The 56893-nt window shown below is 69.0% G+C and carries 52 protein-coding genes, 1 tRNA gene and 2 pseudogenes (2 of these 55 running past the window's edge); 25 read left to right on the plus strand and 30 right to left on the minus strand.

Annotated elements, in window-relative coordinates; all coding sequences use genetic code 11:
• On the minus strand, positions 1–288 hold the beginning of the coding sequence (locus ACFYRY_RS17700) for an ABC transporter substrate-binding protein (RefSeq protein WP_389145753.1). The gene continues 660 nt to the left of window position 1, outside the view; 288 of the gene's 948 nt are visible here — the first part of the coding sequence; its start codon is at positions 286–288; the stop codon falls past the left edge of the window.
• A gap of 691 nt (positions 289–979) precedes the next feature.
• On the opposite strand from ACFYRY_RS17700, the gene ACFYRY_RS17705 reads away from it, so the two are divergent.
• From ACFYRY_RS17705 to ACFYRY_RS17720, 4 genes are all read left to right on the plus strand, one after another.
• Positions 980–2203: an NADP-dependent malic enzyme gene (locus tag ACFYRY_RS17705; protein WP_389145757.1), complete on the plus strand. Its 1224-nt coding sequence runs from the start codon at positions 980–982 to the stop codon at positions 2201–2203.
• 208 nt (positions 2204–2411) lie between these two features.
• A complete protein-coding gene (locus ACFYRY_RS17710; protein ID WP_389145760.1) occupies positions 2412–3377 on the plus strand; it encodes a zinc-binding dehydrogenase in 966 nt (321 codons plus the stop codon).
• A 117-nt stretch (positions 3378–3494) separates the two neighbouring features.
• A complete protein-coding gene (locus ACFYRY_RS17715) occupies positions 3495–3704 on the plus strand; it encodes a helix-turn-helix domain-containing protein (RefSeq protein ID WP_232026758.1) in 210 nt (69 codons plus the stop codon).
• Positions 3704–4273 carry a Clp protease N-terminal domain-containing protein gene (locus ACFYRY_RS17720; protein WP_389145764.1) on the plus strand — a complete coding sequence of 190 codons (570 nt, stop codon included), beginning with the start codon at positions 3704–3706 and terminating at the stop codon, positions 4271–4273. The genes ACFYRY_RS17715 and ACFYRY_RS17720 overlap by 1 nt, the downstream gene beginning before the upstream one ends.
• Before the next feature lie 124 nt (positions 4274–4397).
• Here ACFYRY_RS17720 and ACFYRY_RS17725 read toward each other — a convergent pair whose 3' ends face one another.
• The 7 genes from ACFYRY_RS17725 to ACFYRY_RS17755 all read right to left on the minus strand — a co-directional run bounded on the left by ACFYRY_RS17725 (position 4398) and on the right by ACFYRY_RS17755 (position 13653).
• Positions 4398–5477, minus strand: coding sequence for a helix-turn-helix transcriptional regulator (locus ACFYRY_RS17725; RefSeq protein ID WP_389145767.1), 1080 nt, complete (start codon positions 5475–5477; stop codon positions 4398–4400).
• Between the two features lies 1 nt (position 5478).
• Positions 5479–6459 (minus strand): DUF4097 domain-containing protein, encoded by a 981-nt coding sequence (locus tag ACFYRY_RS17730; RefSeq protein ID WP_389146315.1) that lies wholly within the window; start codon positions 6457–6459, stop codon positions 5479–5481.
• A 185-nt stretch (positions 6460–6644) separates the two neighbouring features.
• Positions 6645–6833 carry a DUF6104 family protein gene (locus ACFYRY_RS17735; protein WP_389145770.1) on the minus strand — a complete coding sequence of 63 codons (189 nt, stop codon included), beginning with the start codon at positions 6831–6833 and terminating at the stop codon, positions 6645–6647.
• 89 nt (positions 6834–6922) lie between these two features.
• A complete protein-coding gene (locus ACFYRY_RS17740; protein ID WP_389145773.1) occupies positions 6923–10729 on the minus strand; it encodes a multifunctional oxoglutarate decarboxylase/oxoglutarate dehydrogenase thiamine pyrophosphate-binding subunit/dihydrolipoyllysine-residue succinyltransferase subunit in 3807 nt (1268 codons plus the stop codon).
• A gap of 281 nt (positions 10730–11010) precedes the next feature.
• Positions 11011–12117: an ATP-binding protein gene (locus ACFYRY_RS17745; RefSeq protein ID WP_356763663.1), complete on the minus strand. Its 1107-nt coding sequence runs from the start codon at positions 12115–12117 to the stop codon at positions 11011–11013.
• Positions 12114–12851 carry a response regulator transcription factor gene (locus ACFYRY_RS17750; RefSeq protein WP_356763665.1) on the minus strand — a complete coding sequence of 246 codons (738 nt, stop codon included), beginning with the start codon at positions 12849–12851 and terminating at the stop codon, positions 12114–12116. The genes ACFYRY_RS17745 and ACFYRY_RS17750 overlap by 4 nt, the downstream gene beginning before the upstream one ends.
• Before the next feature lie 124 nt (positions 12852–12975).
• Positions 12976–13653 carry a spermidine synthase gene (locus ACFYRY_RS17755; protein WP_356763667.1) on the minus strand — a complete coding sequence of 226 codons (678 nt, stop codon included), beginning with the start codon at positions 13651–13653 and terminating at the stop codon, positions 12976–12978.
• 145 nt (positions 13654–13798) lie between these two features.
• Between ACFYRY_RS17755 and ACFYRY_RS17760 the strand changes: the two genes are divergently transcribed.
• From ACFYRY_RS17760 to ACFYRY_RS17770, 3 genes are all read left to right on the plus strand, one after another.
• Positions 13799–14716 carry a rhomboid-like protein gene (locus ACFYRY_RS17760; RefSeq protein WP_389145778.1) on the plus strand — a complete coding sequence of 306 codons (918 nt, stop codon included), beginning with the start codon at positions 13799–13801 and terminating at the stop codon, positions 14714–14716.
• Between the two features lie 170 nt (positions 14717–14886).
• Positions 14887–17301: an endopeptidase La gene (gene lon, locus ACFYRY_RS17765; RefSeq protein WP_389145781.1), complete on the plus strand. Its 2415-nt coding sequence runs from the start codon at positions 14887–14889 to the stop codon at positions 17299–17301.
• A gap of 219 nt (positions 17302–17520) precedes the next feature.
• Positions 17521–18015, plus strand: coding sequence for a MarR family winged helix-turn-helix transcriptional regulator (locus ACFYRY_RS17770; protein ID WP_389145784.1), 495 nt, complete (start codon positions 17521–17523; stop codon positions 18013–18015).
• Between the two features lie 61 nt (positions 18016–18076).
• On the opposite strand, the gene ACFYRY_RS17775 is transcribed toward ACFYRY_RS17770, so the two are convergent.
• Entirely contained in the window at positions 18077–18865 is a 789-nt protein-coding gene (locus ACFYRY_RS17775) for a hypothetical protein (RefSeq protein WP_389145786.1), read from the minus strand.
• Positions 18866–19252: 387 nt separating this feature from the next.
• Between ACFYRY_RS17775 and ACFYRY_RS17780 the strand changes: the two genes are divergently transcribed.
• The 5 genes from ACFYRY_RS17780 to ACFYRY_RS17800 are packed head-to-tail and all read left to right on the plus strand — an operon-like array spanning position 19253 to position 25088.
• On the plus strand, positions 19253–22216 hold the full coding sequence (locus ACFYRY_RS17780) for a nitrate- and nitrite sensing domain-containing protein (protein ID WP_389145789.1): 2964 nt from the start codon (positions 19253–19255) through the stop codon (positions 22214–22216).
• Positions 22213–22758 (plus strand): roadblock/LC7 domain-containing protein, encoded by a 546-nt coding sequence (locus tag ACFYRY_RS17785; protein ID WP_389145792.1) that lies wholly within the window; start codon positions 22213–22215, stop codon positions 22756–22758. The genes ACFYRY_RS17780 and ACFYRY_RS17785 overlap by 4 nt, the downstream gene beginning before the upstream one ends.
• Positions 22755–23177: a DUF742 domain-containing protein gene (locus tag ACFYRY_RS17790; protein WP_389145794.1), complete on the plus strand. Its 423-nt coding sequence runs from the start codon at positions 22755–22757 to the stop codon at positions 23175–23177. Before ACFYRY_RS17785 ends, ACFYRY_RS17790 begins: the two co-directional genes overlap by 4 nt.
• Positions 23158–23799: an ATP/GTP-binding protein gene (locus tag ACFYRY_RS17795; RefSeq protein WP_389145797.1), complete on the plus strand. Its 642-nt coding sequence runs from the start codon at positions 23158–23160 to the stop codon at positions 23797–23799. The genes ACFYRY_RS17790 and ACFYRY_RS17795 overlap by 20 nt, the downstream gene beginning before the upstream one ends.
• Positions 23800–23834: 35 nt before the next feature.
• A complete protein-coding gene (locus tag ACFYRY_RS17800; protein ID WP_389145800.1) occupies positions 23835–25088 on the plus strand; it encodes a styrene monooxygenase/indole monooxygenase family protein in 1254 nt (417 codons plus the stop codon).
• A gap of 18 nt (positions 25089–25106) precedes the next feature.
• On the opposite strand, the gene ACFYRY_RS17805 is transcribed toward ACFYRY_RS17800, so the two are convergent.
• The 8 genes from ACFYRY_RS17805 to ACFYRY_RS17840 all read right to left on the minus strand — a co-directional run bounded on the left by ACFYRY_RS17805 (position 25107) and on the right by ACFYRY_RS17840 (position 32909).
• The gene (locus ACFYRY_RS17805) at positions 25107–26261 is read right to left on the minus strand and encodes an NlpC/P60 family protein (protein WP_389145803.1); all 1155 of its coding nucleotides are present in this window, start codon (positions 26259–26261) and stop codon (positions 25107–25109) included.
• Between the two features lie 225 nt (positions 26262–26486).
• Positions 26487–26768 (minus strand): hypothetical protein, encoded by a 282-nt coding sequence (locus ACFYRY_RS17810; protein WP_389145806.1) that lies wholly within the window; start codon positions 26766–26768, stop codon positions 26487–26489.
• A 58-nt stretch (positions 26769–26826) separates the two neighbouring features.
• On the minus strand, positions 26827–27480 hold the full coding sequence (locus ACFYRY_RS17815; protein ID WP_389145809.1) for a TetR/AcrR family transcriptional regulator: 654 nt from the start codon (positions 27478–27480) through the stop codon (positions 26827–26829).
• 76 nt (positions 27481–27556) lie between these two features.
• The gene (locus ACFYRY_RS17820) at positions 27557–28495 is read right to left on the minus strand and encodes a diiron oxygenase (RefSeq protein ID WP_389145811.1); all 939 of its coding nucleotides are present in this window, start codon (positions 28493–28495) and stop codon (positions 27557–27559) included.
• A gap of 131 nt (positions 28496–28626) precedes the next feature.
• On the minus strand, positions 28627–30087 hold the full coding sequence (locus ACFYRY_RS17825) for a penicillin-binding transpeptidase domain-containing protein (protein ID WP_389145813.1): 1461 nt from the start codon (positions 30085–30087) through the stop codon (positions 28627–28629).
• Positions 30084–31472 carry an FtsW/RodA/SpoVE family cell cycle protein gene (locus ACFYRY_RS17830; RefSeq protein WP_389145815.1) on the minus strand — a complete coding sequence of 463 codons (1389 nt, stop codon included), beginning with the start codon at positions 31470–31472 and terminating at the stop codon, positions 30084–30086. The genes ACFYRY_RS17825 and ACFYRY_RS17830 overlap by 4 nt, the downstream gene beginning before the upstream one ends.
• Before the next feature lie 43 nt (positions 31473–31515).
• Entirely contained in the window at positions 31516–32283 is a 768-nt protein-coding gene (locus ACFYRY_RS17835; RefSeq protein WP_389145817.1) for an SH3 domain-containing protein, read from the minus strand.
• 119 nt (positions 32284–32402) lie between these two features.
• Positions 32403–32909 (minus strand): dual specificity protein phosphatase family protein, encoded by a 507-nt coding sequence (locus tag ACFYRY_RS17840; RefSeq protein ID WP_389145819.1) that lies wholly within the window; start codon positions 32907–32909, stop codon positions 32403–32405.
• Between the two features lie 130 nt (positions 32910–33039).
• Between ACFYRY_RS17840 and ACFYRY_RS17845 the strand changes: the two genes are divergently transcribed.
• A complete protein-coding gene (locus ACFYRY_RS17845; RefSeq protein WP_389145821.1) occupies positions 33040–33837 on the plus strand; it encodes a nuclease-related domain-containing protein in 798 nt (265 codons plus the stop codon).
• 97 nt (positions 33838–33934) lie between these two features.
• Here the strand turns inward: ACFYRY_RS17845 and ligD are convergent, their stop codons facing one another.
• Complete coding sequence (gene ligD / locus ACFYRY_RS17850) at positions 33935–34816, minus strand: non-homologous end-joining DNA ligase (protein WP_389145823.1); 882 nt, start codon at positions 34814–34816, stop codon at positions 33935–33937.
• Between the two features lie 72 nt (positions 34817–34888).
• On the opposite strand from ligD, the gene ACFYRY_RS17855 reads away from it, so the two are divergent.
• Complete coding sequence (locus ACFYRY_RS17855) at positions 34889–35962, plus strand: Ku protein (RefSeq protein ID WP_389145826.1); 1074 nt, start codon at positions 34889–34891, stop codon at positions 35960–35962.
• A gap of 149 nt (positions 35963–36111) precedes the next feature.
• Here ACFYRY_RS17855 and ACFYRY_RS17860 read toward each other — a convergent pair whose 3' ends face one another.
• Entirely contained in the window at positions 36112–36612 is a 501-nt protein-coding gene (locus ACFYRY_RS17860) for a peptidylprolyl isomerase (protein WP_389145829.1), read from the minus strand.
• Positions 36613–36720: 108 nt separating this feature from the next.
• Positions 36721–38046 (minus strand): acyltransferase, encoded by a 1326-nt coding sequence (locus ACFYRY_RS17865; protein ID WP_389145831.1) that lies wholly within the window; start codon positions 38044–38046, stop codon positions 36721–36723.
• Between the two features lie 130 nt (positions 38047–38176).
• Here ACFYRY_RS17865 and ACFYRY_RS17870 point away from each other — a divergent pair, with 130 nt between their 5' ends.
• Positions 38177–39940, plus strand: coding sequence for an SMI1/KNR4 family protein (locus tag ACFYRY_RS17870; RefSeq protein ID WP_389145834.1), 1764 nt, complete (start codon positions 38177–38179; stop codon positions 39938–39940).
• 83 nt (positions 39941–40023) lie between these two features.
• Here the strand turns inward: ACFYRY_RS17870 and ACFYRY_RS17875 are convergent, their stop codons facing one another.
• Positions 40024–40680: a DUF3105 domain-containing protein gene (locus ACFYRY_RS17875; protein WP_389145837.1), complete on the minus strand. Its 657-nt coding sequence runs from the start codon at positions 40678–40680 to the stop codon at positions 40024–40026.
• A 93-nt stretch (positions 40681–40773) separates the two neighbouring features.
• On the minus strand, positions 40774–41250 hold the full coding sequence (locus ACFYRY_RS17880) for a hypothetical protein (protein ID WP_389145839.1): 477 nt from the start codon (positions 41248–41250) through the stop codon (positions 40774–40776).
• 158 nt (positions 41251–41408) lie between these two features.
• On the opposite strand from ACFYRY_RS17880, the gene ACFYRY_RS17885 reads away from it, so the two are divergent.
• Positions 41409–42152, plus strand: a complete 744-nt coding sequence (locus tag ACFYRY_RS17885; protein ID WP_389145842.1) for a ferritin-like domain-containing protein — start codon at positions 41409–41411, stop codon at positions 42150–42152.
• 469 nt (positions 42153–42621) lie between these two features.
• On the plus strand, positions 42622–43011 hold the full coding sequence (locus ACFYRY_RS17890; RefSeq protein ID WP_389145845.1) for a hypothetical protein: 390 nt from the start codon (positions 42622–42624) through the stop codon (positions 43009–43011).
• On the opposite strand, the gene ACFYRY_RS17895 is transcribed toward ACFYRY_RS17890, so the two are convergent.
• From ACFYRY_RS17895 to ACFYRY_RS17915, 5 genes and pseudogenes are all read right to left on the minus strand, one after another.
• Complete coding sequence (locus ACFYRY_RS17895; protein ID WP_389145848.1) at positions 42992–43321, minus strand: hypothetical protein; 330 nt, start codon at positions 43319–43321, stop codon at positions 42992–42994. The two genes, ACFYRY_RS17890 and ACFYRY_RS17895, sit on opposite strands and share 20 nt — an antisense overlap.
• 357 nt (positions 43322–43678) lie before the next feature.
• The gene (locus tag ACFYRY_RS17900) at positions 43679–44095 is read right to left on the minus strand and encodes a type II toxin-antitoxin system VapC family toxin (RefSeq protein ID WP_389145850.1); all 417 of its coding nucleotides are present in this window, start codon (positions 44093–44095) and stop codon (positions 43679–43681) included.
• Positions 44092–44355 carry a CopG family transcriptional regulator gene (locus tag ACFYRY_RS17905; RefSeq protein ID WP_389146318.1) on the minus strand — a complete coding sequence of 88 codons (264 nt, stop codon included), beginning with the start codon at positions 44353–44355 and terminating at the stop codon, positions 44092–44094. The genes ACFYRY_RS17900 and ACFYRY_RS17905 overlap by 4 nt, the downstream gene beginning before the upstream one ends.
• Positions 44356–44421: 66 nt before the next feature.
• Positions 44422–44733, minus strand: a pseudogene (locus ACFYRY_RS17910) (AAA family ATPase); the annotation flags it as partial.
• Between the two features lie 667 nt (positions 44734–45400).
• A tRNA-Arg gene (locus ACFYRY_RS17915) sits at positions 45401–45467 on the minus strand.
• 173 nt (positions 45468–45640) lie between these two features.
• Between ACFYRY_RS17915 and ACFYRY_RS17920 the strand changes: the two genes are divergently transcribed.
• The 4 genes from ACFYRY_RS17920 to ACFYRY_RS17935 all read left to right on the plus strand — a co-directional run bounded on the left by ACFYRY_RS17920 (position 45641) and on the right by ACFYRY_RS17935 (position 52390).
• Positions 45641–49762 carry an AAA domain-containing protein gene (locus ACFYRY_RS17920; RefSeq protein WP_389145853.1) on the plus strand — a complete coding sequence of 1374 codons (4122 nt, stop codon included), beginning with the start codon at positions 45641–45643 and terminating at the stop codon, positions 49760–49762.
• A 116-nt stretch (positions 49763–49878) separates the two neighbouring features.
• On the plus strand, positions 49879–51102 hold the full coding sequence (locus ACFYRY_RS17925) for a DNA cytosine methyltransferase (protein ID WP_389145856.1): 1224 nt from the start codon (positions 49879–49881) through the stop codon (positions 51100–51102).
• A gap of 529 nt (positions 51103–51631) precedes the next feature.
• Positions 51632–52189 carry a hypothetical protein gene (locus tag ACFYRY_RS17930; protein ID WP_389145859.1) on the plus strand — a complete coding sequence of 186 codons (558 nt, stop codon included), beginning with the start codon at positions 51632–51634 and terminating at the stop codon, positions 52187–52189.
• Positions 52190–52195: 6 nt separating this feature from the next.
• Complete coding sequence (locus ACFYRY_RS17935; RefSeq protein ID WP_389145862.1) at positions 52196–52390, plus strand: hypothetical protein; 195 nt, start codon at positions 52196–52198, stop codon at positions 52388–52390.
• A gap of 210 nt (positions 52391–52600) precedes the next feature.
• On the opposite strand, the pseudogene ACFYRY_RS17940 reads toward ACFYRY_RS17935, so the two are convergent.
• From ACFYRY_RS17940 to ACFYRY_RS17950, 3 genes and pseudogenes are all read right to left on the minus strand, one after another.
• Positions 52601–52963: pseudogene (locus ACFYRY_RS17940) on the minus strand (hypothetical protein); the annotation flags it as partial.
• Entirely contained in the window at positions 52963–53391 is a 429-nt protein-coding gene (locus tag ACFYRY_RS17945; protein ID WP_389145865.1) for an ATP-binding protein, read from the minus strand. The pseudogene ACFYRY_RS17940 and the gene ACFYRY_RS17945, both read right to left, overlap by 1 nt.
• 46 nt (positions 53392–53437) lie before the next feature.
• Positions 53438–53845 carry an NUDIX hydrolase gene (locus ACFYRY_RS17950; RefSeq protein ID WP_389146321.1) on the minus strand — a complete coding sequence of 136 codons (408 nt, stop codon included), beginning with the start codon at positions 53843–53845 and terminating at the stop codon, positions 53438–53440.
• A gap of 107 nt (positions 53846–53952) precedes the next feature.
• Between ACFYRY_RS17950 and ACFYRY_RS17955 the strand changes: the two genes are divergently transcribed.
• From ACFYRY_RS17955 to ACFYRY_RS17970, 4 genes are all read left to right on the plus strand, one after another.
• Positions 53953–54738, plus strand: a complete 786-nt coding sequence (locus ACFYRY_RS17955; RefSeq protein WP_030684069.1) for a GntR family transcriptional regulator — start codon at positions 53953–53955, stop codon at positions 54736–54738.
• Positions 54739–54905: 167 nt separating this feature from the next.
• Positions 54906–55262, plus strand: coding sequence for a hypothetical protein (locus ACFYRY_RS17960; RefSeq protein ID WP_389146324.1), 357 nt, complete (start codon positions 54906–54908; stop codon positions 55260–55262).
• The gene (locus ACFYRY_RS17965) at positions 55262–56638 is read left to right on the plus strand and encodes an FtsK/SpoIIIE domain-containing protein (RefSeq protein WP_389145868.1); all 1377 of its coding nucleotides are present in this window, start codon (positions 55262–55264) and stop codon (positions 56636–56638) included. The genes ACFYRY_RS17960 and ACFYRY_RS17965 overlap by 1 nt, the downstream gene beginning before the upstream one ends.
• An 86-nt stretch (positions 56639–56724) precedes the next feature.
• On the plus strand, positions 56725–56893 hold the start of the coding sequence (locus ACFYRY_RS17970; protein WP_389145871.1) for a DUF2637 domain-containing protein. The gene runs 518 nt beyond the window's last position; only the first 169 of its 687 coding nucleotides appear in the window; the start codon lies at positions 56725–56727; its stop codon lies off the right edge, out of view.

Raw genomic sequence — 56893 nt, forward strand, 5'->3', positions numbered from 1 at the left:
GCCCATCGCGGCCGCGAGGTCGGGGTCGATGCCGACCGTCTTGCCGGAGCTGTCCTTGAACTCGACGGGCGCGTACGCGATGTCGGAGCCGACCTTGATGACACCCTTGTCACGGATCGACTGCGGCAGCTTGCCCGCCAGCGGGGCCGTGCTGCTGGTGGTGCTGCCCGAGTCCTTCTTGGTCTGGTCACCGCAACCGGTGAGTATCAGCGCGCCTGCGACCGCGATCGCACCGACCGCTGCTGTCCGGGAGTGCGCGGTCGTACGACGGGTGGAGCTTGCGGTCATGGTCAGTTCCTCCGGCGGAAGGGTGGAGTTGCCGATGGGGCGGGCGCCGCCGAGGGGTTTCGGCAGCTGTCTGGGTCGCGAAGCGACGAAGAGCACACACCTTCGAGTGTCGCGACCTCGTGTGATGACCGCATCTTGCCATTCGGACGAAGGCGTGCAGGGCGCCCGCCATGTCAAAATCGGATAACGAGCCACCCATGAATCGGGCCAGGTCGGTACATCCTGACCGCGCCATCTGCAGGAATCTGTCGTTCCGGCCGCAGGATCTCCGGCCGCCCCTCAGGACGGGTTTCGAGGTCACGGCGGAGCGCGGAGCTGGTCAGGGGCCGGTTCGACATCGGTTCAGCGTCCGTCAAGGGGCCCTTGAGGGCCCGCGGCTAAGTTTCGTCATGATTCATGTCACCAGCACGAGTCTCCGTGCCGCCGGATTGGCGTGGCGGACGGGACGTGGGATGTGATCTTGCAAGCCATGTGACCCATTGGACTCGTCCTCGGCGCCGTTCGTCCGGTAAGAAGGTTCTTTACACCCCTCATCCGGGGCTCAGGGGCGCGTGTGCGGCGCGCCCGTCGCGTATGTGCCCGTACGTACCCCCCGTACGCAGCACCATGCAAGGGCAGTACGCGGTGCCCGCCCACTTCTCAACCAGGAGTGGCCACCCTCAAACCATGCATACCTAAGGGGTAGAACAAAGTGGCAGCGGAGATCGTCAATCCTCGCAGCGACAGCAATACGGACCAGGAAGGCGGGGCCGAGCCCCTCGATTCCTTCGATCCGGCGTTCGCGCTGCACCGTGGCGGCAAGATGGCCGTGCAGGCCACCGTGCCCGTCCGTGACAAGGACGACCTGTCCCTGGCGTACACGCCCGGCGTGGCGAAGGTGTGCAGCGCCATCGCCGAGCAGCCGGAGCTGGTCCACGACTACACGTGGAAGTCGTCCGTGGTCGCCGTCGTGACCGACGGTACGGCGGTGCTCGGGCTCGGTGACATCGGGCCAGAGGCCTCCCTTCCGGTGATGGAGGGGAAGGCGATTCTGTTCAAGCAGTTCGGGGGCGTCGACGCCGTGCCGATCGCGCTGGCGTGCACCGACGTCGACGAGATCGTCGAGACCGTGGTGCGGCTCGCCCCGTCGTTCGGCGGCGTGAACCTGGAGGACATCTCGGCGCCGCGGTGCTTCGAGGTCGAGCGGAAGCTGCAGGAGCGGCTGGACATTCCGGTCTTCCACGACGACCAGCACGGTACGGCGGTCGTGACGCTGGCGGCTCTGCGGAACGCGGCGAAGCTGACCGGCCGGGGCATCGGTGAGCTCCGGGCCGTCATCTCGGGCGCGGGCGCGGCCGGTGTCGCGATCGCGAAGATGCTGGTCGAGGCCGGCATCGGGGACGTCGCCGTCGCGGACCGCAAGGGAATCGTTTCGGGTGACCGGGACGATCTGACGTCCGTCAAGCGGGAGCTGGCCTCCTTCACGAACAAGGCCGGCATCACCGGGTCGCTGGAGGCGGCGCTGGAAGGCGCCGACGTCTTCATCGGCGTCTCCGGCGGTACGGTCCCGGAGCCCGCGGTGGCCTCGATGGCGGACGGCGCCTTCGTGTTCGCGATGGCCAACCCGAACCCCGAAGTGCATCCCGAGGTCGCGCACAGGTACGCGGCGGTCGTGGCCACCGGGCGGTCGGACTTCCCGAACCAGATCAACAACGTGCTGGCCTTCCCCGGCATCTTCGCGGGGGCGTTGCAGGTGCGGGCGTCCCGGATCACGGAGGGCATGAAGATCGCGGCCGCCGAGGCGCTTGCGGCGGTGGTCGGGGACGATCTCGCCCCGGACTACGTGATCCCCTCGCCGTTCGACGAGCGGGTGGCCCCCGCGGTGACGGCGGCGGTGGCCGCGGCGGCGCGGGCCGAGGGCGTGGCTCGTCGCTGAGGTCCGTCCGGTTGTGATGGCCCCGTCCGCTCGGCGGACGGGGCCATTTCTCTGCCGACTCGTCAGCCCGTCGGGTGGAGCGCGGGACAGGCTGGGGTGAGGCTGGGAGGCGTCGTCCGTAGGCCCGTCTCCGCGCTCTGACAAGAGGGCGTGTGTCACAGCGCTCCGTGGTTCCCCGGGGGCGTCGGCGGAGCCTATCGTCAAGGTCATGTTCGCTGCCTACGCCGCCCGCATCGACCGTGATCAGCCGCTCACCGGCCTCGAACTGGGAGAGCGGCCCGCTCCCGAGGCGCGCCCCGGCTGGAGCACCGTGAACGTCCGGGCCGCCTCCCTCAACCACCACGACCTCTGGTCACTGCGGGGGGTGGGCCTGTCCGAGGACAAGCTGCCGATGATCCTCGGCTGTGACGCCGCCGGCGTCGACGAGGACGGCAACGAGGTCGTCCTGCACTCCGTCGTCGGGCAGAGCGGTCATGGCGTCGGTCCCAAGGAACGACCTTCCATCCTCACCGAGCACTACCAGGGCACGTTCGCCGAACAGGTCACCGTGCCCACCTGGAACGTCCTGCCCAAGCCCAAGGAGCTCTCCTTCGCGGAGGCCGCCTGCCTGCCGACCGCCTGGTTGACGGCCTACCGCATGCTCTTCACGAACGCGAATGTGCGTCCTGGAGATTCGGTACTCGTCCAGGGTGCAGGCGGTGGCGTGGCCACGGCGGCCATCGTGCTCGGGAAGGCGGCCGGGCTGCGGGTGTTCGCCACCAGCCGGGACGAGGCGAAGCGCAAGCGGGCCGTCGAACTCGGAGCCGTGGAGGCGCTGGAGCCGGGAGCGCGGCTGCCCCAGCGCGTGGATGCCGTGATCGAGACGGTCGGCGCCGCCACCTGGTCGCACTCGATCAAGTCGCTGAGGCCGGGTGGCACGCTCGTCATCTCCGGGGCCACGAGTGGCGACCGGCCCGCGCACGCCGAGCTGACCCGGATCTTCTTCCTGGAGCTCAAGGTCGTGGGGTCGACGATGGGAACCAAGGACGAGCTGGAAGACCTGCTTTCCTTCTGCGCCGCCACCGGTGTACGTCCCGTCATCGACGAGGTGCTGCCGCTGGACCGAGCCCGAGAGGGCTTCGAGCGACTGGCATCCGGAGAACAGTTCGGCAAGATCGTGCTCACGAACGCTTAGCGATCCCGCCGCCCCCTCTCGGCCGGTCCGGTTCCCGGGCCGGCCGTCGGCGTATCCGGGGACCTTTGTTGTCAACGAAGGTTGACGCCTGGGTTGGTGTCAACGTAGGTTGACATCATGACCGAAGCAACGGATCTCGCCGAGCGAGCGGGTGACCGCGATCCCCGGGTGGGGCTGCGGGCCGTCGCCGCGCTGCGCCGGCTGCTGGAGCAGTTGGAGGCGGTGCAGGTGCGTGGGGCACGCAATCAGGGCTGGTCGTGGCAGGAGATCGCCGCGGAACTCGGTGTGAGCAGGCAGGCCGTGCACAAGAAGTACGGGAGGCATTGATGTTCGAGCGGTTCACCAAGAACGCCCGGGACGTGGTGCGGGGGGCGGTCGAGCACGCCGAGCGGTCGGGAGCGCCGTCCGTGGCGGCGGAGCACATGCTGCTGGCTCTCCTCGACGGGGAGGCGGGCCGTGGCTCGTTCGCGCTGGCCGCGCTCGGGCTGGCCGAGCGCGGGGACGAGGTCCGGGCGGCGCTGGTCGAGGCGCGACGGCGGGCCGGGTTGTCCCAGGCCGAGGCCGACGCCCTGGCCGGGCTGGGGATCGATGTCTCGGAGATCGTCGCCCGGGTCGAGGAAGTGCACGGCGTCGGCGCGATGTCCGGCGACCGGAAGGACAAGGCAGGGTGGTCAGGGCGCCGTTCGTTCGAGCGGGGCGCCAAGGAGACCCTGGAGAGGGCGCTGCGGATCGCCGTCTCCCGCCGCGACCGTCACATCGGCGACGAGCACATCCTGTTGGCCCTCACCGCCCGCCCCGGCGTCCCCGCCGAGGTACTCGCCGACCACGGGGTGACGTACGAGTCCCTGCTGCGGGTGCTGTACGGCGAGGACGAGAGCGAGGGCAGGGCGAGCTGAGCGATCCGGCGGAGCGGCGGAGTCGACGGCCGGCGGAGTTGTCGGCAGGGGTCGGCCGCTCGACCGTGCTGCCAGGCGAGACTGCCCGAGCGCGCTGCCTGACGGCGTTGCCCAGGGTGGGTTCTCAGGGCCTGGGTGTGCGGAGTAGCGCCCCGATGTGGGCTGCCGCTGTCGAGAGGTGGCGGCGGGTGTCGCGGAGCTGGTCGGGGGTGACGCCGTGGTCGCGGGCGGCATCGCGGATGTCGTCGCGGAAGCGGTCGAGCAGGCGCTCCAGGTCTCGGGACGGGTCGCCCGTGGGGTCCTCATGGGCCCAGGACGGCTCGTACTCGGCGGGGAAGTCCTCCGGGGTGTGCGTGTACTCGGGGGCCGGTGCCGCCTTCTCGGTGGGGCCGTGGCCGCGTCCGAAGCCGAAGTCCTTCCCGAACTCCTTGCCGTAGTCCTTCCCGAACTCGCCGAACTCCTTGGCCAGTTCACTCAGACCCTCACGCACCCCGGTCGGCCAGTCGCCCCGCGCGAAGTGGTCCTGCACCTGTTCCTGGACCCGCCGGGCGATGCGCTGTACCTCCTCCTGGGCCTGTGTCCGGGCGTGCTCCTGCGCCTCCTTGGCCTGGCGGCGGGCACGCTGGGCCTCCTCGCGGGCCCGCCGGCTCTCGTCCTTGGCGCGCCGGGCCTGTTCCTTCCACTCCTGCTTGACGCGGCGCATCTCCTCCTTGGCCGCACGCCACGCCTCGTGGTCGGTGTCGTCCGTGAAGCCCCCGAAAGGGCTGTCCTGTCCGCCGTCGGTCCGGGCGCCGGAGCCACGGGAAGCGGAACCCCTGCGCGCCTCGGACGCCGCCGCCCGCATCTCCCGCCGCAGGTCGCCCGCAGCTCCGCGCACGTCGGCCCTGATCTCGGCGGCGAGTTCCGCGACCGACTCGCGGATCTCCAGCTCCAGGTCGGCCAGCTCGCCGCTGCGGTCGGCCAGCTCGGCGCGGCCGGCGTCCGTGATGGCGTACACCTTGCGGCCGCCCTCGGTGGTGTGGGTGACCAGGCCCTCGGCCTCCAGTTTGGCCAGGCGCGGGTACACGGTGCCCGCCGAGGGTGCGTACAGACCCTGGAAGCGTTCTTCCAGGAGGCGGATCACCTCGTAGCCGTGACGCGGGGCCTCGTCCAGCAGCTTCAGCAGGTAGAGGCGGAGGCGGCCATGGGCGAAGACGGGGGGCATGTCAGAGCACCTTCTTGTCGGTCGTGCCGTCGGCCTGGGAGCTCGTCGAGCCGCTGCCCGGGCCGGAAACGGAATTGTCTCCCGAGTCGCCCCGCGGTCCCTGCGCCGGGGCGCCGCTCGCGGGTCCGGCGCCCTGAGGTGTGCCGCTCCGGTCCTCCCAGGGGGCGCTCTCGTCCTCCCCGGGAGGTCGGCGCAGCAGGGCGATGGAACCGGAGACGGTCGTTGCCCGTAGCTTGCCGGTACCCGCGCCGAGGCGGCCGGTGATCTTGTGGGCGCCCCACTGGCCGTGCACCCGCAGGCCCTCGAAGGCGTTGGAGATCGTGCCGCTCGCGGTGTTGGCCTGCACGTCCGCGTCGGCGGGCTGGGGCAGCCGGATGGCGATCTCGCCCGAGACGCTGGTCAGTCTGATGTCGGTGGGGCCGTCCGGATCGAGGTCGACGATCATGGAGCCGCTGACCGAGTCGGCACGCACGGACGGGCCGGAGCCCTCGACGACCGTGAGATCCCCGGAGACCGAGTTGAACCGGAGCTCGCCGGTGACGGCCTGTGCTTCCAGGTTCCCGGAGACCGTGTCGGCGCGGACCGGGCCGGAGAGCGCGACGAGGGTCGTGTCGCCGGTGACCCCCTTGACGACGGACGGCCCGCGCAGCCCGGAGACCACGGCCCCCGCGTCGACCACGCCCACCTCCACGCGGGTGTCCGCCGGTACCGCCAGCGAGACGACGGCGCTGCGCCGCCAGCCCTTCCGGTCGAGCCACTTGAGGAAGCCCTTCCACGGCAGGTCGTCGTACGCCACCGTGAGCGTGTCGCCGTCCAGCGTGACGGTCAGGGGCGGTCCCTGGATCTCGGAGACTTCCAGGCGTGCGGAACCTTCGTCCGTGCCCACCACGTTCACCGTTCCGCTGACGATGCGTACGTGAAGGGTCGTGACGGGATCGTCGAATGTGAGCTTGGTGGGCTCCGTGACGGACCACTCGGGCATGGTGCAGACCTCCCCGTTGTAACGCGCCATATCGCGTCCTCTCGCTATTCACGATATATCGCGGACACGGAAAGTCAAGACACCCAATCCGGTGATCCCAGCGGACGGCACGGGACACCGCACGCAGAAGCGGGGCCCCATCAGGAGCCCCGCACCCAAGCCACGCACGCTGTCCCGTACGCCCCCTACTCGTCGTCCTCGTCGTCCTCGTCGTCCAGCCGGGCCAGCCACGTCGCCAGCCGCTCCACCGGCACCTCGAAGTCCGGGTTCAGGTCGACGAAGGTCCGCAACTGCTCGGCGAGCCACTCGAAGCTGACCTCTTCCTCGCCGCGCCGTTTCGCCAGCTCTTCGATACCTCGGTCGGTGAAGTACATGGCTCAAGGATAAATCGCGGAAACGGCCGGGCCGCACCCCCCGACGGAGGGTGCGGCCCGGTCACGTACGGCCTGCGCGAGGAGGGTTACTACGCCTCGAACACCTCTCGCACCAGCTGCTCCTGCTCGGCCTGGTGGCGCTTGGCCGAACCCACCGCGGGCGAGGAGCCGTGCGGACGGGAGATCCGCCGCAGCCGCTCACCGTGGGGCACGTCCGCGCCGACCGCGAGGTCCAGGTGGTCGATCAGGTTGAGGGCGATGAACGGCCAGGCACCCTGGTTCGCCGGCTCCTCCTGCGCCCACAGGTACTTCTCGGCGTTCGGGTACTTGGCGATCTCGGCCTGGAGCTCGGCACCCGGGAGCGGGTACAGGCGCTCGATGCGGATGATCGCCGTGTCCGTGGCGCCGCGCTTCTTCCGCTCGGCCTCCAGGTCGTAGTAGACCTTGCCCGCGGTGAAGACGACCTTCTTGACCGCCGCCGGGTCCACCGACTCGTCGCCGATCACCGGGCGGAACTGGCCCGTGGTGAACTCCTCCGCCTTCGACGCGGCGGCCTTCAGACGCAGCATCGACTTCGGGGTGAAGACGACCAGCGGCTTGTGGTGCGGGTTGTGCACCTGCCACCGCAGGAGGTGGAAGTAGTTCGACGGGAGCGTCGGCATCGCGACCGTCATGTTGTTCTGCGCGCACAGCTGGAGGAAGCGCTCCGGGCGGGCGGACGAGTGGTCCGGGCCCTGGCCCTCGTAGCCGTGGGGGAGCAGGAGCGTGACGCCGCTGGTCTGGCTCCACTTCTGCTCGGCCGACGAGATGAACTCGTCCACGACCGTCTGCGCGCCGTTGACGAAGTCGCCGAACTGCGCCTCCCACATGACGAGCGCGTCGGGGCGGGCCAGCGAGTAGCCGTACTCGAAGCCCATCACCGCGTACTCGGACAGCAGGGAGTTGTAGACGTTGTAGCGCGCCTGGTCCTCGGAGAGGTACATCAGCGGCGTGAACTCGTCGCCGGTCTCACGGTCGATGATCACCGCGTGGCGCTGGCCGAAGGTGCCGCGCTGCGAGTCCTGACCGGACAGCCGGACCGGGACACCCTCCAGGAGCAGGGAGCCGACGGCCAGCGTCTCGCCCATGCCCCAGTCGATCGTGCCGTCCTCGACCATCGTGGCCCGGCGCTGCAGCTGCGGCAGCAGACGCGGGTGGACGGTGATGTTGTCGGGGATGTTGACCTGGGACTCGGCGATCCGCTTGACGACCTCCGTGGAGACGGCCGTGTTGACCGCCACCGGGAACTCGGCCTGCGGGTCCGCGGGCTCCACCGAGGACGGCTGCGAGGTGGCCTCGCGGACCTCCGTGAAGACCTTCTCCAGCTGGCCCTGGTAGTCCTGCAGGGCCTGCTCGGCCTCTTCCAGGGTGATGTCGCCGCGACCGATCAGGGACTCGGTGTACAGCTTGCGCACCGAGCGCTTCTTGTCGATCAGGTCGTACATCAGCGGCTGGGTGAACGCCGGGTTGTCCGACTCGTTGTGACCGCGGCGGCGGTAGCAGATGAGGTCGATCACCACGTCCTTGTTGAACGCCTGGCGGAACTCGAAGGCCAGCCGCGCGACCCGCACGACCGCTTCCGGGTCGTCGCCGTTCACGTGGAAGATCGGGGCCTCGATCATGCGGGCCACGTCCGTGGCGTACATGGACGAACGCGAGGACTCGGGGGCCGCGGTGAAGCCGACCTGGTTGTTGATGACCACGTGGACCGTGCCGCCGGTGCGGTAACCGCGCAGCTGCGACATGTTCAGGGTCTCGGCCACCACGCCCTGGCCCGCGAAGGCCGCGTCGCCGTGCAGGGCCACCGGCAGGACCGTGAAGTCCGTGCCGCCCTTGTTGATGATGTCCTGCTTGGCGCGGGCGATGCCCTCGAGGATCGGGTCGACCGCCTCCAGGTGCGAGGGGTTGGCGGCCAGCGAGACCTTGATCTGCTCGCCGTCCAGGCCGGTGAAGGTGCCCTCGGCGCCCAGGTGGTACTTCACGTCGCCGGAGCCGTGCATCGACTTCGGGTCGAGGTTGCCCTCGAACTCGCGGAAGATCTGCGCGTACGACTTGCCGACGATGTTCGCGAGCACGTTGAGCCGGCCGCGGTGGGCCATGCCGATGACGACCTCGTCCAGGCGCGACTCGGCCGCGCTGTCGATGACCGCGTCGAGCAGCGGGATGACGGACTCGCCGCCCTCCAGGGAGAAGCGCTTCTGGCCGACGTACTTGGTCTGCAGGAAGGTCTCGAAGGCCTCCGCCGCGTTCAGCCGGCGCAGGATGCGCAGCTGCTCCTCGCGCTCCGGCTTGGTGTGCGAGCGCTCGATGCGGTCCTGGATCCACTTGCGCTGCTTCGGGTCCTGGATGTGCATGAACTCGACGCCGGTGGTGCGGCAGTACGAGTCGCGCAGCACACCGAGGATGTCGCGCAGCTTCATCAGGGACTTGCCCGCGAAACCGCCGACGGCGAACTCGCGCTCCAGGTCCCACAGGGTGAGCCCGTGCTCGGTGATGTCCAGGTCGGGGTGCTTGCGCTGGCGGTACTCCAGCGGGTCGGTGTCGGCCATGACGTGGCCGCGGACCCGGTAGGAGTGGATCAGCTCGAAGACCCGGGCGGCCTTGGTGACGTCGTCGTCGTGGCTGGCGTCGATGTCCTTGAGCCAGCGGACCGGCTCGTAGGGGATGCGCAGCGCCTCGAAGATCTCGTCGTAGAAACCGCCCTCGCCGAGGAGGAGGTTGGCGACGATGCGCAGGAACTCGCCGGACGCGGCGCCCTGGATCACCCGGTGGTCGTAGGTCGACGTGAGCGTCATGACCTTCGAGATGCCGAGCTTGTTCAGGGTGTCCTGGGAGGTGCCCTGGAACTCCGCCGGGTAGTCCATCGAGCCGACGCCCATGATGACCGACTGGCCGGGCATCAGACGGGGGACCGAGTGCACGGTGCCGAGGCCGCCGGGGTTGGTCAGGGAGACCGTGACACCGGAGAAGTCGTCCATCGTCAGCTTGCCGTCGCGGGCGCGGCGGACGATGTCCTCGTAGGCCTGCCAGAACTCGAAGAAGTTCAGCGTCTCGGCCTTCTTGATGCCGGCGACGACGAGCTGGCGGTCGCCGTTCGGCTTCACCAGGTCGATGGCCAGGCCGAAGGTGACGTGCTCCGGCTTGACGAGGGTGGGCTTCCCGTCCTTCTCCGCGTAGTGCCAGTTCATCGACGGCATGGCCTTGATGGCCTGCACCATCGCGTAGCCGATCAGGTGCGTGAAGGAGATCTTCCCGCCCCGGGCGCGCTTCAGGTGGTTGTTGATGACGATGCGGTTGTCGAAGAGCAGCTTCACCGGGACCGCGCGCACGGACGTGGCCGTGGGCAGCTCCAGGGAGGCGTTCATGTTCTTCGCGACGGCGGCGGCGGGGCCGCGCAGCGTCACCAGCTCAGGACCGCCCGACGACGCCGTGGCGGGCGCGGCCTTGGCCGCCGGCTTGGCGGCGGCGGGCTTCGCGGCCTGGGCCGGAGCCGGAGCCGGCGCGGCGGCCTTGGCGGGCGCCGGAGCAGCGGCGGCGGGCTTCGCGGCGGGCGCGGGAGCGGCAGCCGGGGCCGGTACGGGCGCCTGCGCCTGCGGGGCGGCAGGCGCGGCCGGGGTGGTGGTCCCTGCGGCCCCCGCGGCCGCAGTACCCGCCGGAGCCGAGGCGACGGCAGCGCCCGGCTTGTAGTCGGCGAAGAAGTCCCACCAGGCACGGTCTACCGAGTTCGGGTCCTGGAGGTACTGCTGATAGATCTCGTCGACGAGCCACTCATTGGGTCCGAACGCGGCCGCGGGGTTCTTCCCCGCTTGGTCGGTGTCGGTCGAGATGCTCGAGTTACTGGGGGACTGTGGCGACACGGCGGCAACCGCCCTCTTCCGCTTCACAAGGTGATGGACAGCGGGAATAAAGGCTACGCCCCCTTGACGGGGTAGGTCAGGCCGGGCCCGTTCATCGTCGTGTAAGTCACATCGAAGAGCGGGTTTCGGGGCTGGAAATGGCGGGAAAAAAACGTGGTTCTGTTGCGCGAGGGATGACGCGACCGGGCCTCGGCGCGTCGAACGCGCGGGCCTCTGCCTGATCACACGTGTACGCCGCGGCGGACACCGATGGATCTTGTGGCTTCGCTTCGAACTTTACGTCAACTTGGCAGAGAGGGAAGTCCCGGAAGGGTGACAAGGATCCGACAGCCCCGCTCGGATTCGGCCACTCCGATCCGGCCGCCGTGCAGATCCACAGCCCAGCGGGCGATCGCCAGGCCGAGCCCGGTACCGCCGTCGCTGCCGGGGCCGTGCGGCCGGTTGACGCTGCCGCGGTTGAACCGCTCGAAGACCCGGTGCCACTCCGACCTCGGAATGCCGGGGCCCTCGTCGAGCACCTCGAGCTCCAGGGACTCGGAGCGGGACCCGCGCCGCGCCTTCACCGTGACCCGCCCGTGCGGCGGGCTGTGCTTGACCGCGTTGTCGATGAGATTCGCCACTACCTGGTGGATCCGCTCCGGGTCCGCGTGCGCGGTCAGCTCCGGCGGGGACACATCCAGGTGCAGATGGACGTCCGTACGGGTGTGGCTGCCGGAGCCGGAGGCGATGCCGGCGCGCGCCGAGGCGACCATGTTGGCCTCCTTCAGCACGCCCGACAGGTACGGCCACACCTCGAAACGCCGCTTTCGCAGCGGTACGACCCCGTTGTCCAGCCTGGACAGGTCCAGCAGGGTCTCGACCAGCCGGCCGAGCCGCTCGGTCTGCTTCAGGGCCGTCCGCATGGTTTCCGGGTCGGCCTGGGTCACACCGTCGACGATGTTCTCCAGGACCGCCCGCAGGCCCGCGATCGGCGTGCGCAACTCGTGCGAGACATTCGCCACGAGTTCCTTGCGCTGCCGCTCCTGGGCCTCCAGCTCGTCCGCCATGCGGTTGATCGTCTCGGCCAGGTCGCCCAGCTCGTCACGGCGGTTCTCCCGCACCCGGCGGGTGTAGTCGCCGTGCGAGATGGAGCGGGCCACCGCGTTCATCTCGTCCAGCGGCGCGGTGAGCGAATGCGCCACGAACTGCGTAATGAGCAGTGTGGCGATCATCGAGAAGACCGTGATGAAGCGAAGCTCCGTCTTGGTCTGCACCGCGATCATCGACAGGCCGGTGGTGATCAGCACCGACGTGACGACCAGAGCGCCCAGCTTCGTCTTGATCGAGAACGGGCGTACGCCGCCCCAGGGCTCCCCGGGGCCTCTCCGTCCGGCCGGACCCTCGCTCATGGCGTCGGCGTCTCCAGGGCGTAACCCACTCCGTGCACCGTGCGGATCCGCTCGGCGCCGATCTTCCGGCGCAGGGCCTTGATGTGGCTGTCGACCGTACGGGTGCCGGAGGCGTCAGCCCAGTCCCACACCTCCGCCAGCAGCTGCTCCCGGGAGAGCACCGCACGCGGCGTGTTGGCCAGGCAGACCAGCAGGTCGAACTCCGTCGGCGTCAGATGGACGTCCTCGGAGCGCACCCGTACCCGGCGCTGCGCGTGGTCGATCTCCAGCTCGCCGAGCCGCAGGATGCCGCTGCGCGGAGTGGCGGCGGCCAGCGCGGCACGCTCGACCCGGCGCAGCAGCACGTGCACCCGCGCCGCCAGCTCGCGCATCGAGAACGGCTTGGTCATGTAGTCGTCGGCGCCGACCCCGAGCCCGACCAGCATGTCGGTCTCGTCGTCGCGCGCGGTGAGCATCATCACCGGCACCGGACGGGCGGCCTGCACGCGTCGGCAGACCTCCAGACCGTCGAAGCCGGGCAGCATGATGTCGAGGATCAGCAGATCGGGCTGCCAGGCCTCGGCCGTGTCCACGGCGGACGGGCCGTCGACCGCCGTTTGCACGAGGAATCCCTCGGCGCGCAGGCGGGTCGCGATGGCGTCCACGATCGTCGGATCGTCCTCGACGACCAGAACCCGGCGCTGTGCGCCCTGGGTCGCCGCCGTGCCGTTGTGGGAGGTGTGTGTCTGCTCCATCGCCCGCCCCTGAGGTGTGCAATTCCGGAACCAGTGGGGTGATCCCTTGTCTGCGCATGACTGCGCTTGACGCTTGAATGATCGGCGTCAGGGAAGCAGAGTACGGGGAGTCACCGTTTCTTTGCTATCCAGGTCGGACGGCGAGATGCACGACGTCCGGCACGCCCCGGGCAACCGGGATCTCTTCGGTACGCACCTGTTGGAACCCGGCATTCCGCAAGGTTCCCTCGAATTCCGGAGAGGGTTGGGCGGACCACACCGCCAGCACCCCTCCCGGCCTCAACACCCTTGCGCAGCTGGTGAGTCCGGCTGGTGAGTAGAGACCGTGGTTGCCCTCGGTGACCGTCCAGTCGGGGCCGTTGTCGATGTCGAGGCACAGCGCGTCGAATGTGTCGCATGTCTCATTGACGAACGCGACCAGATCGGTTTCCACAACCTCGGTACGCGGATCGGCGAGCGCCCGAGAGGATAAACCGGACAACGGCCCCTCGCGGTGCCAGTCGACGACCGCGGCCTCGCGCTCGACCACCGTGATGCGGCCCCAGCGGGGATCGGCGGCGGCGTGTGCGAGGGAGAAGCCGACGCCGAGACCGCCGATCAGCACGCTCGGCTCGGCCCGTCCGTCGAGAGCCTCCAGTGCCGTGTCGACCAGCCGCCGCTCCGAGCGGCCGTCGGAGGTGTCCATCAGGAAGCATCCGTTGGCGATGATCTGCAGCAGTCCACCGTGGCGGCGCAGCACGACCTCGCCGTACGGGCCCTCGCGACGGTCCAGGACTTCGGGGGTGTCGTTCGGGGTGAGCATCGGCCCATCCTGGCAGTCCCGTGCCGGGTGGGGCGCGCGAATTTTCCCTGGGAAGTCGCTGTGAATGGCGGCTTTCGTGGCGCCGGTCATAGACAGTGCCGTGCGGGACGGCCAAGGGTGGGCGAAACGGAAGGAGCGCCTCACCGTGAACCGGACCGTGACGGCCGCCGACACGACGGCGGATGTGGCTCCTTCGCCGTGCGGTACTCCGTGCGGGATGCCCGGCGGCGATCCCGGTCGCGTGCGGTGCGAGGCGGCGTACGAGGCTCCCTCCGAGGCGTCCGTCGGCACCGGTCTGCCCGACGCCGCGGGGTTGCTGGAGGCGATGCCGCGGCAGCGGAACCCGACCGCCCCGGCCACGACCACCGTTTCGCCCCCGCCCGCCACCCCCGTCGCGGCGTCCACACCCGCCGCCCCCGCGGCAGCCCGGCGCCCCCGCCCCTGGCGGCTGCTCCCCACGCCCACCGGAACTCCCTTCACCTTCGGGTACGTCGCCCTGCTCGCCGTCACCTCGCTGATCACCGCGTACGCCGACCCCGCCGTCGTGCACACCCTGCACCAGGCCTCCAGCACCGATGTGGCCCACCTGGTGCGGTGGCCGATGGTGGTGCTGCCGGCCAGCGCGCTGTGGATCGCCGGCGGGCTCCTGTCGCCGTACGCGACAGGTCTGCTGCTGGCGCTCACGGCTCTGGAGCGCCGGATCGGCGGCGTGCGCACCGCCGGGGTCTTCCTGCTCGGGCATGTCCTCGCCACCCTGGCGACCGAGGGGGCCGTGGGGCTCGCGGTCCTGGCCGGGCACCTGCCCGACAGTTCCTTGCACCGCCTCGACTACGGCGTCAGCTTCGGCGTCGCCACCTGCGTGGGCGCCCTCGCCGGACTCCTCACGCCCTGGCTGCGCCGGCCCCTGCTGGCCGCCTTCGGCGGGATGGTGGTGCTGGACCTGATCGCGTTCACGGACCCCATGACGAACTGGGGGCACCTGATCTCGCTGGGGATCGGCGTGGCCACCTGGCCGGTGACGCGGCGCGCTCGCCGGGCCCACCCGGCCACCACCGCCGGGTAACTCCCCGATATCAACGGGCATCTTCCGGACCGTCCGGCTGTTGGGCCGAGGGACGGCCCGTTTCCGCCTCCCCGAACGTGATCGCTCACAGCGAACGCCCCATGGGGAACATTCAAGCGCTCACATGCATTGAGTCGGCATAGCTCAACTTGAATGCCGAAGGGGAGATCATGGCTTCGACGTCCACACCGCTCACTCTGCCTGTGCTGCCGCTCGACGGCGAGGTCGTGCTGCCCGGCATGGTGGTTCCGCTGGATTTGAACGACGCCGATGTACGCGCCGCCGTGGAGGCCGCCCAGGCCGCCGCCCGCTCGGAGCCCGGCAAGCCCCGGGTTCTGCTGGTGCCGCGCATCGACGGGACATACGCGAGCACCGGTGTGCTCGGCACCATCGAGCAGGTCGGCCGGCTCGCCGACGGTGACCCGGGCGCGCTGATCCGCGGCCGGGGCCGGGTGAGGATCGGCGCGGGGACCACGGGACCCGGTGCCGCCCTCTGGGTCGAGGGCGTCCGCATCGACGAGGACGTGCCCGAGCCGCTGCCCGGTCACGTCACCGAACTGGTCAAGGAGTACAAGGCACTGGCCACGGCGTGGCTGCGCAAGCGGGGTGCCTGGCAGGTCGTGGACCGGGTGCAGGCCATCGACGACGTGTCCACCCTGGCCGACAACTCCGGTTACTCGCCCTTCCTGACCACCGAGCAGAAGGTGGAGCTCCTGGAGACCGCCGACCCGGTGGCCCGGCTGAAGCTCGCCGCTCAGCAACTGCGCGACCACCTCGCCGAGCAGGACGTCGCCGAGACCATCGCCAAGGACGTCCAGGAGGGCGTCGACAAGCAGCAGCGGGAGTTCCTGCTCCGGCGCCAGCTGGAAGCCGTACGCAAGGAACTGCGGGAGCTCAACGGCGAGTCGGAGGGCGAGGAGTCCGACGACTACCGGACCCGGGTCGAGGCCGCCGACCTGCCCGAGAAGGTCCGCGAGGCCGCCCTCAAGGAGGTCGACAAGCTGGAGCGGTCCAGCGACCAGTCGCCCGAGGGCTCATGGATCCGCACCTGGCTCGACACCGTCCTCGAACTGCCGTGGAACGAACGGACCGAGGACGTGTACGACATCCAGGGCGCCAAGGCGGTGCTGGACGCCGAGCACTCCGGGCTGGCGGACGTGAAGGAACGGATCACCGAGTACCTGGCGGTCCGCAAGCGCCGTAGCGACCGGGGACTGGGTGTCATCGGCGGGCGGCGCGGCGGTGCCGTGCTCGCGCTCGTCGGCCCGCCCGGTGTCGGCAAGACCTCGCTGGGCGAGTCCGTCGCGCACGCCATGGGACGGAAGTTCGTGCGGGTCGCGCTCGGCGGGGTGCGGGACGAGGCGGAGATCCGCGGCCACCGGCGTACCTACGTCGGCGCGCTGCCCGGCCGGATCGTGCGCGCGATCAAGGAGGCCGGGTCGATGAACCCGGTGGTCCTGCTGGACGAGATCGACAAGGTGGGGTCCGACTTCCGGGGCGACCCGGCCGCGGCTCTGCTGGAGGTCCTCGACCCGGCGCAGAACCACACCTTCCGGGACCACTACCTGGAGGTCGAACTCGACCTGTCGGACGTCGTCTTCCTGGCCACGGCCAACGTGCTGGAAGCCATCCCGGAGGCGCTGCTCGACCGCATGGAACTGGTCCGGCTCGACGGCTACACCGAGGACGAGAAGATCGTCATCGCGCGTGACCACCTGCTGCCCCGCCAGCTGGAGCGGGCCGGCCTCAACAAGGACGAGGTCACCCTCGACGAGGGCGCGCTGCGCAAGCTGGCCGGCGAGTACACCCGCGAGGCCGGCGTCCGAACCCTGGAGCGCTCCGTGGCGCGGCTGCTGCGCAAGGTCGCGGCCCAGCACGAACTGGGCGAGCGGGAACTGCCGTTCACCGTCACGGACGAGGACCTGCGCGCGCTGATCGGCCGGCCGCACCATGTGCCGGAGTCCGCCCAGGACCCGGCGGAGCGGCGCACCGCCGTGCCGGGTGTGGCGACGGGGCTCGCGGTCACCGGAGCGGGCGGTGACGTGCTGTTCGTCGAGGCGTCGCTGGCCGACCCGGAGACCGGCGCGGCGGGCCTGACGCTGACGGGCCAGCTGGGCGACGTCATGAAGGAGTCGGCGCAGATCGCGCTGAGCTTCCTGCGCTCGCACGGAGCCGAACTGGAGCTGCCGGTCGCGGACCTGAAGGACCGGGGCGTGCACATCCACTTCCCGGCGGGCGCGGTGCCGAAGGACGGGCCGAGCGCCGGTGTCACGATGACGACGGCGCTGGCGTCGCTGCTCAGCGGCCGTCTGGTCCGTACGGACGTCGCGATGACCGGCGAGGTCTCGCTGACCGGCCGGGTCCTGCCCATCGGCGGGGTGAAGCAGAAGCTGCTCGCCGCGCACCGGGCGGGTGTCACCACGGTCGTCATCCCCAAGCGCAACGAGCCCGACCTGGACGACGTCCCGGCGGAGGTGCTGGACAAGCTCGACGTCCACGCCGTCACGGACGTCCGCCAGGTCCTGGAGCTGGCGCTGGCCCCCGCGACGAACGGGGCCGCGCCGGAGGTTCCGGTCGCGGCGTGACGGACGCGGTCGGATGAGGGGAGGCCCGGGTCCCGTGAGGGAGGCCCGGGCCTTCGCCTGTGCGCCGCGCACCACGCCCGTCCCCGGCCGGACGAAGAAGCCGCGCAGGTGGGGCGAAGGCCACCGTTGGTCCGGCCCTGCGAAATACTGGCGGAGCCGCGGCGACGACGGCGCTCGGCGGAAACTTTTCAGGATCGGGAAACCGAGGCAGGGGCTGACGTGCACGAAGACGGGAACGGCGACGGACGCCAAGTCGAATCCGACGTCCCCGCGAGCGGTGTGGACCAGCCCGCGTTCCTCGCGCTGGAACGCGAACTGACCGTTCTGCTGCGACGCGCCCGTGCCAACCAGGGCGAGATGGCCCGCGAGGTCCACCCGGACCTGGAGTCCGCGGCGTACGGCCTCCTCGTGCGGCTGGACGAATGCGGACGTCAGCGGGCCACCGCGCTCGCCGGGTACATCGGTGTCGGCAAGGCCACGATGTCCCGTCAGCTGCGTGCGCTGGAGGAACTCGGCCTGGTGGCCCGGGAACCGGACCCGGCCGACGGCCGCGCCTGGCTGATCGCCCTCACCCAGGAGGGCCACGAACGGGTGACCAGGGTGCGTGAGGCACGGCGGGCCCGGTACGCCGGTCGGCTGGAGGACTGGGACTCCCGCGAGGTCGCGGAACTGGCGCGCCTGCTGAACCAGTTGAACCGGGGCATGGAGAAGTAGGTCAGGTCCGCGGGGCCGGTCGGTGCCCGCGTCGGACGCCGCGTCCGGTGGGCCGGTCTCCTCAGAGCTCCGCGTACACCACCGTCGCGTCGTCGTGCGTCTTGCTGCGGCCCAGGTGCGTCCGCTCCCGCGCGTCCGCCCGCTCCAACTCCCGTACCCGGTCCACCAGCGCCTGCGCCCCCTCCTTGCGGACGTAGGTGAAGCAGTCGGTCCAGTCGCCCTCCTCGAACTTCTCCACCCAGCGGGTCGCACCGTCCGTCAGGGCGGCCAGGGCACGGACGTCCTCTCGCGCCACGGCCCCGGTCACCGCGCGCGCCGCGACCGTCGGATCCGCCGCCGCCGTGAAGAAGCCGCCCTCCTTGTTGCGGATCGTGGAGTCGATCAGAGCGTCCGTGGCGAGGGCGGAGCGGGGGAGGAGTGCCAGCCGGTCGTCCAGGTGGGGGGTCACCGTGCCGTCGGGGGACTCCAGCAGGAGTGCCGAGTCAGAGAGGACCAGGTACTCGACCGTCTCCGACGACCAGCGGGCCAGAACCACCGTGGCCTGGGGGGTGCGTGGGTGAGAAAGGTCACAAGTGGATTGATGGGCCCCGGTTGTTCGCAGAATCGCTCGGGAGAGGATCTCCGACAGCGGAAGATCTTGGCAGGAAACGGTCAGTTCGGTCAGGGCCCCGCCGAGTCGCGCGGTGAACCAGGGGACGGAATGAAGACAGCCCGTGGCGCCGCTCGGCGGTGTCACCCCGTCCAGGACCACGAGCGCACCACCCAGCCCGGAAGCCGGTAGCGCGACGCTCGCGAAGTCCTCGTTGGCGCGGGCCCGGTCGCCGGGCTCCGAAACAAATTCCGTACGCATTCGGCCAGTCTGCACGAGCCCTCCACAAGCTGTGCAGGAGCCTGGCATCGGTTCCCGATTTCACGCAGCCGTGCAGGTCAGACGTCTGATTTGGGCTGGAATAGCTGACTCCGGGAAGGTGTGTCGGCGAATATTGCCACCGCCCGCCGTGGACGTCCAACCGGCCCGCCGTCCGAGACCGCTGCAAGGGCCAGAGAAACTTGCCCGCCAACTCCCGTCCGATGTTCACTCCTTCGGGTGGCGGGTCAGGTGATGCGCGACCGGCGCCCACCGGCACTGGGAGGGTCGGGAACCGCGCCGGACGTATGCACCAGTTGGCCCCGATAGGTGGGCTGATGGGCCATCGCCCGGGCCATGGGTATTCACGAGTCAGGAATGCGAGCACCGGTGCAGAAGACGCGGCCTCGTCGTACAGGCAAGCAGGCGGCCTCCGGCAAAGGCGTGGACCAGACACCCGGCACGCCCCATCCCGGCACGCCGGGAACCCCTCACCCCGGCATACCCGGCAGCCCCTCCGCCGCGCCCGTCGGCAAGGGCCGCCCCACCCATGTGCGCACGCGGCTCATTCTCGCCGTCACCGTCGTGGCCGCCGCCATCGCCGGAGCCGGCGTCCCCTCCCTGGTCACCGCCTCCGGGCAGCTCAGCGACTCCCAGGACCTGGTGACCCTCGCCGAGCAGACCCAGGACGCGCTCACCCTCGCCCACGCGCTCGCCGACGAACGCGACGAGGTCACCCCGTACATCGCGGCCGGCCGCCCCAAGTCCAAGGCACCCAGCGAGCAGCAGAGCGCCCGGGTCGACCGGCAGGTCGAGGAGCTGCGCGCCGACCCGGACACACCCGCCGCCGTCCGCAAGGACCTCGACACCATCGCCGCCGTCCGCAGGGCGGCCCTCACCGGCAAGAGCGGCGCGCTCGAAGCGCACCAGGCCTACTCCGCCACCGTCACCGACCTGCACCGGCTCGCCGAGCAGCTGGCCGCCGAGATGCCGCCCCGCGCGGGCGCCGGCGCCCACGCCCTCGCCGAGCTGGACACCGCCGTCCAGCAGGCCGCCGCGACCCGAGGTCTGCTGCTGGCCGCCCTGAACGTGCCGACGACGACCCAGAGCGGCATCGACCCCGCCACCGGCCTGCCGACCACCCGGCCCACCTCCTCGGCCGCCGACACCAAGCTGCGCGACGCCCTCAGCGCCGCAGCCCAGCAGGCCCGGGTGCGCTCCGACGCCGCCCTCGCCGACTTCCAGGAGTCCGCGCCCGCGGCGGCCAAGGCGAGCTACGACTCCACGGTCACCGGCCCCGAGGTCAACTCCGCCGAGAAGTACCTGGCCGCTCTCACCGACCAGCCGTCGCTCGCCGACAAGGAGCTCGGCACCAGCACCGGCAAGGTCGAGGCCGCTCTCTCCGCCCGGATCGACGCGATGCGCGGCGCGGAGGCCGCCCTCTACGACCGCCGGGTGAAGGAACTCGCCCAGCTGCGCGACGACGACGTCACCGCGCTGGAGATCCGGTTCGCCCTCCTCGGCGCGCTGATGCTGCTGGCCGTCGGCATCGCCACCGCGATGGCCCGCACCCTCACCCAGCCGCTCTCCGTGCTGCGCCGCGGCTCCGCCCGGCTCGCCCAGGCGGAGAACCCCAGCGCCGAGGAACCGGTCGCCTTCACCGGCCGCAACGACGAGTTCGCCCAGGTCGTCCGCTCCGTCAACGCCCTGCACGCACACGCCGCCGCCCTCGGCGAGCGCGTCATGACCCTGGAGGCGGACCGCAAGCACCTGGTCGGCCAGCGGCAGCGAATGGCCGACGCCCGCGAGCAGCTCAAGGCGGAACTCGCCGAATCCGCCGCCCAGCTGGAGCGGACCCGCACCAACATCTCCGCCACCTTCGTGAACCTCGCGCTGCGCACCCTGGGCCTGGTCGAGCGGCAACTCGCCGTCATCGAGGGCCTGGAGGAGCGCGAGCAGGACCCGGAGCGCCTGGCCACGCTCTTCAAGCTCGACCACTTCGCCACCGTCATGCGCCGGCACAGCGAGAACCTCCTCGTCCTCGCCGGCACCGAACACGTCCAGCAGAGCGCCGGCCCGGTTCCGCTGATCGACGTGGTGCGCGCGGCGGTCAGCGAGATCGAGCGGTACGAACGGGTCCGTATCGCCGCGCTCCCGCCGCACGCGCACCTCGCCGGGTTCGCCGCGGACGACCTCTCCCACCTGCTGGCCGAACTCATGGAGAACGCCACCTCGTTCTCCCCGCCCGACCTGCCCGTCGAGGTCTCCGGCTGGCTCCTGGAGAACGGCGAGGTCATGCTCTCCGTCCAGGACGAGGGCATCGGCATGACCGCCGAGCGTCTGGTCGGCCTCAACGCCCGCCTCGCCGACTTCACCCCCGAGACCTCCTACGAGTCCTACGGCTCCGCCGAATCGCCCGAGTCGTCCGCATCGTCCGGGCAGGGCGGCGAGGAGGGGCTCGGGCTGGGCCTGTACGTGGTGGCCCGGCTCGCCCATCGGCACGGTGTGCGGGTGCAGTTGCGCGAGCAGAAGCAGGGCGGGGTCGCCGCGGTCGTCGTCCTGCCCAAGAGCCTGCTGGCTCCCGCGCCGTCCGCCGCCGTCCCGAAGGCGTCGTCGTCGGCGCCGGTCGTGGACGGCACCCACACCTTCTCCCTGCCGGGCGCGGACGCCGAGGTCAACTCCAACGTCCTCAGCGGCCGTTCGAAGGCCGAGGACCCGCTGGTCGCCCTCGCGGAGGACGCCGTACGGCACGCGCGGACCGGCCCGGAGGAGCACCCGGTGCCCCCCGAGACCCCGGCCGAGACCACCATGGAGCTGCTGGTCCCGATACCCGCGCAGGCGGAACCCGGGACCCCCGAAGCCGAGCCCTCCGCACCCGAGCCCTCCGCACCCGAGCCCTCCGCACCCGAGCGCTTCGAGCCGGCGCTCGGTGACGGCGCGGCCGCCCCACCGGGACCGCTCCCGGCCGAGAACGACGTCCGCACCGAGCGTGCGTTCGCGACCGGGCCGACCGCGCGCGAAGCCGAGGCGGAGCCGAGCCACGACCGCATCCCGGACGCGCCGGACACCCCGGGCGCCCCGGAGGAGCCCGTCACCGACAAGGGCCTCCCCAAGCGCACCCCGAAGATCACCGCCCCGGCCACCGCCCCGCGTCCACGCGGCGCATCCGTCGACGCCGAGGCACTCCGCCGCCGCCTGGGCGGCTTCCGCCGGGGGGCGGAGGCCGGCTATCGCGAGGTGGAGGCGGAGATCGCCGAGGAGACGGGACAGCACCAAACGCCGGCCGGGGGAACCGCAGGAACCGCACAACCCGAAGAAGCCACGGGGGGCACTGTCGAGGAGGCAAGCAGTTGACCGCGCCCAGTACCTTCGGACTGAGCCGTGAGGCCCGCAATCTTCACTTCCTGCTGACCAATCTCGTCGAGGAGGTGCCTGGCATCCAGTCGGTGGCGGTCGTCTCCTCCGACGGCCTGCTCCTGCTGTCCACGGACCCCGTCCTGCCTCCGACCCCGCCCGGCCCGCGCGGGGGGACCCATGGTCTCCCGGTCCGGGAGGCCCGTGCGGAGAAACCCTCGGGGCCGCGTGGCTCCGCCGCCGACCTCGCCACCATCGTTTCCGGCATCGGCAGCCTCACCGTGGGCGCCGCCCGGCTGATGGGATCCGGCCAGGTGAAGCACACCATGGTCGCGATGGACGAGGGCAGCCTGTTCGTGATGTCGATCAGCGACGGCTCACTGCTCGGCGTGCACGGCTCCGCGGAGTGCGACATGAGTGTCGTGGCGTACCACATGGCGCTGTTCGTCGGCCGCGCCGGGCATGTCCTGACGCCCGAACTGCGCAGCGAGCTACGACAGACCCTGGAGAACGACCCGACGTCGACCGGGAGCGCCCGATGAGCGGCACGCCGAGCAGTGGCCCGAAGGGGCTCCCCGTACGAGGCGCGGACCGCAAACCCGCCCGGGTGCGCCCGTACTCGCTCACCGGCGGCCGGACCCGCTTCGGACACGTCCTCCTCGTGGAGACGTTCGTCGCGGCGCTCGAAGCGCCCGAGGAGCGCAAGGAACTGACGAACGGTTCGCTCAACACCCGGGTCATGCCGGAGATGCGGGCCATCGTCGAACTGTGCCGCCGGATGCGCACGGTGGCCGAGATCGCCGCGTTGCTGAAGATGCCGCTCGGCGTGGTCCGGGTGCTGCTGAGCGACCTCGCGGACCAGGGAAAGATCCGTGTGTACGGAACCGGGACCGGTCATGGCACCGGCCGGCCGGACCGTGTGCTGCTGGAAAGGGTGCTGGGTGGACTCCGTCGCCTCTGACGCCGCTCGAAGCGTCGTCTCCCCGTTCGTCGAGGCCGAGGAGGACCTGAGGTCCTGGCAGACGGACCGTACCCGGGCCCCCATCGCGACGAAGATCGTGGTGGCGGGCGGCTTCGGCGTCGGCAAGACCACCCTGGTCACCGCCGTCTCGGAGATCACGCCCCTGCAGACCGAGGCGTTGATGACCCAGGCGAGCGAGGAGCACGACGACCTCACCGCCACGCCCGACAAACTGACCACCACCGTGGCCATGGACTTCGGCCGCCTCACACTCGACGACGACCTGGTGCTCTACCTGTTCGGCACGCCCGGCCAGCAGCGCTTCTGGTTCATGTGGGACGACCTGGTGCGTGGCGCGATCGGCGCGGTCGTGATGGCCGACACCCGCCGTCTGAAGGACTGCTTCCCGGCGCTGGACTACTTCGAGAGCTGCGGGGTTCCGTACGTCGTCGCGGTCAACCACTTCGACCACAGCGAGCGGTTCGAGCCTGACGACGTACGCGAAGCGCTCACGATCCCTCCACACATACCTGTCATGATCATGGACGCTCGGCGCAGGATCTCGGTGATCGAGACCCTGCTGTCCCTCGTCGGCCACGCGCTGGACGAGACCCCCGAGTAGTCCTCAGCAGTCCCCCGTAAGGAGCCAGCACCCGCATGCGGAAGATACTCGTCGTCGGAGCCGGCCAGTCCGGTCTCCAGCTCGCCCTCGGACTCCAGTCGCACGGGTACGAGGTCACCCTGATGTCCAACCGGACGGCGGACGAGATCCGTTCCGGCCGGGTCATGTCGACGCAGTGCATGTTCCACACGGCACTCCAGCACGAGCGGGACCTCCAGCTGAACTTCTGGGAGTCCCAGGCCCCGAAGATCGAGGGACTCGGTGTCTCCGTGGCGGCCCCCGGCTCCCACGACCCGGGCCCGACCCAGCGGGCGATCGACTGGGTGGGCAGGCTCGACGGTTACGCGCAGTCGGTCGACCAGCGGGTGAAGATGGCCGGCTGGATGGAGACGTTCGCGCAGCGTGGCGGCCAGCTGGTCATCCATGGCGCGGCAGTCGGCGACCTCGACTACTTCGCCCGTACCTACGACCTGGTGCTGGTGTCGGCGGGCAAGGGCGAGCTCGTGCAGATGTTCGGCCGGGATCCGGAACGCTCTCCCTACAGCGAACCGCAGCGAGCCCTCGCGGTGGCGTACGTCCACGGGCTGGGGCCGCGTCCCGAGCACCCCGACTACGACGCGGTCCGCTGCAACCTGGTCCCCGGGGTCGGCGAGCTGTTCGTCATGCCGACGCTCACCACCTCCGGCCGGGCGGACATCCTCTTCTGGGAGGGCATACCCGGCGGCCCGCTGGACGTCTTCAAGGGCGTCAAGGACCCGGCGGAGCACCTCTCGCTGACCCTGGAACTCATGGAGAAGTTCGTCCCCTGGGAGTACGCGCGGGCCACGAAGGCCGAACTGACCGACGCCGGCGGCACGCTGGCCGGCCGGTACGCGCCCACCGTCCGCAACCCGGTCGGCCGGCTCCCCGGCGGCGGCCTGGTCCTCGGCGTCGCCGACGTGGTCGTCGCCAACGACCCGATCACCGGACAGGGCTCCAACTCGGCGTCCAAGTGCGCCGCCGCGTACCTCGCGTCCATCCTCGAGAACGGGGAGAAGGAATTCGACGAGGCCTGGATGCGCAGTACGTTCGACCGGTACTGGCAGACCGCCCAGCACGTGACCAAGTGGACCAACGCCATGCTGGCCCCGCCGCCGGAGCACATCCTGAACCTGATCGGCGCAGCGGGCCAGCTGCCGCCGGTCGCCGACCGGTTCGCCAACGGCTTCAACGATCCGGCGGACTTCGAGAACTTCTTCTACGAGCCGCAGAAGACCGAGGCGTATCTGGCGTCGGTGGTCGGGTCCTAGGGGCTTTCGAGGATCCCCCTAGGACGGCTTCCTGCCGCCCGGCTTCCTGTCGCCCTTGGGCTTCCTGTCGCCCTTTGGCCGTGACTGGTCATCGGGTGGGGTCTTGTCATCCCTGGGCCGCGGCGGGTCGTCCGGGCGTACGGCGCCGAGGATCGGGTTCGAGGCGATGGGCGAGATCTTGATCTTCGTGCCGGGGCGGGGCGCCTGGACCACCTGGCCCTTGCCCACGTAGATCGCCACGTGGGTGGCCTCGGGGAAGTAGACCACCAGGTCGCCCGGGCGCAGCCGGTCCAGGGGGATCTTCGGCAGCCGGGCCCACTGTTCCTGGCTGGTGCGCGGAATGGGGACCCCGACGCTGCGCCATGCCTCGGACGTCAGGCCCGAGCAGTCGTAGGACGTGGGCCCCTCGGCGCCCCATTCGTACGGTTTCCCGAGCTGCCGGAAGGCGTACCGCACGGCCCGGTCGCCCTTGCCCGAGGGCTTCGCGTCGTCCTTGAGGGCGCCGGAGGTCATCAGCTTGTCCTGTGCCTTGTCGACCCCGTTCTTCTCGAACTCGGCGAGTGCGGTGAGCTGTTGAGCGGTGAGGGAGGACAGCAGACCCTCGACGCTCCTGAGACGTCTGTGGACGTCGTCGCGGACCGTCTGCTGCCGGGCGGCGAGGGTGAGTTGGTCGTCCAGGGCCTTGCGGGCCCGGCGGGCCAGGTCGTCGGCCTTCTTCTCGCTGCCGACCAGGCGGCCCACCGTCTCGGACCGTTCCCGGGCCAACTGGCCGATCACATGGCCCTGGTCGAGGGCGTGCTGGGGATCCCGGGCGAGCAGGAGGCGGACGTACGGGGAGAGGCCTGTGGTGCTCTGGTACTGCTGCCGGGCCAGCCGGCCCGCCGCGCCCCGGCTGTCCTGAAGGGAGAGCCGGGCCAGGGCGAGCTGGTTCTCCAGCCGTTCGGTCCGGGCGCGCTGCCTCGTCAGCTGTTCCTCGGTGGCGTTGTACGTCTCGGTGGCCTTCTCCGTTTCCCGGTACAGGCGCTGAAGGTCCGTCAGCAGCTCGGGCAGGGAGCGGCTGCCGGGTTGGGCCGGGTCGGGCACGGCTGTCGCGGGGAGCGGGGCGAGGGCGGTTCCGGCCGCCAGCGCCGCCGTCGCGGCCGTACATACGAGACGTAGAAACCTTCCTGACACGCCATCACCTCCGGTGCGCGGTACGCGGCCCTTCCGCGGAGTTCCGCATCGCGAGCATGTGACGTGTCGTGGAGGTTCGCGCGCGGGGTGTGCGCGGTTCGGCGCAACGCGGTCACCCGTCGGTGTCGCACCGCTTGCCGCCCGGCGTGGTGTCCGGGGCGGCATCCGGTCGGCGTGGCATCCGGTCGGCGTGGCATCCGATCGGCCCCGAGCCGGGACGCCGGGTCAGGTGCTCGGCTTGGTGTCCGGTGTGGACCAGGGCCACCTGAGCCTGCTGTCCTGCTTCCCCTCGGGGTCGTACACGTACTTCCATCCCTGCGGGAGGCCAAGGCGTTTGCTGTGGCCGCGCGGGGCCCGCTGGTAGACGAGCACGGTGGGCGGACCGCCGGCGGCGTCCGGGACAGGGATGCGGTACGTCTTGGGCGGATGCCCGGTGGGCCCCAGCAGGACGGGCAGTACCCGGCCGTCCATGGGACCGCCCTCGAAGGGGGTGTCTTCGCTCTTCACGGCACCAGTGTCGGTCATCCGCCCCGCACCGGTGCCGGCCATCCGCCTCGGGCGGGGATCAGCCGTCCGCCAGGAGGTCATCGACCAGTGCGGCGGTCTGCGGGTCCCGGCGCGCGGTCACCGAGAGGACCGCCACGAACTGTTCCACCAGCCAGTCCCGCAGTTCTCCGGCGGGCGGCTGCTTGTCCTCGTCCAACCAGATGAGCGAGGCCGCCTCCACCGCCGTGATCCACATCCGGACGGTCATCCGCAGCCGGGAGCCTGGTTCCGTGACCCGCAGGTGGCTGAGGATGTGCTCGGCCGCGGCCCGTCGTACGCCGTCCACGATGGCGGTCGTACGGGAGGTCTCGACGACGCTGCCGCCCTGGAGCAGGGCGCTGAAGCCGGCGTCGTGCTGGTCGACGAAGGTGAGGTAGCGGTCCAGGGCGCGGGCGAGACGCTCGAGGAGCGGGCCCTCGGGGGGCTCGTCGAAGCACTGCCGGAGTTCCTCGGCGGCGGACCTGAGGGCGGCTTCGTAGAGTTGCTGTTTGCCGCCCGGGAAGTACCGGTACACCAGGGGCCGCGAGACCCCGGCCGCCTCCGCCACGTCGTCGAGCGAGACCTCCTCGGGTGCCCGGTGGGCGAAGAGGGACAGCGCGGCGTCGAGGAGCTGACTGCGGCGCTCCTCGACGCTCAGACGGCGATAGGCGGGGGTGGGGGCGGAGGGGGTCATGACGGGCAGCGTAACCGGTGACGCCGCGTCAGTACCCTGACGAACAGGTCAATACCCAGCCAAAGTGACGGTTCTCCTAGGCCAGCAGCCCGGACGACCGCCACAGTCGCCGCCCCGCGCCCCGCAGCACCCCGATGTCGTCCAGGAAGTCGGTGAGCTTCTTGGCTCCCGTCTGCATGACCTCCCGGCGGTGGCCGCTCGCCCGCACCTGCGCCAGGGCCTCCCGCTGGTCCAGGCCCACATTCGAGTAGACCTCGGGATTCACGAACGCCACGGAGAAGACCCGTGCGAACTCGCCGGACGTGACGCGGGTGAACTCCTGCGACCACCTCGGCGCGGTCACCATCTGGCGGCGCAACTCCTCGCGGGCGTACCGCACATGGCGCGCCTCCTCCGCCACGTGGATGCGGGTCACGCCCCGGATGAGGGGCTGGACCCGCTCGTCGGGGAAGGTCAGCCGCTGCATCCAGTCGAGGACCTCCTCGCCGAGCAGGGTCGCGGTGAAGGAACCCGGGGTGGTGGAGATGGTCTTGAACAGCCGTCCCAGCCGCTGGTGGGCCCGGCTCACCGGATACCACGGTGTGCCGCCCCGCGAGATCAGCCGGGCGAACATCCTGGAGTGCCGGCACTCGTCCTCGATCTCGGTGAGCGCGTACCGCACGTGGGCGCTGGTCGCCGCCTTGTCGTAGATGTGCCGTACCAGCAGTTGCATCAGGATGATCTCGAACCAGATGCCGAGCGAGGCGAGTGCCGCGGCCTCGTGCCGGGAGAGCAGGATCCGCTGCTCCTCGCTCATCCGCCGCCACAGCGGGGTGCCGTACAGCGACACCAGTTCCGGCGGCCAGAACCACTTCCCCTCCTCGAAGGGGGCGTCCCAGTCGAGCTCCCGGTCCGGGTCGAAGGAGTGCTTGGCGGAAGAGGCGAGCAGTCGCTCGGCCACCTGCTCCCGGTCCTTGAGCAGACCGAGCGCGTCACGCAGGCCGTCGAGCGCCTCGGCTTCCGGCAGGGTCGTCATGGCTGGCTCACCTCGTTACCCGGGGTCACATCGTCCGGGTCTTATGAGACTGCCTGTCAGCAAGCCCGTCAATCCCCTGTACGCGATCTGTCGGCCCCGCGACCGCTCCACGTTCCCGAGCCACGTGGCGCCTACGACAGGTTCAGCACCGCCGCCATCACCGCCCGCGCGATCGGCGCCGCCATCCCGCCGCCCGTGATGTCCCCCCGCGCCTGAGACGCGTCCTCCACCACCACCGCCACCGCGACCCTCGGCTCGAGGTCCCTGTCGCCCTGTGCCCAGGACACGAACCAGGCATACGGCGTACCGGCGTTGAGGATGCCGTGCTGGGCGGTGCCGGTCTTGCCGCCCACGATCGCGCCCGGGATGGCGGCGTTGGTGCCGGTGCCCTCCGTCACGACCTGGGTCATCAGCTCCTTCAGGCGGGCCGCCGTCTGCGGTTGCATCGCCTGCCGCACGGAACGGGACCCGGCCGTCCCCACCGTCGACCCGCCCGCCCGGACCGTCCGCTCCACCAGATACGGCTCCCGCACCAGCCCCCGGTCGGCCACCGCACCGGCGACCATCGCCATCTGCAACGGCGTGGCCCGCGTGTTGTACTGGCCGATCGAGGACAGCGCCAACTGCGCCCGGTCCAGCGTCGTGTCGAAGGTGCTCGGCGCCACCGAGAACGGGATCCGCAGCTTCCTGTCGTTGAAGCCGAAGGCCTGCGCGGTGGCCGTCATGTCCCGCACGCCCACGTCCGCGCCGAGCTTCGCGAACACCGTGTTGCACGACCACTTGAAGGCCTCCCGCAGCGAGAGGTCGACACAGCCGTCGGACTCGTTGGTCAGCGTGGTCGTCGTCCCGGGCAGGGTGTAGGGGTCCGGTGAGCGGGTCGGCTCGTCGAGGTCGGTGATCACACCCGCGTCCAGCGCGGCGGCCGCGGTGACCACCTTGAAGGTCGAGCCCGGCGGATACGTCTGCCGTACCGCCCGGTTGAGCATCGGCTTGTCCACGTCGCTGTTCAGCCGCGCCCAGGACCGGGCCACCTCCGCGTCGTTCCCCGACAGGACCGCGGGGTCGTACGACGGGCTCGACACCAGCGCCAGAATCCGCCCGCTGGACGGCTCGATCGCCGCCACCGCGCCCTTGCGGCCGGCCAGCCCCTGGTACGCCGCCCGCTGCGCGGCCCGGTCGAGGGTCGTCACGACGTCACCGCCCGGGTTGCGGGCGCGCGTGAAGTCGTTCCACAGCGGGAACGGCGACAGCAGCGGATCCTCGCCGGACAGGATGCCGTCCTCCGCGTGCTCCAGGAGACTCGTCCCGTACTCCTGCGACGCGAAGCCGGTCACGGGCGCGAACATCGGGCCGTCGGTGTACGTCCGTTCGTGACGGAGCTGCTCCCCGGTGTCCCGGGATCCGGTGACCGGCCTGCCGCCGACCAGGATGTCGCCGCGCGGCTGGCCGTAACGGGCGATCTCCGAGCGGCGGTTGCCCACGTTGTCGTCGTAGAGGCGGGCCTGGAAGACCTGGACGCGGGTGGCGCTGACCAGGAGTGCCATCAGCAGCAGGACGCAGAAGACGGCGGCGTGCCGGATGTGCCGGATCACCGGATCACCTGCCCGGGGTTCTCCTTCTCCTCCTCGGCCCGGCCGCGGGCCGAGTCGCTCACCCGGATCAGCAGGGCCACGATCGCCCAGTTGGTGACGACCGAGGAACCGCCCTGGGCCAGGAACGGCATCGCCATGCCGGTCAGCGGGATCAGGCCGGTCACCCCGCCCCCGATCACGAACACCTGGAGCGCCACGATGGACGCCAGCCCGACGGCGAGCAGCCGGCCGAAGGGGTCGCGCAGGCACAGGCCCGCCCGGTAGCCGCGCTCCACGAGCAGGCCGTACAGCAGGAAGATCGCGGACAGGCCGGTCAGGCCCAGCTCCTCGCCCGCCGTGGCCAGGATGAAGTCCGACTTCACGGCGAAGCCGATGAGGACGGAGTGGCCGAGCCCGAAACCGGTGCCGACCACACCGCCCGCCGCGAACGCGAACAGGGACTGGGCGAGCTGGTTCGGTCCCTGACCCGCCTCGATCGAGGCGAACGGGTGCAGCCAGTCCTCGACCCTGCTGTGCACATGCGGTTCCAGCCAGCCGACGGCGACCGCGCCGAGCGAGGCCAGCAGCACACCGACGGCGATCCAGCCGATGCGGCCGGTGGCGACGTACAGCAGGACGACGAACAGGCCGAAGAACAACAGCGAGGTCCCGAGGTCGCGTTCCAGGACGAGCACGACGACACTCACCAGCCAGACGGCCACGATCGGGCCGAGGACGCGGCCGGTCGGCAGCTGGATCCTGCTGAACCGCCAGACCTGGCGGCCCGCGTACGCCAGCGCGTTGCGGTTGGCCGCCAGATACGCGGCGAAGAACACCGCGAGCAGCACCTTCGCGAACTCGCCCGGCTGGATGGAGAATCCGGCGATCCGGATCCAGATGCGGGCGCCGTTCACCGCCGGGAAGAAGATCGGCAGGGTGAGCAGGGCGAGGGCGGCGGCCACACAGACGTACGCGTAGCGCTGCAGGACGCGGTGGTCGCGCAGCAGGAGCACGACCACGATGAACAGGGCCACACCGAGGGTGGACCACACCAGTTGGGTGGGCGCGGCCCGGTCGCCGGGCGTCTCCAGGTCGAGCCGGTAGATCAGCACCAGGCCGAGGCCGTTGAGCAGCACGCCGATCGGCAGCAGCAGCGGGTCGGCGCAGGGGGCGCGCAGCCGTACCGCGCAGTGCGCGAGCACCGCGAGCACGCCGAGCCCGGCGCCGTAGCCCGCGGCGCCGGGCGGGAGGGTGCCGTTCCTGGCGACGCCGACCGCGCAGTAGCCGTACACCGACAGCGCCACGGCGAGGACGATGAGGGCCAGTTCGACGCCGCGGCGGCGGGGGAGGAGTACGGCGGGCAGGGGCGGGTCCGCCGCCCGCACGGTGGTTCCGGCCTCGATCATGTCCGGAACCTACCCAAATAGCACCGGTTGTCAGCCTTCGTCGTCAGCACCAGCGTGGCGCGGACCCGATGTTGTCGATGTACCGGGCCGCACCCCAGGCCCAGGTGCCGTCCGTGAGGAGGTACCAGAGCGGGTTGCCGTCGATGGTCTCGCCGCCGGTCTTGCAGAAGATCGAGACGATCTCGCCGCGGTGCGCGTACCGGATGATCTGGCCGCCGCGGTCGGGGCGGGCGCGCAGGGCGAGGGTGCTTGCGGTTACTCGGCCTTGGTAAAGGGACTGGGTGTTGCCGGTGTTGGTGCCGGAGCTGGTTCCGCTGCCGGTGCCGGATTGGTTCGGGTTGCCGTTGCCGGTTCCGCTTCCTGTCCCGTGGCCGTTGCCGTTGCCGTTGCCGGTTCCGCTTCCTGTCCCGTGGCCGTTGTCGTTGCCGGTTCCGCTTCCCGTCCCGTGGCCATTGCCGGTTCCGTGGCCGGTCTGGTTGCTGTTGCTGTTGCTGTTGCTGTTTCCGGTTCCGTTGCCGTTGGCGTTCCCGGTCCCGGCCCCGTTGCCGGTTCCGTTTCCTGTCCCGTGGCCGTTGCCGTTGCCGTTGCCGTTCGCGTTGGCGTTGCTGTTCCCGTTTCCGTTCTGGGTCCCGTTGCCCCCGCCCTGGTTGCCCCCGCCCTGGTTCCAGTTGCCGTCGTTGCCGCTGGTCTGGCCTCCTTGGCCGTTCCAGTCGTCATCCGCGACGGCGGGGGCGGCCATGGTCGCGACGGCCAGGGAGCCGACGGCGGCCGCTATGGCGAGGCGGTGGGTGAGGGAGGAACGCAGGGACATGGGAGTACCTCCATGAGGGAGCGAAGCAGTCGGAACCTGACTAATCGCCACATTAGGAGCGGTGATCGCACCGCGCCCCTCACACTGAGCCATCGGGGAGATCGACCACCGAGGAGTGACTACTCGGCGAGCTCCTCCAGCAGCCGGGCCGTCGGCAGTCCCGCCTTCAGGTACGCGACGAACAGTTCGTTGTGCAGCGCCCAGGGCGAGCGCCGGGCCCGGATCAGCCGTATCGCCTCGTCCGCCGAGCGGCCCTGGCGGACCAGGGCGTGCGCGACGACCAGCCCCGAGCGGTTGTACCCGTGATAACAGCGCACGAGGACCGTGCGACCCCCGTCCAGCGCCTCGCACGCGGTCTGCGCGAGACGGATCACCCCGGCGAGCTGGGTGCCGTCCAGGGGTCCGTCGGGAATCGGCCACACATGATGCTCGACGCCCGGGTCCGGCCCGTGACCGGGCAGCCTCAGCAGGGTCAGCACAAGATCGAACTCGTTCCGCACGACGGCGAACTCGACCTGCCCCGGACCGTTCCTGAACTCGTGCCCGCCCATCCACAGACCGGGCACGATCTCGTTCCACGGACCGTCCGGAGCGGGTACGTCGCCTTGCTTCCCACGTGTGCGCAACGGCGCCTCCCCGAGCCCCGCCAACTCGTCCGGGCGGACAGAACCTACCCGGGTCAACCCCTCCTCAAAGGTAACCGGGTCCTTGCGACGGGAGCGCCCCGCCTGTTCCCATGGTGAGGGGTGATGGTGCATGAGCGGACTGCGCGTCGTACCGACCTGGAGCCATGGTCAGGAGCGGCTCTACGTCTGCCTCACGGACGGCAGGAACATCGCCTGGTACGACCGTGAGGCAGCCCGGATCAACCTGCTCAGCGAGGACCGCAGACAGGATGTGCTCGACGTTCTCGGGCCCTTCCTGACCGGGACGGTGGCCGTGGGTCCGCCCCCGGTCCCGACCCCCGCGGAGCTGGCCAGGCTGTCCCTCCATCCCGACGACGACCTGGCGCCCAACCGTCCCGGCGAGGCGCTCCAGATCGCCCTGGACCGGGACCCGGGGCCCGCGCACCGGCTGCGCCCCGACCCGCGTCGCCGGGCCCTCGCGGCCGAGCAGGCGGTGGGGGAGACCCTGGACCGGCTGGACGGCGCGGGCTGGCGCGCCCTGCACTCGATCCCGCTGCCCGGCGGGGACCGCGTCCACCACCTGGTGATCGGCCCCGGCGGACTGTTCGCCGTCCACACGCTGTACGCCCACAAGCAGCGGGTCTCGGTCGCCGACCCCATGATCGCGCTGGGCCGCCGCGAACCACGCCCGCTGCTGCGCCGCGTCCGCGCCGACGCCGACCGCGCCTCCTACGCCCTGACGGCCGAGGTCCGCCCGGTCCTGGCACTGGTCGGCCCCGCGGACGTGTCGGTCACCGCCCCGCCGCGCGAGGTCCGGGTCCTGACGGCCACCGAACTCGACGGCCTGGCCCGCACCGGCGGCGTCCTCAAACCGGCGGACGTGGAGGCGCTGCACGCGATGGCCCGGGACCGGCGCACGTGGGCCTGAGACGGCTGAGCTGTCTCGCGCCGCGGGTTTCCTGGCGGCACCGGCTGAGGTGATCGTTTGCGGGTGTCAGGGCAGCCGGTGTCAGGGCACCCGGCTGTCAGGGCAGCGTGCCCGCGCGGTCGCCGTCCAGGAGCGGGGCCAATAGGTCGCCGTGGTCCTGTACGCGGGGAGCGATGTCCGGTGCCTGGAAGGCCAGCTGTGCGGGTTCGCCGCACTCCTCGACCTCCGTCCAGGTCACCGGTGCCGACACCAGAGGCTCGGTCCGGGCCCGCAGGGTGTACGGCGTGGCCGTGGTCTTGCGGGCGGCGTTCTGGCTCCAGTCGACGAACACCTTCCCCGGCCTGAGGCTCCGCGTCATCCGGTGGACGACCAGCCTGGGCAGCGCCCGCTCCGCCTCCACGGCCAGTTCCTTGGCGTACTCCGACACCTGATCGGAGGGGGTCTGCCGGACGGCCGCCAGCAGGTGCAGGCCCTTCGACCCGGCGGTCTTCACGCACGCCTCGATCCCGTCCGCCGCGAGCCGCTCCCGCAGCCAGAGCGCGACCTCGCAGCACTCGACGATCGTCGCCGGCGCGCCGGGGTCGAGGTCGAACACGATCCGGTCGGCCTCGCCGGGCGCGTCGATCAGCCACTGCGGGGTGTGGAACTCGGTGACCAGGTTCGCCGCCCACATCAGGCTCGGCAGGTCCTGCACCAGCACCATCCGGGCCGGCCCCTCGGAGCGGGGCACCTCGGCGGTGGTGACCCAGTCGGGCGTACCCGGCGGGATGTTCTTGGTGAAGAACACCTGTCCCTCGGGGCCGTCCGGATAGCGCAGGAGGGACACCGGCCGGTCACGCAGATGGGGCAGCAGGACGTCCGCGGTGGTCGCGTAGTAGTGGAGCACCTCGCCCTTGGTGAAGCCGGTCGCGGGATACAGCACCTTCTCCAGATTGCTGAGCGCGAGCCTTCGCCCCTCCACCTCTGTGATCGGCGTCATACGATGAGAATTCCAGACATTCATCTGTAAGTAGATATAAGTCTTGGCAAACCGATCGAAAGGGTGCTGCACGTGCGATCCATCTGGAACGGCGCCATCTCGTTCGGCCTGGTCAGCATCCCGATCAAGCTGGTGAACGCGACCGAGAGCCGCTCGATCTCCTTCCGCCAGATCCACCTGGAGGACGGCGGCCGCATCCGCTACCGCAAGGTGTGCGAACTGGACGACCGCGAGGTCACCCAGTCGGAGATCGGCAAGGGCTACGAGGACGCGGACGGCACCATCATCCCGATCACCGAGGAGGACCTGTCCAACCTGCCGCTTCCGACGGCCAAGACGATCGAGATCGTGGCCTTCGTGCCGGCCGACCGGATCGACCCGCTCCAGATGGACGCCGCGTACTACATCGCGGCGGGCGGCGCCCCCGCCGCCAAGCCGTACATCCTGCTGCGCGAGGCCCTCAAGCGCAGCCAGAAGGTCGCCGTCGCCAAATACGCCCTCCGCGGCCGGGAACGCCTCGGCATGCTGCGCGTCGTGGAGGACGCCATCGCCCTGCACGGACTGCTGTGGCCGGACGAGGTCCGTGCCCCCGAGGGCCTCGCCCCCGACGCGAACGTCACCGTCAACGACAAGGAGCTCGACCTCGCGGACGCCCTCATGGACACCCTCGGCGAGATCGACCTGGAAGACCTGCACGACGAGTACCGCGAGGCCCTCGAGGAGGTCGTCGCCGCGAAGGCCGCCGGGGAGGCCCTGCCCGAGGCGCCCGAGCCCGCGAAGGGCGGCAAGGTCCTCGACCTGATGGCGGCCCTGGAGAAGAGCGTGCGGGACGCCAAGGAGGCACGCGGGGAGGAAGGGGCGGACGAAGAGCCCGCGGAGGTCAGACAGATTTCGGCCCGCGAATCCGCGCGGGCGACCCCCAAGCAGGCGGGCGGCAAGAAGTCGACGTCGACGGCGAAGAAGACGGCCGCGAAGAAGACGACGGCTGCCCGGAAGTCGACAGCGAAGTCGGCCCAGGGAGCAAAGAAGACGACGTCCGCCAAGAGCACGACGAAGTCGACGGCGAAGAAGACCGGGGCGAAGAAGACGACGACGGCGAAGAAAACCCCGGCGAAGAAGACCGCCGCCCGCAAACGGACCGCGTGAGCCGAGCGCCGCGCACCGAGGCCCGCGCGCCGAGGGCCCCTCACACCGGGGCGCCCTGTGCGCCGCGCGCCGCATGACCTGCGTACCGCGTCAGCGGCCTGCCCGCAGCCGCAGGTCGCGGCGGTGGCCTGTGGTGCGCCGACGTCCCGTCAGCCGAGAACCTTGGCGGACTCGATGATCACGGGCTGAGTGGGCACGTCCTGGTGGCCGCGGCTGCTGCCGGTGCGCACGTTCTTGATCTGGTCCACGACGTCCTTGCCCTCGCTGACCCGGGCGAAGACGGTGTAGCCCCATCCGCTCGGCGTCTTCGCCGTGTAGTTGAGGAACTCGTTGTCGGAGACGTTGACGAAGAACTGGGCGGTAGCCGAGTGCGGGTCGCTGGTGCGCGCCATCGCCACGGTGTACGCGGTGTTCTTCAGTCCGTTGTCGGCCTCGTTCGGGACCGGCGCCAGGGTGGGCTTCTGCGCCATCTCCGCGGTGAATCCACCGCCCTGCACCATGAAGCCGTCGATCACACGGTGGAAGATCGTGCCGTCGTAGTGGCCGTTCTGGACGTACGTCAGGAAGTTCTCGACGGTCTTGGGGGCTTCGGCGTCATGAAGTTCGAGAACGATACGGCCGAAGTTCGTGGTCAGCTCGACGTTGGACATGTAATTCGTCCCTTTCTGGCGGGTCTTGGCCGCAGTATCTTGTCACACAGCCCCCCGCACGCCCGGCGCCCGGGCCAACCGGCACCCGACCTGACATCCCACCACACGTCAGGCGGCCCCCTTCAAGGCACTTCGCCTGCCGGGCCCGTCCGGCCGCAGCGGGACCCGCCGCGCTCCGGGCGCCAGCACCAACGCCAGACCGGCGACCAGTCCCACCGCGGGCAGCACCGGGAACCGCCCGTCGTGCGCGAACCCCTGCACCGCGAACCGGCTCAGCGCGGCGACACACACGAGCAGCCCTAGCCACAGCGTCCAGGCCCGGCGCGGACCGGCGTCCGGACGGACCCGTTCGTACGCGGCCGACAACCCCCGCTCCAACGGCCGCAGCGCCGACAGCACCCCGGCCATGACGACCCCGAGCACCAGCAGCCAGGGCACCCGCAACACCCACCACGCCGCGGACCCGAACGCGGGCTCGGGCGCGAGACCGGTCAGATAGAACGCCGCAGCGATCACCAGAACCGGCAGCATGTGCCACAGGTACAGGTTCATGCTGGCGCCGGCCACCGCCCGCACCGGCCGCCACACCCGCTCCCGAGCCAGCCCCCGCCGTACCGCGGGCGCGACCAGCAGACACACCCCGACCTGCGCCACCGCCCACGCCAGCATCGCCGCCGACGGCGGATCGGTGTTGCCGGGCTGCTGCCCCGTCACCCGGATCAGACTGACCGGGAAGGGCCCGAGGCCGACCAGCAGCGCGAAGGCGAGCCCGCCGCCCACGGCCAGCACGGCGGGCACCGCCCGGCCCCGGCCCAGCAGCCCGTCCCGCCAGCAGAACCCCAACTGGTAGGCGACGCCCCACACGAGCACGTAGTTGAGCGGCCCGACGTACGACAGGCCCCCCGCGACCACCACGGCACCGATGGCCAGCGCGACCGCGCCCATCACGACCGGAACGCGCGCGCCCCAACGACGATGGGCCGTGTGCAGCACGGGCGTCAGCGCGCCCAGCACGAGATACACCGGCAGGAACCAGAACTGCATGGCCATGGCCCACCCGACGAGCGACAGGGTGTACGGATCCACGCCCATGCCTGCCGCGATTCCCACCGAGAGCAGCACGAGCCCGCTGTAGACACCCGTCGGCAGCAGCAGCCGGACCGACCGCCGTCGCACCCACCCGGCGGCGGTGCCGCCCGACGCCCGTTGCCGCTCCCAGGAGCCCGCCGCTCCATGGCCACCGGCCAGGAAGAACAACGGCATGATCTGGAACACCAAGGTCAGCCACTGGGTCCACGGCACGACCGCGAGCAACTCCGGCGCGTCGATATCCCCGCCGGGTCCGCGCACCAGGCCGGTGATCAGCCAGTGCCCGCACACCACGAGCACGATCGCCAAGGCGCGCAGGGAGTCGACGTACCGGTCTCTGTCCATACCTCGTGATGCTGCCGAGCCGCCCGCGCCGGCAAGCCGAAAACACCGTGCCGCAACCAATCCGTGCCCGGTACGACACCGGTCCACCGAGACCGCGTGTGTTGTCAGTGGTGGCCCCTATGGTCCGATCATGAGTGTTCCCTCCGTTGAGGCCTCATGGGCCCGCATCGACACCTGGCTGCGTCGGCACGCCCCCGTCAGCCACGCCCTGCTGCGTCCGCCGGCGTCCCCGTCCGACATCGAGGCCGCCGAACGCACCCTCGGGGTCCGCTTCCACCCCGATCTGGTGGACTCCCTGCGCTGCCACGACGGCGTGGAACTGGAGCGGGGCGCGCCGGTACTGGCCCACTTCGGACCGCTGTCCCGCGTCTCCGACATCGTCGGCAGCACCACGTTCCTCCGCGACATCCGCGCGGACATGTCGGCCGACGAAACCTCCGATCAGGACGACGAGGATGACTACGACGACGAGGACGACCACGAACTCGACGCCTGGTGGCACAAGGACTGGCTGCTGATCACTCTCGGCATCGGCCGGCAGTCCTCCGACGGCCTGTTCCTGACCTGCCACGCCGGTGCGAACTGGGGCCGCCCGGGCCGTTACTTCGACGAGGACTCTCCTTCCTTCACCCCCTGGCCGTCCCTGCGCCACGTGCTCGCCGACTACGCGGACGCCCTGGAGAACGGCAGCCCGTTCAACGGCCTGTTACCGCTCCCGCACGAGGGGATCCTGCTGTGGGAGGAGGAGCGGACCACCCTCCCCGACCCGGTGTCTCCGCTCGCCCTCGCCGCGGCGGCCGGTGAGCCGGAACCACAACCGGAACCAGAGCCGGCGCCGAATCCGGAGGGGGCACTGAAGGGCGCGCGCCTCATCATGATCCGGCGCCGCAACTTCCCGCCCCCGCCTCCCCCGCCGATCCAGCCCGACGTCGTCTTCGCGGAGCACCTCACTCCCGCCGAACTGCTGCGCCGGCTGGGCGCGATACCGGACACCGTCCGCCCGCGCAGCCGTGGCCGGGCCCAGGAGTCGGCGGCCTCGCCCTGGGCGGCGTACCGTCCGATGGCCCGCGCGGGCAGCGTCGGCGGTTGGGCGTACGCGACCCAGGAGGGCGGGGCGGCCCAGTTCACCCGCCCGGAGGTGCTGCGCAGGGCGTCCGCGGGCACCCGCGCGGTGGCCCTGACCAGGCGGGGTCCGGAAGTACAGGTCACGGTGACCGAGGACGGCGTGCCGCTTCCGGAGGCCGGGCGCCATGTCCTGTCACCGCGGGAGGCAGGGGCCTACCGCTGGCCCGGGTCGACGGCGACGTACGCCCGCTTCCTGACCGAACTGGAGGCGGAGTTCGGCATCACGTACCGACCGGCCGACGACACGGAAACGGAACTGACGAGCGCCCTGCTGCTGCCGCCACTGGAGCACATCGACGGGACGGCGGAACAAGTGGTCGACCAGGTACGGCAGTTCGACCTGGCAGCACTCGTCGAACGGACACCGCCCGCGCGTCTACGGGCGGCGACAGCGGCCCAGTTGGCACGACTGGCGGCGGAGACCCGGCTCGACGTGTACGACGAGGTGCGGGACGCGCTGGCGCGCATCGACCGCGACGAGCCAGTGGACATCGCCCCGGACGGCCCGCTGGACCTGCGCATCCGCACCCTCGAAGCCGAGGTGTGGGCGGCCCGCGAGAGCCTGAGAGGACAGCACGGGACACGGAACGACCACGGCCCCGTGACCGAGGCCGACTTGAGCGTGTGGACGATGCGCGCACAGGCGGCCCGCGCGCTGCGCGAGTTCGTCGAGACACCGGTTCCCGCGGCCGCCTCGACGATCCTGCACCACCGGATGTCCCTCCACTGGCGGACCGAGCTGGCGGCGGACCTGGAGCGGGAGAGGTGAGTCCGGCAGCGGGCCGTCGGCGGGGCCGGGCCGGGCCGAGCCTGAGACGTAGGCCCGGCCCCACCCCCTCCCGGTCCGTCCGCTCAGGTCGCGGTCAGCCCACCCGAGCAGGCTGCCCCCGGCTCGGGGGTCTGCGCGCCCTGCACGTACTTGCCGAGGAACTGCTGGACCCTCGGGTCGGACGCGCTGTCGACCGTGAGCTGACGGCCCCAGGCCGACAGCATGATCGCCCCGGCCTGGTCCTTCTCCGGGCTCATCAGCGTGTACGGCGTACGGCCCACCTTGTCGGCGAGCTTCTTCACGTCGGCGTCGGAGGCCTTGTCGCTGTACGTGATCCACACCGCCCCGTGTTCGAGCGAGTGGACGGCGTTCTCATGCTTGATGGCCTTCGTGTAGACGGTGCCGTCGCAGGTCATCCACGCCTGATGGTGGTCACCGCCGACGGGCGGCTTCATCGGGTAAGAGACGGCGCTGGTCACATGGTTGCGGCCGAGCTTCTTGGCCTCCCACGTCTTCTCACCGCGCACCGGCTTCTTCGCCTCGGCGGCCTGCCGCTCCTCCTTCTCGTTGGCGCTGTTGAGCGCGTACCCGCCCCAGCCGACGAGCCCGGCGACGATGACCGTACTGAGACCGATGGTGAGGATCCGGTTGCGCCGCTCGCGGGCTCTCTCGGCCCGGCGCATCTCCTCTATCCGCTCCTTGCGGGCCGAAGAGGCCGCCTTCTTGCTGGTCTTGCTCATGGGTACGTCCTTGTCCCCGCCGCGCGCTGTGATGACGCGGCGGTACGTGGGTGCAGGGGTGAGGGGGACCCGCCTGGACGAGCGGGAGTTCACCTACGTCCGCTGCACCTGAAGGACGTACAGATCGGGAGCGCCCCGGCTGGACGGAGGCCCAGTCCACAGACGCCCGTCCGGCGCGGCAGGGCGCGGCAGCCGGGGGAGGAGGGCCGACAGCGCCTGGGCGGTACCGGGGAGCGTCGTCCGTACGGGATGCAGGGCCGCGTGCTGGGACCGGATGCAGCACGGAGTGCCGGCGGGACAGTGGTGCGGATGCTCCGCGACCACGACACGGTGGGCGCCCTGCCCCGCCGAGACCAGCGTGCCGACCGCGGCTGCCGACCCCCGGCCACCGGAGGCCTGTTGCCGCACCTCCGCCTGTGTCTGCACCGTTGGCTTTGCCTGTTGCTGCGTCTCCCCCCGGTGCCCCGCATCCAGGCACACCACCAACCAGCCGAGCAGCACGCCCAGGACAACCCAGAGCAACGCGAGAGATTCCCTTCGCATCCCGCTCTGCTCCGTCCGGCTGTTCATCAGGGAGATGGTATGCCGCGGGGACCGGCGGGTCGCTCACACGGTGCGCTGCACGCGATTGCTGAACGGGGGGTGCCCGGCAACGCTGGAACGGTTCGCTCTCCGGCTGCGTCATCCCTCTCCGGGCACGGTGGCCGTGTCCCGGAGGGGGAGACCGGGTGCATACGGGCGGCTTCGCCAAGTGGACAAGGCGGTTCGAGGACGAGCGCGAGCGCAGACACGCCCTGGGTGATCCGGACTGGGAGCGCGGCGCGACGCTGCACCCGGCGGTGTGGGCCGGCATCCAACGCTTCCAGGTCGGCGAGGACGGTGACGGCGCCAACCTCATCGGCAAGGCGGACCAGGCCGGCGACGCCGACTACGCGCAGGCGGTGCGGCTCTTCATCGCCGAGGAACAGAACCACGCCCGTCTCCTCGCTCGGCTGCTGGCCACCGGAGGCGTACCGACGCTGACGCGTCACTGGAGCGACGTGGTCTTCGTACGGTTGCGGCGTCTCATGGGCCTACGCCTGGAACTGCTGGTGCTGATGATCGCGGAGGTGGTGGCGCTGCGTTACTACCGGGCCCTGCGCGACGGCACCGACGACGCGCTCACCACGGATGTGGCGGGGCGGATCCTGTCCGACGAGCAGCGCCACGTCCCCTTCCACTGCGAGCGACTGCACGCCTCCCTGACAGAGCTGCCCCGCGCGGTGCGCCGCCCGGTGATGGCCCTGTGGCGCGTTCTTCTGCTCGCGGCCTGTCTCGTCGTCGCCGCCGACCACGGCCCGGCCCTGCGCCGACTCGGCATCGGGCGCCGACGTTTCGTGGCCGACGTCATGACCTCGTCCCACGCGGTGGTCGCCGCGGTGCTGGTGCCCCGCCCCGACGCATGGAGGCAGGCCGGGGCCCAGGGCGGGTGACCTGCGGACGCGACCGTGTCTGCGTCGGCAGGGACACTGCGGCCAAGTCACCTGACGAAACAAAGGGGCTGGCCGCCCTGCGACTTCCGCGAACTCCTCGTCCGCGGCTACGTGGCCACCTACGCCGCTGGCCCGTCCGGAGTGCTCACTCTGGTCGCCGAGGGACGGGTGAACGTCGGCCGACTCCACCTGGAAGGCCGCCGCTCCGGCAACCGAATCGGCTAACTGCTGCAGGCCGCCATCCAGCAGCCCGACCGCCCCCCCCGAGACATCCGCCGCCTACCACCCCCGGCGGCCCTCTGCCCGTACGGACCCCCGCACCACGGTCCGACGGCGCCCGCCCCCGCGCCCCGCGCCAGGGCCACCGGGGAGGCGCCGACCACGTAGACCGCACGCCTCTCGCCCCCACGAGAGCTCGACACAGGCCGAAACACGCAGGGCCGGCACAGCCCGAAGGGAACAGCACGCCATGGCGAACACCGAAACAGCGCTGAAGGAAGCCCTCTCGTCGATCGAGGGCGCGACCGGAGCCGCGCTTGTCGACTACACCAGCGGGATGGCGCTGGGAACCGTGGGAGGCAGCAACAACTTCGACCTCAACGTGGCCGCCGCCGGCAACACCGACGTCGTCCGCGTCAAGCTGCGCACCATGGAGCTCCTCGGCATCAAGGACGAGATCGAGGACCTCCTCATCACCCTGGGCACCCAGTCGGGACCCAACTCGAAGTCTGAGCCGGCCCACCCGGTGGCCAAGCCGGATCTCCCTGCCGCACAGATCAACAGGGCCTGTGCCGAACGCGCCTCCGAACGGCAGAGCTCACCCGCGGATCAGCGGTTCCTCAACGTCGAACTGATATGAGCCGGGTGAGGCCTTCGACCGCCGAGAGCACGGTGTTGAGGGGCTCGTTGGAGTCCGGTGATGTGACGAGGAGGAGTACCGAAACCTCCGGATACTCGTCCTCGTAGAGATCGTCGTCGTCGCCGTCGTCTCCCGGAATGGCGTTCGGCTGGACGTGGATGCGGGTCGTGTCGGCGAGAGTGGCGACGAAGGAGATGCCGAGGTAGTCGCTCTCGCGTTCGGTGAAGGCCGCGGTGAGGCGATCGGCGAGCAGGTCGGACAGCTCCCGGGCCGTGTAGGAGTTCGTGCCGTAAGTCTCGAAGGCGGTCATCGTGGCATTCTCCTCAGGCAACGACCGTCTCGGTGCGTTCGATCAGCGGAGTGGTCGTCTCCACTAGGCACTGGTACGCACTGGCGCGTCTGGAACGACGCTAGGCACGTGGCGCTCACGCCGGGCCGGTTTCTCGCCGCCGGCCGGGGAGCCTGGTATTGAGGGTGCTTCAATCGTGCGTGCTCGGGGCGGAAGAGACAGAAGGCGTGGGAGACGCCCCTATGCATTTCCCGAGGGGCGGCCGAAGGGTGAGGCGAAACGGCCATGGTCCAGATCGGAATGGCTCTGCGGTTGGCAGCCCTGCGGTGGGGAGCGCCGAAGGGGATCGGTTTCGGTACCGCAGGCGAGAGTTGATGCTCAGACCTTGATGACGGTGATGCGAGAGCCGCACAGGGCGGTTAGGTCCTCGGGGTCCGAGGTGAGAACCGTCGTCGGGCCGGGGGCGGCGAGGGCGGTGGCGCTGAGCATGGCGTCGATGGCGTACTTGTGGCCGTGCCGGCCGGCGTCGGCGAGGAGGGTGGCGGCGTGCCGGGCGATGGGCTCGGTGACCGGTTCGATGACGAGGCGGGAGAGGGTCCACTCCAGGGCCGGGTGGTTGATCCGGGGGTGGACCACTTCCACGAGGGTGGCCGCGGAAGTGATCACCCGCAGGTCGTCGGCGCGAGCGAGGGCGAGCCAGCCGGTGACGGTGTGGTCGCGAAGGATGGCCTTGGCCAGCCCTTCGCTGTCCAGGACCAGGGTGCCGCCGGGGACAGCGGGGGAGGGGCGGGTCACGCGGCGTTCGCCCCGCCTTGCGTTTGCTGCTGGCGGGCCTGGTGGAGCTGGTCGCGCAGGGCCTGGATCTCTTCGTCGGTGATGGGCCCGTGCTCGGCCTCGGCGACCTGGATGAGCTCGTTGAGATTGTCCCGCTCGATCTGGCGCGCGACGGCGGCGGCGACATAGGCAGACAGGCCCGAAGGGCCGCTGCGGGCCTTGGCGGCCTCGGCGATGTCGCGCGGCATAGTGATCGAGTACTTGCCGGTAGGGTCACTCATGCTACTTATCCTACCTCTGATCCTCCCTGTACGGGCGAGCGTTGCGCAGCGAACCGTCGAGTGCGCGCCAGGGCCGACGCTGGGGAGCCGGTCGACGTCGCCGATGAACAGCAGGTGGCAGCCGCTCCAGACGGCGGCGAAGAGCCGGCGGGCCAGGGTCGGCTCGAGCGTCGATGCCCCCATGTCGGCGGTCTCCAAAACGCCGGCGTGATCGAAGAGGGAGTCGCCGTCGGGCGGTCCGAAAAGCCGGTGCACGGTCATCGCCACCTGCCCGCAGGTCTCCTCCAGGCGTTCGGCGGCCTTTCCAGTCGGAGCGGCCACCGCGCCTACCGCACCGGCCTCGTCGGCGATCTCGACCAGGGTGCGCAGGGTATGGGTCTTGCCGCAGCCGTCCGCCGGTCAGGACTGAGAGAAGACGGATCAGGGCGGTCAGGATCGCCTGGTACTGCTCGTCGGTCAGCCCAGCCGTCTCCCGGCCCTCAGCGCAGCCAGACGCTCGGCCCACGGAGCGAGATGGGCCAGCGAGGAGCTGGAGCCGAGCAGACGCCGTACGTAGAAGGCCAGTTGCGTTTAAAGCGGAGCGAGACGCGTTCTCCAACCTCATCCTTTGATGCACGGTGCACCACTAGACGGTCGACAGAAAGGGGTGGAAGCGCTACCCGGTCGAACTGCTTGAGAAAATGTGGAAGTTGTCTGGGCTGGAGGACCACGTGAAGCTGCTCCTCCACGCTGCGAACGAGCTCGTCAACCTTGGCGACAACGCGGGATTGCTTGCGGGCACCGCCTCCGACCTGAGGGGCCTCCCGGACGCGGTGCGGATGCTTGACGGGGCCACCCGAAGGCTAGAGCAAGCTGCCCAGCGGATGGGCCGTACTAGGCGCAACGGGCCGGGCGCGACTCACCCTGATCGCGCTGGGCGTCTCGCAGGTCTATCGCGACCAGCGCAAAACACGACAAAGAGCGAGAGCCAGTGAGACTGACTCCCGCTCTTTCATGTCGGCATCCGCACTGGTCAGATCACAGTTTCAACTTTCTGACCGGCGAGTGCCCCCGGCAGGATTCGAACCTGCGCACACGGCTCCGGAGGCCGCTTCCATCTCTCCAAGATGTGCTGGTCAGCGGTCTGCTGCACCGTCCCGGACCTCCCTCCGTCCACGAATAGTCCGCAGGACAGCTCCCGTTGTCGTACCCCGTGCCTAGACTTCGAGCAAGGTCGGTACGGGAGGGCTGGGCAGTGCAAGAGTCAAGTGCGGTCTCGACGGGGGCGGTTCGCCCACAGGTACGAGTGTCCGAGATCGGCGAGTTCGTTCGTCACCAGTCGTGTCAGCGGCGCTTCAAGTTGGACTCGAACCGGCGACGGCTGACGCGGCGCCTGCCCTTCGCCGAACGTCTCTTCAATCCGTTGGACTACGTCCTGTCCGCACGTGGCAAGGAGCAAGAGAGCAACTGGGAACAGGAGCTGCAGGAAGCCGGGTTCGTCGACGTTGCCCCTCATATGCCCACTGTCGAGGAGACTCGCGCTTTCCCCTCGTGGGACGACTTCGCGGCTGCTCTGGAGGGCCTGGAGGGCCAGAACACCGCCTACGGACGCGAGATCCGCTTGTTCGGCAGCCTGGGCGCTTTCGAGGTTGAGGGCCGAGCCGACTTCCTTGTACTCCTGTGGCGGGGTGGCCGGCCAGTGCTTCGGGTGGTCGAGTGCAAGGCCAGCCGCCGAGATCGGACCTATCAGCGGCTGCAAGTTGCCTTCTACGCTCTGTTGATCAAGGAGCGGCTGGCTGCTCATCCGTTGACGATCGCTGGCGAGTGCCTTGACCCGGAGCGCGTCGAATGCGTCGTAGCGCGGATCGACGCAGAAACCAATGAGCGACAGCAGATTATGAATCTGGCGCCGTTGGATCTGTCCCTCGAAGAGGCAGATGCCTTGAGGCTTGTGGCCGACGACGGAACTCTTGCCGGGATTATGGCCACGGAACTGGATGACCTTGGCTATCAGCTCGATGCTAAGTGTGACGGCTGTGTCTTCAGTGTTGACTGTCTGACAGAGAGTGCCCGACAGAGGAGGCACGAGCTGTTGGGAATTAGTGCACCGACGGCTGCTGCGCTACGGCAAGCTGGAATCCAAACAATCGACGATCTCGCAGAGATTGATTCCGACGACCCTCGCGCTCGTATCGTACGCGCTGACCCTGGCTTTACTGAACCGGTTGAACGTCTGCGTACCCTTGCAGCTGCCCGGCGATCAACGTTGCCAGGCGGCGACGAGAACCCTGACAACTTCCGGGTCCAGGCGTACAACCCCTCTCCCACAAGCCAACTCCCGGAATATGAGCAGGATGGCCAGAGGGTAGTCCGGATCTACCTCTCAGTCGACTACGACTACACAGAGAATCGCATCGGAGCAGTCGCGGCACATATCACGAACAGTGACGGTGCGATCCATACCCAATGGAATGAAGCACAGGGTGAAACTCGGGTACCGAGCCCGGATGTCGTCGAGCGTGTACGCACCGTCGACTCGAACGGTCGGAAGCAGTGGGGCGATCCGCGGCCGGTGCAGGGACAATCGATCGTTCACTTCCAGTCGTCCGAATGGAGTGGAGAATATCTCTCTGACACTGGTTCCGAGCGTCAGATCCTGCAATCATTCTTCAATGACTTGACAACTGCTATCGCCGAAATTTCGGATGGTGGAAACGTCAAGCTGCACTTCTACGTTTGGTCCCGCAGTGAGATGAGCAGGCTTGTTGAGGCATGTTCACGGACTAGTGGCAAGCTACTCAGCGCCTTGAGGGAGTTGCTGGGCTGCAGGGAGAGTCTGGAACAGCTCATCTACTCCTGTGTTCAAGACGAGGTGAATAGTCGATACGCCCTGGGCTGGACCGGGCGAGGCCTTTCTGTTGTAACCTCATTGCCTTGGTTCGGACGCTCTTATCACTGGCGTCGACGCGTTGCAGGCCAAGAGGTGGACCTGGATCATGTATTTACGCAGGACATCTTCGACTTCAAAACCAGTCTTGGGATCGATGGTCAAGGTGGTTGGGCCAAGGGGAAGCAAGATGCGGTTCTGTCGCATCGCTTCGAAATCCGAAGTCGGTTTCATGACAGCCTTCCCGCCCCATATTGGCATGCAGCTTGGGACACGCTCCCGGATCCCGATAGCACCTCCGTCGAAATTCCAGCGAATACTAGGAGCGCAATTCGGCGCTACCAGGTAGCTGGCGAGATCGGCATGTTGAAGGAATACCTGAAGGCGCGCATCATTGCGTTGAGATGGGTCGAGGAGGCCGTTGCCTTCAAAAATCCCGATATTGTAAAGCCGACGTTGCAAGTTGCCGATCTTCGGCGGTTTACTCTGGGAGTGAATGATGTCGCTGCGGCTGGCATCGACTTTCTGCGCCTTGACCACTTCGTTAAGTTGAACGACTGGACGGCGACCAATATTCAGCCGCCAGCGTCTCGTGTCCCGACGGGTCGGACACTGCCGCTTGCGGAAGTGCAGAGCCTCGGGAATGGGCGTCTGACTGCCACAATCATTCCGGCCGAATATGGGCTGGAACTCGAAGAGCTCCGCAACAGGTCTCCATTCCAAGTGGGCTCAATGTGTCGGATCAACCCATGTAATGCAGACGTGTACCGCGGCCAATCCATTCGCCAGCTACGTAAGGGCGGGCGCACGGGGACGATCAAGGCCATCGATTGGGACACTGGTGAAATTGAGATTTCGGAATTCTACAATCCGGAGTCTCGCTACGTTCTGCAAGGAGGGTACAGCCGAGACGCTGAGCCTGTTTTTGACTTCGCGACGCTGGATGAGTCGCCGTCGGACTACGTCGCTGGCAGAGTTGAAGACCGACTTACGAGTGCAGTCGGCTCTCACGTTTATCCATGGCTTGATCCTGAACGACCGAGAGTCACTCCCCGCACACCACTGACACCATCCGAGACAGCTCAGTGGCAAGCGGTCATCGAAGGTATCGAATTCCAGACGGGCTTCGGGCTGTCCCCTGATCAGGCACGGGCAGTCATCGAAGGACTCGATACACGCATGCAGGTACTGCAGGGGCCGCCTGGGACGGGAAAGACTCAGACCACCAGCGTCGCCATTGCGATTCGGGCTGCTCAGCGTTTGCAGGCTGGTGATGTTGTTCTGGTCGCAGCACATACGCATGCCGCAGTTGACACGTTGTTGGAGCGTCTGCAGCGAGTGCTTCCGGAAGTATGCGCAGCTGGTGAAGAGGCTGGCGTGCTAATTCCCGACATCGAGATCGGCCGAATCCACTCGACGCAGATTCCGGCAACAGGAAACTCGTTCGGCGCCACGGATATTCGCGCAAATTCGAGCACCAATGCCATCAAAAAGATGAGTAAGAACGGAGTCGTCGTACTTGGTGGTACGACAGCGGCGCTACTCAAGATGGCAAAAAAGTTGGACACAAGTGCGACATGGCAAAACAGGGGTGGCTTCTCAGTCCCGTTGCTCGTAGTAGACGAGGGATCGATGATGGTGCTCCCTCATTTCCTGGCCCTTGCCACGTTGGTCTCTCCGGATGGAGATGTACTCGTGGCCGGTGACCATCGTCAGTTGGAGCCGATCGTTGCGCACGACTGGGATCACGAAGACCGTCCTCCCTCCGTCGTCTACCAGCCCTTTTCGAGTGCATTCAATGCGTTGCGTGGTATTGGATCACGCGAAGACATCGGTCCTAATTCAGTTCGCCGCTCGGCGCTTGAATTGACATTCCGCCTACCACCGCTGATTACTGAAGTTATCGCTCGGCTCTACCGCCTTGACGAGATCGAACTCAAAAGCCTCAAGGAAGCGTCGACTATCGATGGCGAGGTTGACGAAGACGCCGATCATCAAGGGTTGGAGAGGGTTTGGCGCGGGGATACAGGTTTGTACCTCGTTTTGCACGACGATAAGTCGTCGAGGCAGAGTAACTCGGTTGAGCTTGAAATCATTCAGCAGGTACTGGCCTCGAACAATTCGCTTCCCGCAAATAGCGTCGCCATCATTACCCCACACAGAGCGCAGCGCTCCATGCTGTCAGCCCACATCTCCGACCCGGCAGTGGGAGTGATCGACACTGTGGAGCGACTCCAGGGTGGCGAGAGGCCGACCATCGTGGTCAGTGGAACGGCGAGCGACCCTGCAGCTATCGCCTCAAATGCCCGCTTCTTGCTCGATCTCAACCGGTCGAACGTCGCCTTCAGCAGGGCCCAAGAGCGGCTCATCGTCGTCTGTGCGCGATCTCTGCTGGACGCATTGCCGGCGGAGCTGGAGGACTATCACGCCGCTCTGCTGTGGAAGTCGCTGCGCTCGCTGTGTACCCGTCAGGTAGGAGAGGGCCATGTGAGCGGGGCTGCGTTCGAGGTGTACACGGTCCCCCGGCAGCTTGATCACTGAGGGAACGCGAAGTTGAGGAGCTGCGCGCTCGACAAACGACCAGGTCACTTGACAACCCGGTCTCAGATACTGTGAGCTCGACACGGAGGTTACCGAGGCCACAGGAGGCTGACCAGGTGCGGGCGCGCAGGCCCTTTGGGCGTGTTCTATCCCTCTTTACGGGTGCTGGTGGCCTAGACGTCGGCCTTGAGCGGGCGGGGCTTGCGACCGTTGCATGTCTGGAGACTGACGGCGATGCGCAGGCTGTTCTGCGGGCAAATCGTCCCGCATGGTGGGTCCCCGCCGACGGTGACGTGACTGCTGCGGCAAGTTGGCTGACTCCAGCGCAACTTGGGCTGAAGCGGGGCGAACTGGATTTGATCGCCGGAGGACCTCCGTGTCAGCCATTTTCTAAGGCGGCGCAGTGGAACAGGTCGTCTCGCGTCGGAATGCGCGACCCGCGTGCGCAGAGCATTCATGGAATGTTCGATTTGATGGAAACTTTTCTTCCGAAAGCGCTTCTCATTGAGAATGTGTCGGGTTTCCTGCAGGGCAGGGAGAGTGCAATCGATGTTGTCATGGAGCGGCTCGACAGCATAAATCGAAGGCATGGCACAAATTACGGCCTGTCATGGAGAATCGTCGATTCCGCCGACTATGGTGTCCCGCAGCACCGGCAGAGGGCTATCGCCATTTCCTACCGCGAAGGACAGGAGGTAGTGCTCCCAAATCCTACGCATCTTGGCAAGCCTGTAAGGTCCTGGGATGCCCTTTGGGATCTTGAGGAAACAGAGAAGCCCGCACCTTCGGGTTACTGGTCCGGACTGTTGGCCTCGATTCCCGAAGGGAAGAATTACCTACACCATACGGCGCGGGGCGATGGTGAAGAAATTTTCGGCTGGCGGACTCGTTATTGGTCGTTCTTGTTGAAGCTGGCCAAGGATCGCCCTTCCTGGACCCTGCCGGCTTCACCGGGACCCAGCACGGGACCTTTTCACTGGGAGAATCGACCGCTTTCTGTGCGCGAGCAAGCTCGTCTCCAGAGCTTTCCCGATGTTTGGCGGTTTTCCGGCATTGAGCGGGTACAACGACGGGTCGTCGGAAACGCCACCCCTCCCCTGTTGGCTGAGGTGCTAGGACGAGCTATCGTCACGCAGCTGGGGCTGGGAGGCGACGAGGAGCGCGAGCTACTCATGTCGCGACGACCTAGTCTCTTGCGCCCCCGGCGGCGTGTAATTCCCAGCGAGGAACCTGTTCTTGCGGTTCCGAACGGCTATCGAGAGCACATCGGGGCCAAAGAGGCACATCCGGGTCATGGTCGCGGACCGTCTCCGCGAATGGTCATCGAGGAAGTCGCTTAGCCGAGGTGAGTGGGCTCGTCCGTGGACGGGCAGCGCTGCCGTCGGAGTCGGACAAGGAAGGCAGCGAGTTCAACTACCTGATGGTCTTCCCGGACGGTCCACGCGAATTCGTTGGTTCCTCAGCCGACGACAGTCAGCCACGATGGCGGGTGCGCCGACCGGGTAGGCGCGCGTATGTCTCGCTGCACCCCCACCGGCCTTAACCATGTTGTCGGAGTATGTCGCCGACAAAGCAAGGCGAAGTGGCTCAACTCCGCTCTGGCGCAGCCGTCCTGGCAGGTCGTCAGCCGGGCGTTGCGGTGTGGAATAGCCTGTTGCAGCTCAGGCGAGCGCCATGGTCATGCAGCTTGCCCGGCGCCGTCACTACTGCTCTTTCCTCGGCGAGCTTATCGAGTGCCCCACATACTCGGTTGCACATGCGATGAGTTGCTGGGCGAGAGACAATTGATACATGCGGCGACAACGCATTGGCGCCCTTGCGCTCGTGGGATGGATCGTCTTACGGCAGGTTTTCGGCAGGTCGGAGTCTGTGTCTGATTCCGTCGCCCCCGATGCTCCGAACGCTCTTGCTGAAGCTGAGCCTTCCCGTCGGCTCATGCTGGAGGTGTGTCTGCAGGAGCGCTCGCATCAGACCACTTCTGTGAGTGGACTCAATGCCTTCGCGGCTGCCTTGCTCGGCTTCGAAGCGGTCCTGGGTGTGGTAGGTCTCAAGATCGATGCCTGCCCGAACTGGAAGGGTGCTGCCCTGTGCGCCCTGGCCCTTGGCATCCTTTCGATCTTGCTCTCGCTGATCGATTTCGTGTTCCCCTCGCGCACGCTACGCACAATCCCCCCGGGCTTCATCAGGAAGATCATCCCGAGGAGGCTATGGTCGATCTCTCCGGCGGCCCTGGCTGGGCGCTTCGAGCATCCACTTGCCAGAAGCGAGACTGTCGTGTTTGCGACGGCCGCGCGCATCTTCATTCATGGGACGGATTATGTGATCAAGCCTAAGAAGCGCTGCTTGACGGCATCGGTCCTCTTCCTTGTCTGTGCACTAATCTTGGGAGGAGTCGGCGTTGGCGTGAAGGCCGTAAGAGGAGGATGAGCGGAAATGGCAACCTCGAAGAACGCTCGCGGTGTCCTTAAGCCCCCGCGCATCTCGAAGAAGGCATCGCGAAAACTCCGCAAGGAGGCTGAGGGGCGTGCGGCCGAGTTGAAACGGCGCGAGCAGGCTGAAGCGGCGGCGCATCTCGACAGGCTGACCGAAGAATACTTCGACCAGTCACTATTGATCCACGGAGAGTAGTGCCGAGATGGATGTTCAAGTGACGCTAGATCTGGGTGACGCACTCCTCTGGTATGGGTAACTCACGGCTGTACTCGCGGCACGGGCGCCGGCCGGGCTGGAGCGGGGCGGAGACAGGAGCGCAGGCCCGGCCGGGGGCCGGGTCGCGCGCGGGGAGCGGAGCGAGCCGCCTTGAACCAGTAGAGAAAGTTGTAACTCAGTCGGTTGTAGGGGCTTGAAGTCGTTTACGCAGGCTGGGAGTTCGACGCCCTGGCGGTGGGCTAGGGGCAGGAAGAGTACTGGTCGGATCGTCCATGTGATGCGTGTGGTGGCATGGATGACGGATACCGTGCAGGACTCCGCGCGTAAGAGCGCTCGTCTCGTCTCGATACGGCCGTCGTAGAGCCACTCCCACGCCTCGTCGGACGCGTCGGGGTCGAGTGCTGGAGAGATGGTGCGCAGGGCGACCGCTACCCATCTGCTGGCTTGCGGTGCCGAGTACGCATCGAACGAGCCTCGTAGCATCCGTGGCGTTCCCTCGGTGAGGTCTTCGGTCCAGCACTCGCACCAGTAGCCCGGCTGCGGCTTGTCCATCAGCACGGATGGCCTCCCACGCGAGGGGCTGTGAAGAGTTCCGCGGTGACCGTGTATCCGCCGTGGCTGTCGTGGACCACAACCCGATGGGCGATCGCGCTGACCATCCCCAGGCCTCGGCCGTGCTCCGCCTCCTGGCCCTGGTGCTCGGCCTTCGGGGCTGTGCCAGCGCCTCCGTCATCCGTGACTGACAAGGCGATGACCTGCGTGGAGACGGCAAGGGCCAGGTGGAAGCTGCCGGTGGTGAGGCCGCTGGCGGTGTGGAGGATCGCGTTCGCGCTCAGTTCGCTCACGATCAGTTCGGCGTCCTCGGCGAGGGGCGAGTCGCGCAGGATGTCTCTCGTCCAGCGGCGGGCCCGGCTGACCTCTTCTGGGAAACCTGGGCAAGTGAGTCCCCAGACCCGCGCAGTGCTCGTATACTCGTGCATACAAGTTCCTTCGTGCTGGTAGGCCGCCATGTGCAGCGGGTTCGGGCTAGACGAGTTTCACGCCGTCGTGGGCGCGGATGGCCGGCGGGGATGTTGCGTCCAATGCGTCCAGGACGCGGATCGCGTATGCCTCGTCGGCGAGGTCGGTGACTTCTTCGCGGGTGGCCCAGCGCAGTGCGCGGGTCTCGTCCCCAGTGGTGGGTGTGCCGTCGGCGGCTTCGCAGCGGAAGACGAGGGAGACGATCAGGCCCGTCATGTTCTTGTAGATGCCGGTGAGGGTCGCGGGGAGTGCGATTTTGATGCCGGTTTCTTCGAGGACTTCGCGCTGGAGTGCCTCGGGGATGGTTTCCTCACGTTCGAGGACTCCGCCCGGGGGTTCCCAGTGGCCGTTGTCGCGGCGCTTGATCAAAAGGGCGCGGTCCTGGTCGTCGACGATGACTCCGGCAACGCTCACGGAGTGCGGACGGTCAGTGCTCACGTTCCTCGGCCCTCTCAGCTGGCTAGGCTCTCCACCGTAGCAACAACACTCGCCCACTCGTCTAGATACCTAAAGGAGTACACGTGACGTCTCTTCCGAGCCTTCTCGGTGATCTCGACCCCACGAGTGATCGTGCGGTCTTCCGGCAGATCGCCGACCAGCTGCGCGAGGCAATCGACCGTGGGCGGTTCAAGGAGGGCGAAAAGCTGCCCTCCGAAGCGGAGCTGGTCGAGCATTACGGGGTTTCCCGTATGACCGTTCGAAACTCCTTCTCCATCCTCCAGGGCGAGGGCCTGGTGCACGCCGAGCACGGCAAGGGCGTCTTCGTGCGACCACGGCCACCTGTCCGACGGCTCGCCTCAGACCGGTTCGCCCGGCGCCACCGCGAGCAAGGGAAGTCCGCGTTCATCGTCGAGGCCGACGCCGCCGGCAGTCACCCGCAGGTCGACAGCCTGGAGGTCAAGGAAGAGAAAGCCAGCCAGGACATCTCCACCCGGCTCGGCTCCGTACGCCGCGTGCTCGCCCGGCGGCGCCGGTACCTGCTCGACGGCCGGCCGGTCGAGTTCGCCACCTCCTATCTGCCGCTCGACATCGCGCGCGGTACGCAGATCGCCGAACCCAACCCCGGCCCGGGCGGCATCTACGCCCGCCTCGAAGAACTGGGCCACCACCTCGACCACTTCGAGGAGGAGATCCGGGCTCGGATGCCCTCGCCGTCCGAGGTGAAGACGCTCCGGTTGGCCTCCGGCGTGCCCGTGATCCACCTGATCCGTACCGCGTATGACACCGAAGGGCGGGCTGTGGAGGTCTGTGACACGGTCATGGCGGCGGACGCCTATGTCCTGTCGTACCAGCTCCCGGCCACGTGAGGGCCTGACCGGCGGTGGTGCGCGGGGCCGCTTTCCCGAACTCGTACACCCCAACAGGCATACTCGTATAGACGAGTGGGCAAGTTGTGTGGCAGGGTGGTCGTCGTTCCCGGAGATCGGGTTCGAAGGCTGCATCTTGTATAGACGAGTAGATGGGAAGAAGTATCTTGCGCACCATCCGTGTGGAGACCTCGGCCGCAACGATCCTGCTGACCGAGGCGCCTGAGCCCAAGGTCCGTGACCGGCAGACCGGCGAGATCGCCAAGGACGCCGTCAGCGGCGAGGCCCTGATGACGATGGGCGTCGTCTACATCGAGGAGGGGGAGTCGTCCCTGATCAAGGTCACCGTTCCGGAGAGCGGGGTGTCCGACGGGCTCGCGCTCGGTGCCCCGGTCTCGCTGCCGGGGCTCATTGCCCGGCCGTGGGAGAGCGTGTTCAACGGGCAGCAGCGCCACGGCATCGCGTTCCGCGCCGCCGCTGTCACTCCGGCCGCGTTCCCGGCCGCTGTGGGGGCCTCGGCCTGATGACCGACCTGGCAACGCTTCTGGAGGTGGGTGGTCCTGTCGCCGCGCTCGGCGGCGGGGCTGCCTACGCCCGGGCCAACCACCCCGGCCTCTACTGGTCCACGGTCGGCCTGCCGATATCCACGGCCCGGCTGCTCAGCTCGTACAGCTCGGTCATGGAAGCTTGCGGCCTGACCGTCGCTCCGTCCCGGCTGCGGGTTCTGGCGGTCAAGGCCACCACCCGGCGGGAGGTGCGGCCCGTCCCGCCGCGTCGCGGAATCGTCCGCCCCACCTCGACCGGACTGCGGCTTCGACTGCGGCTCGCCCCAGGCCAGGAACCCGCCGACGTCGCCGCCTCCGCCGAACGGCTGAGGCACGCCTGGGGAGTTCACGCCGTCTACGTCACCACCATCAAGCCCGGTGTCGTCGAACTGCGGCTCGTCGGCTTCGACGTACTGCGCAACGTCCGCATGCCGCGCAGGTTGGCCGACGGGTTCCTGAAAGTCCCGGTGGCGCTACGGGAGGACGCCACTCCTTTCATACGCGACTACCGCACCGTGCCCCACGGCCTCACGCTCGGCGCCACGTTGTCGGGCAAGTCCATGTACCTGCGCCACCTCGTCGCCGGACTCGCCCGACAGCCCGTCGCCCTGGTCGGTATCGACTGCAAGCGCGGTGTGGAGCTGGCTCCCTTCGCTCCACGGCTGTCGGCGCTGGCCACCGACCCCGAGCAGGCTGCCGAACTACTGCCCGTACTCATCAAGGAAATGGAGGACCGATACGACCTGATCAAGGCCCGGCAGGGCATCGCGCCGACCACACCGGACGAGGAGATCACCTCCGACATCTGGGGACTGCCCGAGCACGAACGCCCGGTGCCCATCGTCCTGTTCGTGGACGAGGTGGCCGAACTCTTCCTCGTCGCCACACGCAAGGACGAGGAACGCCGGGACGAGATGGTCACCCAGCTCATCCGCCTCGCCCAGCTCGGCCGCGCGGCCGGCATCTACCTAGAGGTCTGCGGCCAGCGCTTCGGCGCCGAACTCGGCAAGGGCGCCACCATGCTCCGGGCCCAACTCACCGGCCGAGTCTGCCACCGCGTCAACGACGAAGCCTCCGCCAAAATGGCACTCGGCGACATCGCCCCCGAAGCGGTCTCCGCCGCCTGCGCCATCGCCCCCGAACGGCCCGGCCTCGCCGTTGCCGGTGACACCTCCGGCGGCTGGTCCCGCATCCGCACCCCGTACCTCTCCCTCGCCGATGCCGCCGAGACCTGCCACACGACGGCCCACCTGGTCCCCGACCTGCCCGCGCTCAAGCCCTTCCAGCCCGACGCGCCCGTACGGCCGGTCGAGTCCCCGGCCCCGGTCGTGCAGCCCCGACCGGTCACCGACTGAGCCGCTCCCTCTCCCGCCCCGGTCGGCGTGACCGCCTCACGCCACGTCCCTACCCCGCCATGCCTGAAACCGGAAGGAGCCGCAGCATGCGCGCCCAACTGGCCCGTATCGATGCGGTGCTCGTCCAAGCCGTCATCGCCGCCGCCCTGTCCTTCGCCCACCTCCACGACGTCGCCTCGGCGGCCGGACAAGACGGATGGAAAGCGTGGGCCTATCCGATCTCGGTCGACCTGCTGCTCGTCGCCGCCTGGCGCC

Origin of the sequence: Streptomyces sp. NPDC005263, from assembly GCF_042872365.1 — a bacterium.
Lineage (GTDB): Bacteria > Actinomycetota > Actinomycetes > Streptomycetales > Streptomycetaceae > Streptomyces.

Excerpts from the sequence above, each read along its gene's own strand:
- ACFYRY_RS17710 (WP_389145760.1), top strand. The coding sequence starts at position 2,412 with ATGTTCGCTGCCTACGCCGCCCGCATCGACCGTGATCAGCCGCTCACC.
- ACFYRY_RS17715 (WP_232026758.1), top strand. The coding sequence starts at position 3,495 with ATGACCGAAGCAACGGATCTCGCCGAGCGAGCGGGTGACCGCGATCCC.
- ACFYRY_RS17720 (WP_389145764.1), top strand. The coding sequence starts at position 3,704 with ATGTTCGAGCGGTTCACCAAGAACGCCCGGGACGTGGTGCGGGGGGCG.
- ACFYRY_RS17725 (WP_389145767.1), bottom strand. The coding sequence starts at position 5,477 with ATGCCCCCCGTCTTCGCCCATGGCCGCCTCCGCCTCTACCTGCTGAAG.
- ACFYRY_RS17730 (WP_389146315.1), bottom strand. The coding sequence starts at position 6,459 with ATGCCCGAGTGGTCCGTCACGGAGCCCACCAAGCTCACATTCGACGAT.
- ACFYRY_RS17735 (WP_389145770.1), bottom strand. The coding sequence starts at position 6,833 with ATGTACTTCACCGACCGAGGTATCGAAGAGCTGGCGAAACGGCGCGGC.
- ACFYRY_RS17745 (WP_356763663.1), bottom strand. The coding sequence starts at position 12,117 with ATGAGCGAGGGTCCGGCCGGACGGAGAGGCCCCGGGGAGCCCTGGGGC.
- ACFYRY_RS17750 (WP_356763665.1), bottom strand. The coding sequence starts at position 12,851 with ATGGAGCAGACACACACCTCCCACAACGGCACGGCGGCGACCCAGGGC.
- ACFYRY_RS17755 (WP_356763667.1), bottom strand. The coding sequence starts at position 13,653 with ATGCTCACCCCGAACGACACCCCCGAAGTCCTGGACCGTCGCGAGGGC.
- lon (WP_389145781.1), top strand. The coding sequence starts at position 14,887 with ATGGCTTCGACGTCCACACCGCTCACTCTGCCTGTGCTGCCGCTCGAC.
- ACFYRY_RS17775 (WP_389145786.1), bottom strand. The coding sequence starts at position 18,865 with ATGCGTACGGAATTTGTTTCGGAGCCCGGCGACCGGGCCCGCGCCAAC.
- ACFYRY_RS17790 (WP_389145794.1), top strand. The coding sequence starts at position 22,755 with ATGAGCGGCACGCCGAGCAGTGGCCCGAAGGGGCTCCCCGTACGAGGC.
- ACFYRY_RS17800 (WP_389145800.1), top strand. The coding sequence starts at position 23,835 with ATGCGGAAGATACTCGTCGTCGGAGCCGGCCAGTCCGGTCTCCAGCTC.
- ACFYRY_RS17815 (WP_389145809.1), bottom strand. The coding sequence starts at position 27,480 with ATGACCCCCTCCGCCCCCACCCCCGCCTATCGCCGTCTGAGCGTCGAG.
- ACFYRY_RS17820 (WP_389145811.1), bottom strand. The coding sequence starts at position 28,495 with ATGACGACCCTGCCGGAAGCCGAGGCGCTCGACGGCCTGCGTGACGCG.
- ACFYRY_RS17830 (WP_389145815.1), bottom strand. The coding sequence starts at position 31,472 with ATGATCGAGGCCGGAACCACCGTGCGGGCGGCGGACCCGCCCCTGCCC.
- ACFYRY_RS17835 (WP_389145817.1), bottom strand. The coding sequence starts at position 32,283 with ATGTCCCTGCGTTCCTCCCTCACCCACCGCCTCGCCATAGCGGCCGCC.
- ACFYRY_RS17845 (WP_389145821.1), top strand. The coding sequence starts at position 33,040 with ATGAGCGGACTGCGCGTCGTACCGACCTGGAGCCATGGTCAGGAGCGG.
- ligD (WP_389145823.1), bottom strand. The coding sequence starts at position 34,816 with ATGACGCCGATCACAGAGGTGGAGGGGCGAAGGCTCGCGCTCAGCAAT.
- ACFYRY_RS17860 (WP_389145829.1), bottom strand. The coding sequence starts at position 36,612 with ATGTCCAACGTCGAGCTGACCACGAACTTCGGCCGTATCGTTCTCGAA.
- ACFYRY_RS17865 (WP_389145831.1), bottom strand. The coding sequence starts at position 38,046 with ATGGACAGAGACCGGTACGTCGACTCCCTGCGCGCCTTGGCGATCGTG.
- ACFYRY_RS17870 (WP_389145834.1), top strand. The coding sequence starts at position 38,177 with ATGAGTGTTCCCTCCGTTGAGGCCTCATGGGCCCGCATCGACACCTGG.
- ACFYRY_RS17875 (WP_389145837.1), bottom strand. The coding sequence starts at position 40,680 with ATGAGCAAGACCAGCAAGAAGGCGGCCTCTTCGGCCCGCAAGGAGCGG.
- ACFYRY_RS17880 (WP_389145839.1), bottom strand. The coding sequence starts at position 41,250 with ATGAACAGCCGGACGGAGCAGAGCGGGATGCGAAGGGAATCTCTCGCG.
- ACFYRY_RS17890 (WP_389145845.1), top strand. The coding sequence starts at position 42,622 with ATGGCGAACACCGAAACAGCGCTGAAGGAAGCCCTCTCGTCGATCGAG.
- ACFYRY_RS17895 (WP_389145848.1), bottom strand. The coding sequence starts at position 43,321 with ATGACCGCCTTCGAGACTTACGGCACGAACTCCTACACGGCCCGGGAG.
- ACFYRY_RS17905 (WP_389146318.1), bottom strand. The coding sequence starts at position 44,355 with ATGAGTGACCCTACCGGCAAGTACTCGATCACTATGCCGCGCGACATC.
- ACFYRY_RS17935 (WP_389145862.1), top strand. The coding sequence starts at position 52,196 with ATGGCAACCTCGAAGAACGCTCGCGGTGTCCTTAAGCCCCCGCGCATC.
- ACFYRY_RS17945 (WP_389145865.1), bottom strand. The coding sequence starts at position 53,391 with ATGCACGAGTATACGAGCACTGCGCGGGTCTGGGGACTCACTTGCCCA.
- ACFYRY_RS17965 (WP_389145868.1), top strand. The coding sequence starts at position 55,262 with ATGACCGACCTGGCAACGCTTCTGGAGGTGGGTGGTCCTGTCGCCGCG.